The organism is Streptomyces sp. NPDC104381, from assembly GCF_055583745.1.
Window position 1 is genome coordinate 700693 of record NZ_JBVJNK010000004.1, and the last position, 56251, is coordinate 756943.

General features: G+C 70.9%; 57 protein-coding genes, 1 tRNA gene and 1 pseudogene (1 of these 59 cut by a window edge). 43 read left to right on the forward strand and 16 right to left on the reverse strand.

Going from position 1 to position 56251, the window contains the following annotated elements:
• Window positions 1-20: 20 nt before the first annotated feature.
• Window positions 21-93 (forward strand) — tRNA-Glu (locus tag ACZ607_RS16925).
• Between the two features lie 70 nt (window positions 94-163).
• On the opposite strand, the gene ACZ607_RS16930 is transcribed toward ACZ607_RS16925, so the two are convergent.
• Together ACZ607_RS16930 and ndgR are read right to left on the reverse strand one after the other, a co-directional pair.
• Complete coding sequence (locus ACZ607_RS16930; RefSeq protein WP_469735446.1) at window positions 164-805, reverse strand: MerR family transcriptional regulator; 642 nt, start codon at window positions 803-805, stop codon at window positions 164-166.
• Window positions 806-1123: 318 nt separating this feature from the next.
• Window positions 1124-1840 (reverse strand): IclR family transcriptional regulator NdgR, encoded by a 717-nt coding sequence (ndgR, locus tag ACZ607_RS16935; RefSeq protein ID WP_033303994.1) that lies wholly within the window; start codon window positions 1838-1840, stop codon window positions 1124-1126.
• Window positions 1841-2013: 173 nt separating this feature from the next.
• Here ndgR and leuC point away from each other — a divergent pair, with 173 nt between their 5' ends.
• The 4 genes from leuC (at window position 2014) to ACZ607_RS16955 (ending at window position 5165) form a co-directional block, all read left to right on the forward strand.
• Window positions 2014-3441: a 3-isopropylmalate dehydratase large subunit gene (leuC, locus tag ACZ607_RS16940; RefSeq protein WP_469735447.1), complete on the forward strand. Its 1428-nt coding sequence runs from the start codon at window positions 2014-2016 to the stop codon at window positions 3439-3441.
• A 2-nt stretch (window positions 3442-3443) separates the two neighbouring features.
• The gene (gene leuD / locus ACZ607_RS16945) at window positions 3444-4037 is read left to right on the forward strand and encodes a 3-isopropylmalate dehydratase small subunit (protein WP_469735448.1); all 594 of its coding nucleotides are present in this window, start codon (window positions 3444-3446) and stop codon (window positions 4035-4037) included.
• A gap of 104 nt (window positions 4038-4141) precedes the next feature.
• On the forward strand, window positions 4142-4369 hold the full coding sequence (locus tag ACZ607_RS16950; RefSeq protein ID WP_030638437.1) for an SCO5555 family protein: 228 nt from the start codon (window positions 4142-4144) through the stop codon (window positions 4367-4369).
• 142 nt (window positions 4370-4511) lie between these two features.
• Window positions 4512-5165, forward strand: coding sequence for an HU family DNA-binding protein (locus ACZ607_RS16955; RefSeq protein WP_469735449.1), 654 nt, complete (start codon window positions 4512-4514; stop codon window positions 5163-5165).
• A gap of 82 nt (window positions 5166-5247) precedes the next feature.
• Here the strand turns inward: ACZ607_RS16955 and ACZ607_RS16960 are convergent, their stop codons facing one another.
• Both ACZ607_RS16960 and cofC read right to left on the reverse strand, forming a co-directional pair.
• Window positions 5248-5451: a hypothetical protein gene (locus tag ACZ607_RS16960; protein WP_469735450.1), complete on the reverse strand. Its 204-nt coding sequence runs from the start codon at window positions 5449-5451 to the stop codon at window positions 5248-5250.
• A gap of 10 nt (window positions 5452-5461) precedes the next feature.
• Entirely contained in the window at window positions 5462-6145 is a 684-nt protein-coding gene (gene cofC / locus ACZ607_RS16965; protein WP_469735451.1) for a 2-phospho-L-lactate guanylyltransferase, read from the reverse strand.
• A gap of 149 nt (window positions 6146-6294) precedes the next feature.
• Between cofC and ACZ607_RS16970 the strand changes: the two genes are divergently transcribed.
• From ACZ607_RS16970 to ACZ607_RS16980, 3 genes are read left to right on the forward strand one after another with little or no spacing between them, the layout of a single operon-like run.
• Window positions 6295-7047 (forward strand): lysophospholipid acyltransferase family protein, encoded by a 753-nt coding sequence (locus ACZ607_RS16970; protein WP_099177621.1) that lies wholly within the window; start codon window positions 6295-6297, stop codon window positions 7045-7047.
• The gene (locus ACZ607_RS16975) at window positions 7044-8054 is read left to right on the forward strand and encodes an NAD(P)H-dependent glycerol-3-phosphate dehydrogenase (RefSeq protein ID WP_469735452.1); all 1011 of its coding nucleotides are present in this window, start codon (window positions 7044-7046) and stop codon (window positions 8052-8054) included. Before ACZ607_RS16970 ends, ACZ607_RS16975 begins: the two co-directional genes overlap by 4 nt.
• A gap of 34 nt (window positions 8055-8088) precedes the next feature.
• Window positions 8089-9273: a D-alanine--D-alanine ligase family protein gene (locus ACZ607_RS16980; protein WP_469735453.1), complete on the forward strand. Its 1185-nt coding sequence runs from the start codon at window positions 8089-8091 to the stop codon at window positions 9271-9273.
• Window positions 9274-9316: 43 nt separating this feature from the next.
• Here the strand turns inward: ACZ607_RS16980 and ACZ607_RS16985 are convergent, their stop codons facing one another.
• Together ACZ607_RS16985 and ACZ607_RS16990 are read right to left on the reverse strand one after the other, a co-directional pair.
• Window positions 9317-9805, reverse strand: coding sequence for a DUF3515 domain-containing protein (locus ACZ607_RS16985; RefSeq protein WP_469735454.1), 489 nt, complete (start codon window positions 9803-9805; stop codon window positions 9317-9319).
• A gap of 20 nt (window positions 9806-9825) precedes the next feature.
• Window positions 9826-10059 carry an Lrp/AsnC ligand binding domain-containing protein gene (locus tag ACZ607_RS16990; RefSeq protein WP_014153840.1) on the reverse strand — a complete coding sequence of 78 codons (234 nt, stop codon included), beginning with the start codon at window positions 10057-10059 and terminating at the stop codon, window positions 9826-9828.
• Window positions 10060-10379: 320 nt separating this feature from the next.
• Here ACZ607_RS16990 and ACZ607_RS16995 point away from each other — a divergent pair, with 320 nt between their 5' ends.
• Together ACZ607_RS16995 and thiD are read left to right on the forward strand one after the other, a co-directional pair.
• Window positions 10380-11348, forward strand: a complete 969-nt coding sequence (locus ACZ607_RS16995) for a thiamine-phosphate kinase (RefSeq protein WP_469735455.1) — start codon at window positions 10380-10382, stop codon at window positions 11346-11348.
• A 62-nt stretch (window positions 11349-11410) separates the two neighbouring features.
• Window positions 11411-12220, forward strand: coding sequence for a bifunctional hydroxymethylpyrimidine kinase/phosphomethylpyrimidine kinase (thiD, locus tag ACZ607_RS17000; protein WP_469735456.1), 810 nt, complete (start codon window positions 11411-11413; stop codon window positions 12218-12220).
• Window positions 12221-12307: 87 nt separating this feature from the next.
• Here thiD and rpmB read toward each other — a convergent pair whose 3' ends face one another.
• A complete protein-coding gene (gene rpmB / locus ACZ607_RS17005; protein WP_026171429.1) occupies window positions 12308-12493 on the reverse strand; it encodes a 50S ribosomal protein L28 in 186 nt (61 codons plus the stop codon).
• Window positions 12494-12748: 255 nt separating this feature from the next.
• Here rpmB and ACZ607_RS17010 point away from each other — a divergent pair, with 255 nt between their 5' ends.
• From ACZ607_RS17010 to mutM, 9 genes are all read left to right on the forward strand, one after another.
• Window positions 12749-14371: a DAK2 domain-containing protein gene (locus tag ACZ607_RS17010; protein WP_469735457.1), complete on the forward strand. Its 1623-nt coding sequence runs from the start codon at window positions 12749-12751 to the stop codon at window positions 14369-14371.
• Window positions 14372-14422: 51 nt separating this feature from the next.
• On the forward strand, window positions 14423-16723 hold the full coding sequence (recG, locus tag ACZ607_RS17015; protein WP_469735458.1) for an ATP-dependent DNA helicase RecG: 2301 nt from the start codon (window positions 14423-14425) through the stop codon (window positions 16721-16723).
• Between the two features lie 88 nt (window positions 16724-16811).
• On the forward strand, window positions 16812-17396 hold the full coding sequence (rsmD, locus tag ACZ607_RS17020) for a 16S rRNA (guanine(966)-N(2))-methyltransferase RsmD (RefSeq protein ID WP_469735459.1): 585 nt from the start codon (window positions 16812-16814) through the stop codon (window positions 17394-17396).
• A gap of 26 nt (window positions 17397-17422) precedes the next feature.
• Window positions 17423-17902 carry a pantetheine-phosphate adenylyltransferase gene (gene coaD / locus ACZ607_RS17025; RefSeq protein ID WP_187281890.1) on the forward strand — a complete coding sequence of 160 codons (480 nt, stop codon included), beginning with the start codon at window positions 17423-17425 and terminating at the stop codon, window positions 17900-17902.
• Between the two features lie 97 nt (window positions 17903-17999).
• A complete protein-coding gene (locus ACZ607_RS17030) occupies window positions 18000-19121 on the forward strand; it encodes an ATP synthase subunit B family protein (protein WP_469735460.1) in 1122 nt (373 codons plus the stop codon).
• Between the two features lie 137 nt (window positions 19122-19258).
• Window positions 19259-19924: a YceD family protein gene (locus ACZ607_RS17035; protein ID WP_469735595.1), complete on the forward strand. Its 666-nt coding sequence runs from the start codon at window positions 19259-19261 to the stop codon at window positions 19922-19924.
• Window positions 19925-19926: 2 nt separating this feature from the next.
• Complete coding sequence (rpmF, locus tag ACZ607_RS17040; protein WP_003965982.1) at window positions 19927-20100, forward strand: 50S ribosomal protein L32; 174 nt, start codon at window positions 19927-19929, stop codon at window positions 20098-20100.
• Between the two features lie 19 nt (window positions 20101-20119).
• Window positions 20120-20944 (forward strand): ribonuclease III, encoded by an 825-nt coding sequence (rnc, locus tag ACZ607_RS17045; protein ID WP_469735461.1) that lies wholly within the window; start codon window positions 20120-20122, stop codon window positions 20942-20944.
• Between the two features lie 86 nt (window positions 20945-21030).
• Window positions 21031-21888 (forward strand): bifunctional DNA-formamidopyrimidine glycosylase/DNA-(apurinic or apyrimidinic site) lyase, encoded by an 858-nt coding sequence (gene mutM, locus ACZ607_RS17050; protein WP_469735462.1) that lies wholly within the window; start codon window positions 21031-21033, stop codon window positions 21886-21888.
• 25 nt (window positions 21889-21913) lie between these two features.
• Here mutM and ACZ607_RS17055 read toward each other — a convergent pair whose 3' ends face one another.
• Both ACZ607_RS17055 and ACZ607_RS17060 read right to left on the reverse strand, forming a co-directional pair.
• The gene (locus ACZ607_RS17055) at window positions 21914-22297 is read right to left on the reverse strand and encodes a VOC family protein (protein ID WP_469735463.1); all 384 of its coding nucleotides are present in this window, start codon (window positions 22295-22297) and stop codon (window positions 21914-21916) included.
• 43 nt (window positions 22298-22340) lie between these two features.
• A complete protein-coding gene (locus ACZ607_RS17060; RefSeq protein WP_469735464.1) occupies window positions 22341-23285 on the reverse strand; it encodes a CAP domain-containing protein in 945 nt (314 codons plus the stop codon).
• A 152-nt stretch (window positions 23286-23437) separates the two neighbouring features.
• On the opposite strand from ACZ607_RS17060, the gene ACZ607_RS17065 reads away from it, so the two are divergent.
• The 4 genes from ACZ607_RS17065 to ACZ607_RS17080 all read left to right on the forward strand — a co-directional run bounded on the left by ACZ607_RS17065 (window position 23438) and on the right by ACZ607_RS17080 (window position 30082).
• Window positions 23438-23719 (forward strand): acylphosphatase, encoded by a 282-nt coding sequence (locus ACZ607_RS17065; RefSeq protein ID WP_124274892.1) that lies wholly within the window; start codon window positions 23438-23440, stop codon window positions 23717-23719.
• A 436-nt stretch (window positions 23720-24155) separates the two neighbouring features.
• Window positions 24156-24368 carry a hypothetical protein gene (locus tag ACZ607_RS17070; protein ID WP_033304037.1) on the forward strand — a complete coding sequence of 71 codons (213 nt, stop codon included), beginning with the start codon at window positions 24156-24158 and terminating at the stop codon, window positions 24366-24368.
• A gap of 319 nt (window positions 24369-24687) precedes the next feature.
• Complete coding sequence (locus ACZ607_RS17075; protein ID WP_469735465.1) at window positions 24688-28410, forward strand: AAA family ATPase; 3723 nt, start codon at window positions 24688-24690, stop codon at window positions 28408-28410.
• Between the two features lie 253 nt (window positions 28411-28663).
• A complete protein-coding gene (locus tag ACZ607_RS17080) occupies window positions 28664-30082 on the forward strand; it encodes a sugar porter family MFS transporter (RefSeq protein WP_469735466.1) in 1419 nt (472 codons plus the stop codon).
• 96 nt (window positions 30083-30178) lie between these two features.
• On the opposite strand, the gene ACZ607_RS17085 is transcribed toward ACZ607_RS17080, so the two are convergent.
• The gene (locus ACZ607_RS17085) at window positions 30179-31570 is read right to left on the reverse strand and encodes a purine-cytosine permease family protein (RefSeq protein ID WP_469735467.1); all 1392 of its coding nucleotides are present in this window, start codon (window positions 31568-31570) and stop codon (window positions 30179-30181) included.
• Window positions 31571-31680: 110 nt separating this feature from the next.
• On the opposite strand from ACZ607_RS17085, the gene ftsY reads away from it, so the two are divergent.
• Window positions 31681-32886 (forward strand): signal recognition particle-docking protein FtsY, encoded by a 1206-nt coding sequence (gene ftsY, locus ACZ607_RS17090; RefSeq protein WP_469735468.1) that lies wholly within the window; start codon window positions 31681-31683, stop codon window positions 32884-32886.
• Window positions 32887-32948: 62 nt separating this feature from the next.
• Here the strand turns inward: ftsY and ACZ607_RS17095 are convergent, their stop codons facing one another.
• Entirely contained in the window at window positions 32949-33596 is a 648-nt protein-coding gene (locus ACZ607_RS17095; protein ID WP_469735469.1) for a bifunctional DNA primase/polymerase, read from the reverse strand.
• Between the two features lie 421 nt (window positions 33597-34017).
• Here ACZ607_RS17095 and nsdA point away from each other — a divergent pair, with 421 nt between their 5' ends.
• From nsdA to ffh, 5 genes are all read left to right on the forward strand, one after another.
• Window positions 34018-35493, forward strand: a complete 1476-nt coding sequence (gene nsdA, locus ACZ607_RS17100) for a transcriptional repressor NsdA (RefSeq protein ID WP_469735470.1) — start codon at window positions 34018-34020, stop codon at window positions 35491-35493.
• A gap of 339 nt (window positions 35494-35832) precedes the next feature.
• On the forward strand, window positions 35833-37185 hold the full coding sequence (locus ACZ607_RS17105; protein ID WP_469735471.1) for an ammonium transporter: 1353 nt from the start codon (window positions 35833-35835) through the stop codon (window positions 37183-37185).
• Entirely contained in the window at window positions 37182-37520 is a 339-nt protein-coding gene (locus ACZ607_RS17110; protein ID WP_014048583.1) for a P-II family nitrogen regulator, read from the forward strand. Before ACZ607_RS17105 ends, ACZ607_RS17110 begins: the two co-directional genes overlap by 4 nt.
• 32 nt (window positions 37521-37552) lie before the next feature.
• Window positions 37553-40003, forward strand: coding sequence for a [protein-PII] uridylyltransferase (locus ACZ607_RS17115; protein WP_469735472.1), 2451 nt, complete (start codon window positions 37553-37555; stop codon window positions 40001-40003).
• A gap of 157 nt (window positions 40004-40160) precedes the next feature.
• On the forward strand, window positions 40161-41708 hold the full coding sequence (gene ffh / locus ACZ607_RS17120) for a signal recognition particle protein (protein ID WP_469735473.1): 1548 nt from the start codon (window positions 40161-40163) through the stop codon (window positions 41706-41708).
• Window positions 41709-41780: 72 nt separating this feature from the next.
• On the opposite strand, the gene ACZ607_RS17125 is transcribed toward ffh, so the two are convergent.
• The gene (locus tag ACZ607_RS17125) at window positions 41781-42644 is read right to left on the reverse strand and encodes an SAM-dependent methyltransferase (protein ID WP_469735474.1); all 864 of its coding nucleotides are present in this window, start codon (window positions 42642-42644) and stop codon (window positions 41781-41783) included.
• A 533-nt stretch (window positions 42645-43177) separates the two neighbouring features.
• On the opposite strand from ACZ607_RS17125, the gene ACZ607_RS17130 reads away from it, so the two are divergent.
• From ACZ607_RS17130 to ACZ607_RS17195, 14 genes and pseudogenes are all read left to right on the forward strand, one after another.
• A complete protein-coding gene (locus ACZ607_RS17130) occupies window positions 43178-43771 on the forward strand; it encodes a hypothetical protein (protein ID WP_003965961.1) in 594 nt (197 codons plus the stop codon).
• A 155-nt stretch (window positions 43772-43926) separates the two neighbouring features.
• A complete protein-coding gene (rpsP, locus tag ACZ607_RS17135; protein ID WP_099177594.1) occupies window positions 43927-44367 on the forward strand; it encodes a 30S ribosomal protein S16 in 441 nt (146 codons plus the stop codon).
• 2 nt (window positions 44368-44369) lie between these two features.
• A complete protein-coding gene (locus tag ACZ607_RS17140) occupies window positions 44370-44609 on the forward strand; it encodes an RNA-binding protein (protein WP_014153811.1) in 240 nt (79 codons plus the stop codon).
• Between the two features lie 91 nt (window positions 44610-44700).
• Complete coding sequence (gene rimM / locus ACZ607_RS17145) at window positions 44701-45345, forward strand: ribosome maturation factor RimM (protein WP_469735475.1); 645 nt, start codon at window positions 44701-44703, stop codon at window positions 45343-45345.
• On the forward strand, window positions 45345-46166 hold the full coding sequence (gene trmD / locus ACZ607_RS17150; protein ID WP_469735596.1) for a tRNA (guanosine(37)-N1)-methyltransferase TrmD: 822 nt from the start codon (window positions 45345-45347) through the stop codon (window positions 46164-46166). The genes rimM and trmD overlap by 1 nt, the downstream gene beginning before the upstream one ends.
• 124 nt (window positions 46167-46290) lie before the next feature.
• On the forward strand, window positions 46291-46641 hold the full coding sequence (gene rplS, locus ACZ607_RS17155; protein ID WP_033304056.1) for a 50S ribosomal protein L19: 351 nt from the start codon (window positions 46291-46293) through the stop codon (window positions 46639-46641).
• A gap of 45 nt (window positions 46642-46686) precedes the next feature.
• The gene (lepB, locus tag ACZ607_RS17160) at window positions 46687-47460 is read left to right on the forward strand and encodes a signal peptidase I (RefSeq protein WP_469735476.1); all 774 of its coding nucleotides are present in this window, start codon (window positions 46687-46689) and stop codon (window positions 47458-47460) included.
• On the forward strand, window positions 47453-48511 hold the full coding sequence (gene lepB, locus ACZ607_RS17165) for a signal peptidase I (protein WP_469735477.1): 1059 nt from the start codon (window positions 47453-47455) through the stop codon (window positions 48509-48511). Before lepB (ACZ607_RS17160) ends, lepB (ACZ607_RS17165) begins: the two co-directional genes overlap by 8 nt.
• The gene (lepB, locus tag ACZ607_RS17170) at window positions 48429-49310 is read left to right on the forward strand and encodes a signal peptidase I (RefSeq protein ID WP_469735597.1); all 882 of its coding nucleotides are present in this window, start codon (window positions 48429-48431) and stop codon (window positions 49308-49310) included. The genes lepB (ACZ607_RS17165) and lepB (ACZ607_RS17170) overlap by 83 nt, the downstream gene beginning before the upstream one ends.
• 50 nt (window positions 49311-49360) lie before the next feature.
• Window positions 49361-50134 (forward strand): signal peptidase I, encoded by a 774-nt coding sequence (gene lepB, locus ACZ607_RS17175; protein WP_469735478.1) that lies wholly within the window; start codon window positions 49361-49363, stop codon window positions 50132-50134.
• Window positions 50124-50612 carry an NUDIX hydrolase gene (locus tag ACZ607_RS17180; protein ID WP_469735479.1) on the forward strand — a complete coding sequence of 163 codons (489 nt, stop codon included), beginning with the start codon at window positions 50124-50126 and terminating at the stop codon, window positions 50610-50612. Before lepB (ACZ607_RS17175) ends, ACZ607_RS17180 begins: the two co-directional genes overlap by 11 nt.
• 63 nt (window positions 50613-50675) lie before the next feature.
• Window positions 50676-50984, forward strand: a complete 309-nt coding sequence (locus ACZ607_RS17185; protein WP_003965949.1) for a DUF2469 domain-containing protein — start codon at window positions 50676-50678, stop codon at window positions 50982-50984.
• A 175-nt stretch (window positions 50985-51159) separates the two neighbouring features.
• Window positions 51160-51519: a YraN family protein gene (locus ACZ607_RS17190; RefSeq protein ID WP_469735480.1), complete on the forward strand. Its 360-nt coding sequence runs from the start codon at window positions 51160-51162 to the stop codon at window positions 51517-51519.
• A pseudogene (locus ACZ607_RS17195) lies at window positions 51519-51680 on the forward strand (magnesium chelatase domain-containing protein); the annotation flags it as partial. The gene ACZ607_RS17190 and the pseudogene ACZ607_RS17195, both read left to right, overlap by 1 nt.
• A 114-nt stretch (window positions 51681-51794) precedes the next feature.
• On the opposite strand, the gene ACZ607_RS17200 reads toward ACZ607_RS17195, so the two are convergent.
• The 4 genes in view from ACZ607_RS17200 to ACZ607_RS17215 are tightly spaced (each overlapping or abutting the next) and all read right to left on the reverse strand, a layout consistent with a single transcriptional unit that may run on beyond the window.
• Window positions 51795-52214, reverse strand: coding sequence for a hypothetical protein (locus ACZ607_RS17200; protein WP_469735481.1), 420 nt, complete (start codon window positions 52212-52214; stop codon window positions 51795-51797).
• On the reverse strand, window positions 52211-54331 hold the full coding sequence (locus ACZ607_RS17205; protein ID WP_469735482.1) for an integrase: 2121 nt from the start codon (window positions 54329-54331) through the stop codon (window positions 52211-52213). The genes ACZ607_RS17200 and ACZ607_RS17205 overlap by 4 nt, the downstream gene beginning before the upstream one ends.
• Window positions 54328-56067: a hypothetical protein gene (locus tag ACZ607_RS17210; protein ID WP_469735483.1), complete on the reverse strand. Its 1740-nt coding sequence runs from the start codon at window positions 56065-56067 to the stop codon at window positions 54328-54330. Before ACZ607_RS17210 ends, ACZ607_RS17205 begins: the two co-directional genes overlap by 4 nt.
• On the reverse strand, window positions 56064-56251 hold the 3' portion of the coding sequence (locus ACZ607_RS17215) for a site-specific integrase (RefSeq protein ID WP_469735484.1). It continues 1363 nt past the right edge of the window; 188 of the gene's 1551 nt are visible here — the last part of the coding sequence; its start codon lies beyond the right edge, outside the window; it ends in the stop codon at window positions 56064-56066. The genes ACZ607_RS17210 and ACZ607_RS17215 overlap by 4 nt, the downstream gene beginning before the upstream one ends.

Below are 56251 nucleotides of genomic sequence, written 5' to 3' on the forward strand. Positions count from 1 at the left end.
GCGCAAGACCGAAGTAACAAGCCCCCGTTGTGTAGCGGCCTAGCACGCTGCCCTCTCACGGCAGTAGCGCCGGTTCGAATCCGGTCGGGGGTACAACACAGCAGTACGGAAAGGCCCTTCACCCCGGTGGAGGGCCTTTCCCGTGTTCCGCCCCGGCCGGTGCTCAGAGCCCGTACCGCCGCGCGGACTCCTCCGCCTGGGCCAGCCTGCGCAACGAGGCCAGCAGCGGCTCGTACAGCACGGCCGACGCCACGGCGGCCTCCACCTGCTCGCCCTCCGTGGGGAACCGCTCCAGCGCGTCCAGGTCCTGCACCGCCACCTCCCGCATGAGACGGGCCTGTTGGGCGAGGTACGTCACATCGCAGGGGTAGCCGAGGCGGATGAGGGTGGCCAGGGAGGCGACCAGCGAGCGGTGTACGGGGGAGAGTTCGCCGAGCTCCAGGGCCGTGGTCCAGCCGAGCTCCGAGAGCAGCCGGGCGACTTCGGCGCGCGCGGTGACGGTCTCCGGCGCTTCCTCGTCGGGCTCGGGTCCGTGGGGCAGTGCCCACAGGGCGGCCCCCAGCCGGATCGTCCGCCCCAGAGACTCGTCGTCGACGTGCGCCAGCACCTCGCGCGCCGTGGCCACCGGGAGACGGCCGACCTGGAGCAGGGCCCGTACCAGGCGGAGCCGGCGCAGATGGCCCTCGTCGTAGTCGGCCTGGGTCGCGCTGATCCGGGTGCCGGCGGGGAGCAGCCGTTCGCGCAGGTAGTACTTGACGGTGGCGACGGGGACACCGCTGCGCTCGCTCAGTTCCGACAGCCGCATCCTCCGCACCTTTCCCTCGCGCCGTTCCGTGGCGTGCTGTCACTGTCCCACCCTTGGAGGGCCGGGCTCTGCGACGGGGCGACGACTGCGACAGGTGTGCTGCCGGTGGAGAAGAGGGGGCGGAGGGCGGCGGAACGCTTCGCCTACGCGCGTCCGGGGAGTGACACCGGACGTTCCGGGAGTCGTCACCGGAGTCCTCCGGGCGCTGACACCGGAGGAAGAGGGGCCGCCACGGCGCTGGGGCGGCCTCGGGGAGGGAGGAGGGACAGGGCGGGCCGGCTCGCGCGGCCCAGGGCTCGGTGCCTAAGCGCACGGGGTTCAGCCCGTGCGGCGCAGGGCCTCGCTCAGCCGTGCCGCCGAGTCGATGATGGCCTGCGCGTGCATCCGGCCCGGGTGCCGGGTGAGCCGCTCGATCGGCCCGGAGACGGAGACCGCGGCGACGACCCGGTTCGACGGTCCGCGCACCGGGGCCGAGACCGAGGCCACGCCCGGCTCGCGCTCGCCGATCGACTGGGCCCAGCCCCGCCGCCGTACGCCCGAGAGCGCCGTCGCGGTGAAACGGGCGCCCTGGAGGCCCCGGTGCAGGCGCTCCGGCTCCTCCCAGGCCATCAGGATCTGCGCGGAGGAACCCGCCTTCATCGTGAGGGTGGAGCCGACCGGCACGGTGTCCCGCAGTCCGGACAGCCGTTCCGCCGCCGCCACGCAGATCCGCATGTCGCCCTGCCGGCGGTAGAGCTGCGCGCTCTCCCCGGTGATGTCGCGCAGATGCGTGAGTACGGGTCCGGCCGTCGCCAGGAGGCGGTCCTCGCCGGCCGCGGCCGCGAGCTCCGCGAGCCGGGGGCCGAGAATGAAACGGCCCTGCATGTCCCTTGCCACCATGCGGTGGTGTTCGAGTGCCACGGCCAGTCGGTGGGCCGTGGGCCGTGCGAGCCCTGTCGCTGCGACCAGCCCGGCGAGGGTGGCCGGACCGGACTCCAGGGCGCTCAATACCAGAGCTGCCTTGTCGAGAACGCCGACGCCGCTAGAGTTGTCCATACGACGATACTCGCGTCTCACTCTGTGAAACGCAAGTTCAATTTTCCCCGGAAGTTGCGAACCTGTACGTGCGGCCTTACAACGGCCCGCAGCCACCGCCCCGCTCGGGGGTCCGGACGGCGGCACCCGAATCTCTAGTTGGGCCGGCGAAGACGCCGGCCGGAGGGAAAGCGATGGGTAGGACACTCGCGGAGAAGGTCTGGGACGACCACGTCGTCCGGCGCGCCGATGGCGAGCCCGACCTCCTCTTCATCGATCTGCACCTGCTGCACGAGGTGACCAGCCCGCAGGCCTTCGACGGTCTGCGCCAGGCCGGCCGGCCGGTGCGGCGTCTCGACCTCACCATCGCCACCGAGGACCACAACACCCCGACCCTCGACATCGACAAGCCGATCGCCGACCCGGTCTCCCGCGCCCAGCTGGAGACCCTGCGCAAGAACTGCGCGGAGTTCGGCGTCCGGCTGCACCCGCTGGGGGACGTCGAGCAGGGTGTCGTGCACGTGGTCGGCCCGCAGCTCGGCCTGACCCAGCCCGGCACCACGGTCGTCTGCGGCGACTCGCACACCTCCACCCACGGCGCCTTCGGCGCGCTGGCCTTCGGCATCGGCACCAGCCAGGTCGAGCACGTGCTGGCCACCCAGACGCTGCCGCTGGCCCGCCCCAGGACCATGGCGATCACGGTCGAGGGCGAACTCCCCGACAGCGTCACCGCCAAGGATCTCATCCTGGCGATCATCGCCCGGATCGGCACCGGCGGCGGCCAGGGGTACATCCTCGAATACCGCGGCTCCGCCATCGAGAAGCTCTCGATGGAAGCCCGGATGACCATCTGCAACATGTCGATCGAGGCCGGCGCCCGCGCGGGCATGATCGCCCCCGACGAGACCACCTTCGCCTACCTGCGGGGACGCGACCACGCCCCCCAGGGCGAGGAGTGGGACGCGGCGGTGGAGTACTGGAAGACGCTGCGCACCGACGACGACGCGGTCTTCGACGCCGAGGTGTTCATCGACGGCAACGAGCTCGCGCCGTTCGTCACCTGGGGCACCAACCCCGGCCAGGGCGCGCCCCTGTCGGCAAACGTCCCCGACCCCGCTTCGTACGAGGACGCCTCGGAGCGCCACGCCGCCGAAAAGGCCCTGGAGTACATGGGGTTGACCGCCGGCCAGCCGCTGCGCGAGATCAACGTGGACACGGTCTTCGTAGGTTCCTGCACCAACGGGCGCATCGAGGACCTGCGCAACGCCGCCTCGGTCCTCGACGGCCGCAAAGTCGCCGACGGCGTACGGATGCTGGTCGTCCCGGGCTCCGTCCGGGTGGCCCTGCAGGCCGTCGAGGAGGGCCTGGACAAGGTCTTCACCGCCGCGGGCGCCGAATGGCGGCACGCCGGCTGTTCGATGTGCCTCGGCATGAACCCCGACCAGCTGGCCCCCGGCGAGCGCTCCGCCTCCACCTCGAACCGCAACTTCGAGGGCAGGCAGGGCAAGGGTGGCCGCACCCACCTGGTCTCCCCGCAGGTCGCCGCCGCCACCGCCGTGCTGGGCCATCTGGCCTCGCCCGCCGATCTGTCCGACGCCCGTACGCCCGCCGGAGTCCGATAACCATGGAAGCATTCACCACACACACCGGCCGGGCCGTCCCGCTGCGCCGCAGCAACGTCGACACCGACCAGATCATCCCCGCGCACTGGCTGAAGAAGGTCACCCGCGACGGCTTCGAGGACGGGCTCTTCGAGGCCTGGCGCAAGGACGAGAACTTCGTCCTCAACCGCCCCGAGCGCAAGGGCGCCTCGGTCCTGGTGGCCGGTCCCGACTTCGGCACGGGCTCCTCGCGTGAGCACGCGGTCTGGGCCCTGCAGAACTTCGGCTTCAAGGCCGTCATCTCCTCGCGCTTCGCCGACATCTTCCGTGGCAACTCCCTGAAGAACGGTCTGTTGACCGTCGTCCTCGACCAGAAGGTCGTCGACAGCCTCTGGGAGCTGACCGAGGCCGACCCCACGGCCGAGGTGACCGTCGACCTGGAGAGGCGACAGGTCCTCGCGGGCGGGATCACGGCCGACTTCGAGCTCGACGAGAACGCCCGCTGGCGGCTGCTGAACGGGCTGGACGACATCAGTCTCACTCTTCAGAACGAAGCGGACATTGTGACTTACGAGGCGGCCAGGCCGTCTCACAAACCGCGCACAATTGACGCCTGAGCAGCGCTTTTCCCGAACTGCGCCCCCTGCCGCAAGGCAGGGGGCGCAGTCGCTTGTTGAGACCCCCTCGGGCGACAACTCGCCCCAGATGGCACAATCGGTGCATGGAACGCGACAGCCAACTCGAGCTCTATGGCCACGTCGCCGACCGATTGAAAGAAGCGCACGCAAAGGTGCGCGCACTGCAAGTCCCGGAGGGCGTAAGGATGGCGCTGTCCCGGAAGCTGCTGGTCGTCACGGCCGCGGCTAAGCACGATCTCCCAGGCGCGGCAAGGCGTCTGGACCGGTTGATGAAGGACCTCGATGAGGGCCGATTCCCCGAAGGTGACTGACTCCGCGGACAGCGCGGCGGTCGACTTCGTTGCGGCACTAGGGTGATTAGCCCGTTTCGTGTTTGATTTGCGGTATATATCTGCCTAACGTGCGAAAAAGCCTGAACAGTTTCGTTCCGGCAATGTCTCCGAAGGGGAAGACGTGAACAAGGCGCAGCTCGTAGAAGCGATTGCCGACAAGGTCGGCGGCCGTCAGCAGGCCGCGGACGCCGTCGACGTGGTACTCGACGCGATCGTCCGCGCGGTCGTCGCCGGGGACCGTGTCTCGGTCACCGGCTTCGGCTCGTTCGAGAAGGTCGACCGCCCCGCCCGGTACGCCCGCAACCCGCAGACGGGCGAGCGCGTACGGGTCAAGAAGACCTCCGTGCCCCGCTTCCGCGCGGGACAGGGCTTCAAGGACCTGGTGAGCGGCTCCAAGAAGCTCCCCAAGGGCGGCGAGGTCTCCGTCAAGAAGGCCCCCAAGGGCAGCCTCTCGGGCGGTTCTTCCACCCGTACGACGGCGAAGGCGGCCGCGAAGAAGGCCACCGCCAAGAAGGCCACCGCCCGCAAGACCACGGCGGCCGCGAAGAAGACGGCCCCGGCCAAGAAGACCACCGCCAAGAAGACCACCGCGGCGGCGAAGAAGACCACGGCGGCGGCGAAGAAGGCGACCCCGGCCAAGAAGACGACGGCCACCAAGAAGACCACCGCGGCCAAGACGGCGCCCGCCAAGAAGACCACGGCGAAGAAGGCGCCCGCGAAGAAGACCACGGCACGCAAGACGACAGCCAAGAAGGTCACCGCACGCAAGAAGTGAGACCGGGCACCGCTCGTTCCTCATACGCGCCGGGCCGGGCTCCCCTCGGGGAGCCCGGCCCGCGGGCTGTTCAGGGGCCCTTTCAGAGCGTCTGCAGCGTCACGAGGGTGATCCGCAGCGAGGCGCCCTCGCCCTCGGTCTCGATCCGCACCCGCTGCCCCGGCCGCAGCAGCAGCAGCCCGCCCGCGTCGAACGCGGGGGCGTCGAAGTCCACCGGGGTGCCGTCGTCGAGGAGCACGCTGCCGGTGCGGGTCTCGGAGTCGTACGTGAACGAGGTCGCCTGCATGAGCGGCAGCCTATCGGTCCGCCGCGGGCGCCACCGGGGCCGCCAGCGCCGCGGTGAACCGCCCCACCCCCAGCGCCAGCGCGGCCCCCAGGTCCTCGCCCGTGTCCACGTCCCTGCGGACCGAATCGATGCCCGGCAGTGGCACCTCCACCGCGCCCGACGCCAGATGCCGCGCCCGTGACGCCCCGCCGAAGGCCGGCCGCAATTCCACCCCCGGCCCCGCGGAAAGAAATGTGGTCCCGATTCCCTGGGCATCGGCGACAAATGCGCGGGGAAATGCCGCCGAGAATTCGAGCACCCGCGCCAATTCCTCCGGACGCAGCGCGGGCAGATCCGCGTTGAGCACGGCCACCGCCGCGCCCCCGCTCCGCGCGCGCACCGACCGGGCTCCGTGCTCCATCGCCGCGTCGAGCCCGGCCGCCGGGGTGTCGGCCACCGCCCGCGCGCCGAGCGCGGCCAGCGCGGCCCCGGCCACCGGATCGTCCGTGACGACCACCACATCCCGCACCGCCGGGCAGGACAGCGCGGCCTCCACGGTGTCCTGGGCGAACGCCAGGGCCAGGCGCGGACGCAGATCCCCGCCCACCGCCCGGCCGAGCCTGCTCTTGGCCCGTGCCAGAGGTTTCAGCGGGACGACCAGGGACCAGGGACCGGTCGGGTCGGTGTTCGTGGCGATCTCCCCCTCCGTACGCATCAGCCCATATTCTCGCCTGCCGGTACGACAACCCGGAGGTCCGCCCCCACGGGTGAGGCGTACGGTGTTCTCCACACAGCAGAGGCCCCGGGGCGGGGCAGCACCGCCCGGAGCCCCGCACAGCTCAGGTCCTAGAGGAAGGCGTCCGAGTGTCCCGCCGCAGAATCGGCTTCTGGTACCGCCTGGCGGCGGTCATCGCGAAACCGCCCCTGGTGGTTCTGTTCAAGCGGGACTGGCGGGGAATGGAACACATTCCGGCCGACGGCGGATTCATCACCGCGGTCAATCACAACTCCTATCTGGACCCGCTGTCGTACGGGCACTTCCAGTACAACACCGGACGTGTGCCGCGACTCCTCGCGAAGGCCGGGCTCTTCAGGACGCCTTTCGTCGGAATGATCCTGCGCGGCACCGGACAGATCCCCGTCTACCGCGAGACGACCAACGCGCTCGACGCCTTCCGCGCCGCCGTCTCGGCCATCGAGCGGGGCGAGTGCGTCGCCTTCTACCCGGAGGGCACGCTCACCCGCGACCCCGACATGTGGCCGATGGCCGGCAAGACCGGCGCCGCCCGTGTCGCGCTGATGACCAAGGCCCCGGTCATCCCCGTCGCCCAGTGGGGCGCCAACCTCGCGATGCCGCCGTACGCCAAGGAGAACAAGCTCCAGCTGTTCCCCCGCAAGACCCTGCGGGTGCAGGCCGGACCGCCGGTCGACCTCTCCCGCTACTACGGCCTCGAACCGACGCCCGACGTGCTGCGCCAGGCGACCGAGACCATCATGGCCGCGATCACCGCCCAGCTCGAGGACGTACGCGGCGAGAAGGCCCCCGCCGAGCTCTACGATCACCGCAAGGCCCGTGCTGAACAGCGGCGCAAGGCAGAGGGAAAGGGAACCACGTGACGCACCCCGCGAAGGCGGCCGTCTTCGGAACCGGCTCATGGGGTACGGCCTTCGGCATGATCCTCGCCGACGCCGGCTGCGACGTCACCCTCTGGGGCCGCCGCGCCGAGGTCGCCGAGGCCGTCAACTCCACCCGCACCAACCCGGACTACCTGCCGGGCGTCGAACTGCCCGCCTCGGTGCGGGCCACGACCGACCCCGCCGAGGCGCTGCGCGGCGCCGACTTCGCCGTCCTCGTGGTGCCCTCGCAGACCCTGCGCGCCAACCTCGCGGACTGGGCGCGCCACCTGGAGCCCGGCACGGTGCTCGTCTCCATGATGAAGGGCGTCGAACTCGGCACCGCCAAGCGGATGAGCGAGGTCATCGAGGACGTCACCCAGGTCGGCCAGGACCGGATCGCCGTCATCACCGGCCCCAACCTCGCCAAGGAGATCGCCGAGCGCCGGCCCGCCGCGGCCGTCGTCGCCTGCTCGGACGAGGACGTCGCCCGGCGCCTCCAGACCGCCTGCCACACCCCGTACTTCCGGCCGTACACCAACACCGACGTGGTCGGCTGCGAGCTCGGCGGCGCCGTGAAGAACGTCATCGGCCTCGCCGTGGGCATCGCCGACGGCATGGGCCTCGGTGACAACGCCAAGGGCTCCCTCATCACCCGCGGCCTCGCCGAGACGACCCGGCTGGGACTCGCCATGGGCGCCGACCCGCTCACCTTCTCCGGACTGGCCGGACTCGGCGACCTGGTGGCGACGTGCTCCTCGCCGCTCTCGCGCAACCACACCTTCGGCACCAACCTCGGACGGGGGATGACCCTCCAGGAGACCGTCGCCGTCACGAGCCAGACCGCCGAGGGGGTCAAGTCCTGCGAGTCCGTGCTCGATCTGGCGCGCCGGCACGGCGTCGACATGCCGATCACCGAGACGGTCGTCGGCATCGTCCACGAGGGCAAGCCGCCGGTCGTCGCCCTGAAGGAGCTGATGTCGCGCAGCGCCAAGCCCGAGCGACGCTGACTCGAGCCCTACCAGCAGGTACGCTCGTCGCGATATGAGCAGCCAGAACCTCCCCCAGAGCCCTGAGAGCCCGCTGAGCTCCGAGCAGAGCTCCGATCCGGGCCGCAAGCCGCGCGTGGCCGTCGTGTTCGGTGGCCGCAGCTCCGAACACGGCATCTCGGTCGTCACGGCCGGCGCCATCATGAGCGCCATCGACCGGACGAAGTACGACGTCCTGCCGATCGGCATCACCAGGGACGGACGTTGGGCCCTCACGTCCGACGACCCGGCCCGCATGGCCATCACGGACCGGCGGGTCCCGGACGTGGACCAGCTGGCCGACTCCGCGCGGGGCGCCGTGACGCTCTCCGTCGACCCGGGCAACCGGGACGTCGTCGTCAGCGAACCCGGTTCGGTGCCCACGGTCCTGGGCGAGGTCGACGTCGTCTTCCCCATGCTGCACGGCCCGTACGGCGAGGACGGCACGCTCCAGGGGCTCCTGGAGCTCTCCGGCGTCCCCTACGTCGGCGCCGGTGTCCTGTCCTCGGCCGTCGGCCAGGACAAGGAGTACATGAAGCGGGTGTTCACCTCCTTCGGGCTGCCCGTCGGCCCGTACGAGGTCGTCCGCCCCCGGGAGTGGGAGTCGGACCGCCCCGCCGCCCGCAAGCGCATCATGGAGTTCGCCGCCGAACACGGCTGGCCGCTCTTCGTGAAGCCCGCCCGCGGCGGCTCCTCCATGGGCATCACCAAGGTCGACGACCCCTCCGGCCTCGACGAGGCGATCGAGGAGGCGCGCCGCCACGACCCGAAGTTCCTCGTGGAGTCCCTGCTGCGCGGCCGGGAGATCGAGTGCGGGGTGCTGGAGTTCGAGGACGGACCGCGCGCGAGCGTCCCGGCCGAGATCCCGCCGGTCACCGCGCACGACTTCTACGACTTCGAGGCCAAGTACATCGACTCGGCGGCCGGGCTGGTGCCCGCGCCGCTCACCGAGGAGCAGACCGCCGAGGTGCGCCGGCTCGCCGTCGACGCCTTCGAGGCGGCCTCCTGCGAGGGCCTCGTGCGCGCCGACTTCTTCCTCACCGAGGACGGCTCGTTCGTCATCAACGAGATCAACACCATGCCGGGCTTCACCCCGATCTCCATGTTCCCCCGCATGTGGCAGGCGAGCGGTGTGGAGTACCCGGAGCTCGTGGACCGGCTGATCACGGCCGCGCTGAAGCGCTCCACCGGCCTGCGCTGACCCCCGAAGAGCCCTGAGGTCCGTCCCCGCGCGGGGACGGACCTCAGAGGCTGTCGGGGACCGTCTTCCTCACCGGTGCGGCGAACGCGGACAGCGGGGTGATGTCATGGGCGTACTCCGTCCCGAGCGTCACCTCGACGTACGCCTTGCGGTAGGTGGTCGTGAACCGGGGGCCGCCGTCGCCGGACTGTTCCAGCAGCCAGTTGACGCCGTCCGCGTCGACACCCTTCGCCTGGGAATCATCCATCCTCGCGGGCCGGGGGACGCCGCAGCGCAGTACGATCGCCCCGTCCCCCCAGCCGGCGGTCAGGTCCGATTCCGGCGAGGGGTCACTCCGTTCCAGGTCGTCGACGGTCTCCGGCAGCTCCCTGTGCAGTTCCTCGCAGTACCCGGCGGCCTCGGACGGCGGCGTGGGAACCGCCACCGAGGGCCGGTCACCACCGGAGGAACAGCCCGCCACGACCAGGACACACAGGGCGGCGGACGGAGCGAGAACACGGGATCGGGGGGACCGGCGGCGGGTGTGAGTCACCGGACCAGCGTAGACAGGGGTCAGAGGTGGACGACCGGGCAGGTCAGGGTTCGCGTGATGCCGTCCACCTGCTGGACCTTGGCGACCACCATGCGGCCGAGCGCGTCGACCGTGTCGGCCTGCGCGCGCACGACCACGTCGTAAGGGCCTGTGACGTCCTCTGCCTGGATCACTCCCGGGAGCTTGGCGATGGTCTCGGCGACGATCGACGCCTTGCCCACCTCGGTCTGGATAAGGATGTACGCCTGTACCACGGAACCTCCAGGGCGGCCACGAGGATCATGTGGGGGAAAGGGACGCCACGTTATCGCGTCGCCCGGGGCCGCGGGGAGACCTACGGGCCGGTTGACGCCCACAGCGTGGCGTACGCACCACAGAAGTTGACGTATCTCTTGACGGTACCGACAGCAGTGGGGGCTCGCGACCGCAAGCCCACCGGTGCGTACGGGGGACAGCGACGCCCGTACGCACCGGGGCCACCGGCTCCCGTGGGCCGTCCGCCCACGGTCCGGACCTCCGGCCGCTGAAGCAGCCCGGACAGGTGTCCGGTGCGATAGATGAGAGGTGAGACTCGGTGAAGGGAACCGTGGGCGAGTTGGGGGAGTTCGGGCTCATCAGAGAGCTCACGTCCCGGCTCACCACCACTCCGGCGGTACGGCTGGGACCCGGCGACGACGCCGCGGTCGTGGCCGCTCCCGACCGCAGGGTCGTGGCCAGTACGGACATCCTGCTGGAGGGGCGGCACTTCCGCCGCGACTGGTCGACGGCGTACGACGTCGGCCGCAAGGCCGCCGCCCAGAACCTCGCCGACATCGCGGCCATGGGCGCCGTGCCCACGGCGCTGCTGCTCGGTCTCGTCGTACCGGCCGATCTGCCGGTCACCTGGGCCGGGGAGCTGATGGACGGGCTGCGTGACGAGTGCCAGGTCGCCGGTGCGGCCGTCGTCGGCGGCGACGTCGTCGGCGGAGACACCATCACCGTCTCGATCACCGCGCTCGGCGACCTGCGCAACCACGAGCCCGTCACCCGGGCCGGCGCCCGGCCGGGCGACGTCGTGGCCGTCACCGGGTGGCTCGGCTGGTCCGCGGCCGGATTCGCCGTGCTCTCCCGCGGGTTCCGCTCGCCGCGCGCCTTCGTCGAGGCGCACCGGCGCCCCGAGCCGCCGTACCACGCGGGCCCCGCGGCGGCCGGGCTCGGCGCCACGGCCATGACCGACGTCAGCGACGGACTCGTCGCCGACCTCGGGCACATCGCCGAGGCCAGCAAGGTCCGCATCGACCTGCGGTCCGGGCTCATCGACATCCCCTCCCAGATGTCCGACATCGGGCAGGCCGTCGGCGTCGACCCGCTCCAGTGGGTGCTCACCGGGGGAGAGGACCACGCCATCGTGGCGACGTTCCCGGCCGACGCGAAGCTCCCCGCGCGCTGGAAGGTCATCGGGGAGGTCCTCAACCCGTCGGCGCTGCCCCAGGTCACCGTCGACGGGGCGCCGTGGACCAGCAAGGGCGGCTGGGACCACTTCGGATCCATAGAGGACGCCTGAGGGCCTGCTCGGCAAGTCCCTCCCGCGCCACTCCCCGAACACGCCCTAGTAGATTCCGGGGCATGACCGCACCTGCCCCGATACCGCCCCGTGTCCTCACCGTCGCCGGATCCGACTCCGGCGGCGGTGCGGGCATCCAGGCCGACCTCAAGACGATGCTGGCCCTCGGCACCCACGGGATGAGCGTGCTGACCGCGGTGACCGCCCAGAACTCCCTGGGCGTACAGGGTGCCTGGGAGCTGCCGGCGGACGCCGTACGCGCCCAGTACCGCAGCGTCGTCGACGACATCGGCGTCCAGGCGGTGAAGACCGGCATGCTGTCCTCGGCCGTGCTCGTCGACACCGTCGCGGATCTCCTCGCGGCGACCGGCGCTCCCGTCGTCGTGGACCCCGTCGGGGTCTCCAAGCACGGGGACCCGCTGCTGGCCGCCGAAGCCCTCGACTCCGTACGCACGAAGCTGCTGCCCGTCGCCACGGTCGCCACCCCGAACCTCGACGAGGTGGCCCAGCTCACCGGCGTCACCGTCACCGACGAGGCGGGGATGCGCCGGGCCGCCGCCGAGATCCTCGCCCACGGACCGCGCTGGGTGGTCATCAAGGGCGGCCATCTGCCCGGCGAGGCCGTGGACCTGCTGACGGACGGCAGCGAGGAGCACTGGCTGCGCGCCCCCAGGCTCGACAACCGGCACACCCACGGCACGGGCTGCACCCTCGCCTCCGCCATCGCGTGCGGGCTCGCCCGGGGCCAGGACGTCCCGGCCGCCGTACGGGGCGCGAAGGAGTACGTCACCGGCGCGATCCGGGCAGGCTTCGCGCTGGGCGACGGGATCGGCCCCGTCGACCACGGCTGGCAGGCACGCACCGCCCGCTGAAGCCCGGCCCGGGGCACAGCAAAAAGCCGGTCCACCGAGGTGGACCGGCTTTTTGGGCAACCGGAAGGCTGCGCTACGACGGGGACGTCAGCGCGCGACCTTGCCGGCCTTGATGCACGAGGTGCAGACGTTGAGCCGCTTCGGCGTCCGACCGACCACGGCACGCACGCGCTGGATGTTGGGATTCCAGCGACGGGACGTACGGCGGTGCGAGTGCGAAATGTTGTTGCCGAAGCTCGGCCCCTTGCCGCAAACGTCGCAGTTGGCAGCCACGGGTCACTCCAAAGACTTCAGATGCACTTACAGTGAATTCCGGCGCGCCGGAATCATTTTACTGAAGTGGCGGTACCGGAGGAATGTCCCGACTTTCGTCGGGCAACCGAAGCAGCATACAACGGCTGCGTCGGAGATACGAAACTACCACGGCTCCCAGGGCACTCCGTCCCGCACCTGCGCCCGACGGGCCCGTGCGCGAGGGCTACCCTGCGGTGCAGCCAGCCCCCCACGGCAGTCCCGAGGAGACCAACGGTGCCGCAGTCACCCGACGAAATCGACGCCGTCGCGGTGCGCACCTGGTGCTCGCTGGCCCTGGAGGCACTCGGCCGGGAACGGACGGCCATCGACGCCATCAACGTCTATCCCGTGGCCGACGGGGACACCGGTACCAACCTGTACCTCACCGTCGAGTCCGCCGCCGCGGCCGTCGAAGCGGTCTTCGCCGCCCACGAGACCGGCTCCACGGCGCCGGCCCCCGCCGACGCCGTGCGGGCCATGGCCCACGGCGCGCTGATCGGCGCCCGGGGCAACTCCGGGACCATCCTGGCCCAACTGCTGCGCGGCATGGCCGCCGTGCTCTCCGGGTCGGGTGACGCCCGTCACCTGAGGACCGCGCTGACGGAGGCCGCCGCCGCGGCCCGGCTCGCCGTCGCCCACCCCGTCGAGGGCACCGTGCTCACCGTCGCCACCGCCGCCGCCGACGCGGCCGGGGCCACGGACGGGAGCGCCGGCCTCACGGAGGTGGCCCGGGCGGCGTACGAAGGAGCGCGCGCCGCTCTGGCCGCCACCCCCGGCCAGCTCGCCGTCCTCGGGCGCGCGGGCGTCGTCGACGCGGGCGGGCAGGGCCTGGTGGCCGTCCTCGGCGCGCTGCTGGAGGCCCTCGGAGGGCGCCCCGAGCAGCGCGCCGTACGGCCCGCCCCGGACGTCCTGCCCCTGACCGGCGAATGCGCGGACGCGGGCCAGGACAGCGGCCCCGCCTTCGAGGTCATCTATCTGCTGGAGGCACACGACGAGGCGGTCGACAGGCTGCGGAGCCGTCTGGACGCCCTGGGGGACTCCCTCGTGGTGGTCGGCGGCGACGGCCTGTGGAACGTCCACGTCCACGTCGACGACGCCGGAGCGGCCGTCGAGGCGGGCGTGGAGGCCGGCCGCCCCTACCGGATCCGGATCACCCACTTCGCGGCCGACCGGGGCGCGGCCCACCGGGAACCCGTCCAGCGCGCGGTCGTCGTGGTCGTCCCCGGCGACGGGCTCTCCGGACTGTGCGCCGAGGCCGGGGCCACCACCGTGCTGGCCCGCCCCGGCGAGCCGCCCGCCAGCGGCGAACTGGTCGACGCCATCCGGCGCGCGCACGCCCGTGAGGTGGTCCTGCTGCCGAACGACGCGCAACTGCGCCACACCGCCGCCGCGGCCGCCGAACAGGCCAGGGGCGAGGGCATCCGCGTCGCCCTGGTCCCCACCCGGGCCGCCGTCCAGGGGATCGCCGCGCTCGCGGTCCACGAGCCCGACCGCAGCTTCGACGAGGACGTCGTCGCGATGACCTCGGCGGCCGGCGCCACCCGCTACGCCGAACTGGCCGTCGCCGAACGGCAGTCGTGGACCATGGCGGGCATCTGCCAGGCCGGCGACATCCTGGGCCTGATCGACGGGGACGTCGCCGTCATCGGCGAGGACGTCCCCGGCACGGCCCGCACGGTCCTCGACCGGATGCTGTCGGCCGGCGGGGAACTGGTCACGCTGGTCCTGGGCGAGGACGTGCCCGACACCCTGGCCGACGAACTGAGCGCACACGTCCGGGAGGGCTACCTCGCCGTCGACACCGTCGTCTACCGGGGCGGCCACCAGGCGGCGCCGCTGCTCATCGGCGTCGAGTGACACGTCGGGCGGGGCGGCGCACGGAGACATCTGTCAGTGGCGTGGTGTGCAATGGACCGCGTGTCCGCTTTCGATGAACCCCTCAAGAAGCTGCTCGGCGGAGCCACCGCGAAGGTGATGGCCGAACACCTCGACCTGCACACGGTCGGTGACCTGCTGCACCACTACCCGCGGCGCTACGAGGAGCGGGGCCGCCTCACGGCGCTCACCGAGCTTCCGCTCGACGAGCACGTGACGGTCGTCGCCCAGGTCGCCGACGCGCGGATCATGATGTTCAACAACGGCCGGGGCAAGCGTCTGGAGGTCACCCTCACCGACGGGAGCGGCAGGCTCCAGCTGGTCTTCTTCGGACACGGCGTCCACAAGCCCCACAAGGAGCTGCTGCCCGGCCGGCGGGCGATGTTCGCGGGCAAGGTCTCCGTCTTCAACCGCAAGATGCAGCTGGCGCACCCCACGTACCAGCTCCTCGACGCGAAGGACAGCGACGAGGCGGCGGACGTGGCCGAGGCCGTCGACGCCTTCGCGGGGCAGCTGCTGCCGATCTACCCGGCCTGCAAGCAGCTCGACTCGTGGCGCATCGCCAAGGCCGTCGACACCGTCCTGCCCAGCGCGCAGGACGCGTTGGACCCGCTGCCCGGGACGCTGCGCGAGGGGCGCGGATTCGTCCCCCTGCCGGAGGCGCTGCTCCGGATCCACCGCCCCCACACCAAGGCGGACATCGCCGCCGCGCGGGACCGGCTGCGCTGGGACGAGGCCTTCGTGCTCCAGGTCGCGCTCGCCCGCCGCAGGTACGCCGACACCCAGCTCCCCGCCGTGGCCCGCAGGTCCGTCCCCGGCGGACTGCTCGACGCCTTCGACGCCAAGCTGCCCTTCACCCTCACCGAGGGCCAGCAGAAGGTCACCGGCGAGATCTTCGGCGACCTGGCGACCGAACACCCGATGCACCGGCTGCTGCAGGGCGAGGTGGGGTCGGGAAAGACCATGGTGGCCCTGCGCGCGATGCTCACCGTCGTCGACGCGGGCGGCCAGGCCGCGATGCTCGCCCCCACCGAGGTGCTCGCCCAGCAGCACCACCGCTCCATCACCGAGATGATGGGCGAGCTCGCCGAGAACTGGGGGCTCTGGCGCGAAGCGCCTCTTCAGAAGGGTGGTGGCGGGCGACGGGCGGGCATGCTGGGCGGCTCCGACCTCGGCACCAAGGTCGTCCTGCTCACCGGGTCCATGGGCACGGCGGCCCGCCGGCAGGCCCTGCTCGACCTCGTCACGGGGGAGGCCGGGATCGTCATCGGCACCCATGCGCTGATCGAGGACAAGGTCCAGTTCCACGACCTCGGCCTGGTCGTCGTCGACGAACAGCACCGCTTCGGCGTGGAGCAGCGCGACGCCCTTCGGTCCAAGGCGGACTCCCAGGGGGAAAAGAGGCCGCCCCACCTGCTGGTCATGACGGCCACCCCCATTCCCCGTACGGTCGCGATGACCGTCTTCGGTGACCTGGAGACCTCCGTCCTCGACCAGCTCCCCGCCGGCCGCTCACCGATCGCCAGCCATGTCGTCCCCGCCAAGGACAAGCCCCACTTCCTCAGCCGCGCCTGGGAGCGCGTCCGCGAGGAGGTGGAGAACGGCCACCAGGCGTACGTCGTCTGCCCCCGCATCGGCGACGACGCCGAGGAGGCCGGGAAGAAGAAGGGGACGAAGAAGGGGACGAAGAAGTCCGCCCCCGAGGACGACGCCGAGAAGCGTCCGCCGCTCGCCGTGCTGGACATCGCCGACCAGCTCGCCGAGGGCCCGCTCTCCGGTCTGCGCGTCGAGGTGCTCCACGGCAGGATGCAGCCCGACGACAAGGACGACGTCATGCGCCGGTTCGCCGCCGGCGAGGTGGACGTCCTGGTCGCCACCACCGTCATCGAGGTCGGGGTGAACGTCCCCAACGCCACCGCGATGGTGATCATGGACGCGGACCGCTTCGGGGTGTCCCAGCTGCACCAGCTCAGGGGCCGCGTCGGCCGCGGCAGCGCCCCCGGTCTCTGCCTGCTGGTCAGCGAGGCCCACGAGGCGAGCCCCGCCCGGGCCAGGCTCTCCGCGGTCGCCGCCACCCTCGACGGCTTCGAGCTCTCCCGGATCGACCTCGAACAGCGGCGCGAGGGGGACGTCCTCGGCCAGGCCCAGTCCGGGGTCCGCTCCTCCCTGCGGGTGCTCAGCGTGATCGACGACGAGGAGGTCATCGCCGCCGCCCGCGAGGAGGCCGTACGCGTCGTCGCCGAGGACCCCGAGCTGGAGCGCCTGCCGGAGCTGCGCACCGCGCTCGACGCCCTGCTCGACAAGGAGCGGGAGGAGTACCTCGACAAGGGGTGACCAGGCGGATCCCCGGCGACGCCATATCGTGGGGAGCACGGCACGCGTCCCGTCCTGTGTGCCGCCCGCGACCCGAGGACAGACACCCATGACCCGCGTGATCGCCGGCTCGGCCGGCGGACGCCGCCTGGCCGTCCCGCCCGGCACCGGTACCCGCCCCACCTCCGACCGCGCGCGCGAGGGGCTGTTCTCCACCTGGGCGGCGCTCCTGGGCACGCTCGACGGCGTCCGCGTCGCCGACCTCTACGCGGGCTCCGGCGCCGTCGGCCTGGAGGCGCTCTCGCGCGGAGCCGCCCACGCGCTGCTGGTGGAAGCCGACGCCAAGGCCGCGCGCACCGTCCGCGACAACATCCGCACCCTCGGACTGCCCGGCGCCGAATTCCGCGCGGGCAAAGCCGAACAGATCGTGACGGGACCGGCACCCTCGGACCCGTACGACGTGGTCTTCCTCGATCCGCCGTACGCCGTCACCGATGACGATCTTCGGGAGATCCTGCTCACACTCCGTGCTCAGGGGTGGCTCACGGGCGACGCTCTCGTCACGGTGGAACGGAGCACCAGAGGCGGGGAATTCAACTGGCCCGAAGGATTCGAGCCACAGCGGGCCCGTCGCTACGGCGAAGCCACGTTTTGGTACGGTCGCGCCGCCTCTACGTGCGAAGACGCACGATGACCGCACCGGAGAGCGAGGGAACCACGTTGCGCCGCGCCGTCTGTCCGGGGTCGTTCGACCCCATCACCAACGGACATCTCGACATCATCGGTCGAGCCTCGAAGCTGTACGACGTCGTGCACGTCGCCGTGATGATCAACCAGTCCAAGAAGGGACTGTTCACGGTGGACGAGCGGATCGACCTGATCCGCGAGGTCACCGCCGACTTCGGCAACGTCCAGGTCGAGTCCTTCCACGGCCTGCTGGTCGACTTCTGCAAGCAGCGCGACATCCCGGCGATCGTGAAGGGCCTGAGGGCCGTCAGCGACTTCGACTACGAGCTGCAGATGGCCCAGATGAACAACGGCCTCTCGGGGGTCGAGACGCTCTTCGTGCCGACCAACCCGACCTACAGCTTCCTGTCGTCCTCCCTGGTCAAGGAGGTCGCCACCTGGGGCGGCGACGTGGCGCACCTGCTGCCGCCGACCGTCCACGAGGCCCTGGTGGAACGTCTCGGCCAGAAGTGACCCGCTGACTGTCCGTCACCAGGTGTCGGACGGGAGGCGACTGGCCTTACAGTCGTCCCGTCCGTCTCCAACAGCAGCAGAGAGTGGCGAGCACACGGTGGACGTGCAGAAGAAGCTCGACGAGATCGTCGAAACGGTCGGGAACGCCCGCTCCATGCCCATGTCGGCGTCCTGCGTGGTCAACCGGGCCGAACTGCTCGCGTTGCTGGAGGAGGTCCGCGAGGCCCTGCCCGGCTCGCTGGCCCACGCCGAGGAGCTCATCGGCGGCCGGGAGCAGCTCGTCGAGCAGGCCCGGCAGGAGGCCGAGCGGATCATCGAGTCCGCCCGCGCGGAGCGCGGCTCGCTGATCTCCGGCACCGAGATCGCCCAGCGGTCCCAGGCCGAGGCGGACCGGATCCTGTCCGAGGCCCGCCGGGAGGCCGACGAGGTCCGCGGTGAGGCCGACGAGTACGTCGACAGCAAGCTCGCCAACTTCGAGGTCGTCCTCACCAAGACCATCGGCTCCGTCGACCGGGGCCGCGAGAAGCTCCTGGGCCGCAGCGAGGGCCTCGACGAGCAGGGTTACGAGGACCCCGACTTCGCCGAGGCGCCCGAGCGCAGCGCCGACCCCGAGACGCTCCGCCGGCGGGCCGACGACTACGTGGACACCAAGCTCGGCGCCTTCGAGGCGGTGCTCGCCAAGACCCTGGAGGCCGTCGGCCGGGGCCGCCAGAAGCTGCACGGCCGGGTCGCCACCGACGAGCTGGGCGCGCACATGGCCGCCCAGGACGCCGCAGGCGGCGGTCGGCACACCAGCGACGAGGACCACTGGGCCGGCCTGGCCGAGCTCGCCACCCCCGAGCCGCAGCGCGGCCCGCAGCAGCCCTCCTACGCGGAGCCCGCCCAGCCGGACTACGCGCCGGTCGCCGACTACCAGGACCCCGTGCAGACGGGCTTCCCCGTCCAGGGACAGCCCGAGCCGCAGTACGCGCAGACGTACGGCTACCAGGACCCGCAGCAGCAGCTCCAGGCCGACCCCTACGCCGCCTACCAGCAGCAGCCCGACGCCTACGGCGCGTACCAGCAGCAGGCGTACGACCCGAACCAGCAGCAGGAGTACTGGCCGCAGCAGGGCCAGATCCCCGCGCAGCAGGGCGAGAGCGCGCTCGACGAGACCAGCCTCTTCGACACCAGCATGATCGACCTGGAACAGCTGCGCCGCTACGAACAGGGCCGCTGACCGGAGCGGGGCCCACCGGATTGGGAGCTGGGCGGTACGTCCAGTATCCTGGCTCTTCGGTCGCGTGTATGTCCGCGATCCCGGCTGCCCTCTTTCCGTCAGGACAGGGGCGGCCCACCCGAAGCCGCACCACGCACATGATCTCGAAAGCAGGAAAAGCCCTGAACGGCCACCTCGACCACCGCAGCCCTCTCGTGTTCGATACGCGCGAGCTGGGCCGGCGTCCTGGTGCCATGAAGCGGCTGACCCGCACGGCGGAAGCACCGAAGGACCTCGGCATCGACGGGGTCATCGGCGTTCCGGAGAACGCGCCCCTGGCGCTGGACCTCCGCCTCGAATCGGTCATGGAAGGGGTGCTCGTCACAGGCACCGCCCGTGCGACGGCCGAGGGGGAGTGCGTAAGGTGTCTGGAGCCGCTGACCCTGGAGGTCGAAGCGGACTTCCAGGAGATGTTCTCGTACCCTGACGCCGATGACCGGAACCGCAGCAGGACCGCGGACCCGGTCGACGACGCCGAGGACGACGAGGACAGGTTCTTTCTCGAGGACGACTCGTTCGATCTCGAGCCTGTGCTGCGTGACGCGGTGGTGCTCGCACTGCCGCTGCAGCCGGTGTGCAAGGAGACCTGCGCCGGTCTGTGTTCCGAATGCGGAATCAGGCTGGACGAGAATCCTGACCACCACCACGATGCCGTCGACATCCGTTGGGCGGCACTGCAAGGACTCGCCGAGACCGTTCAGGACGGCGAGAAGGACAACATGGGCGGCGCCGAACCGGGCGTCGACGAGAAGCAGGAGAAGTAGCCGTGGCTGTTCCGAAGCGGAAGATGTCGCGCAGCAACACGCGCCACCGCCGGTCGCAGTGGAAGGCTGCGGTCCCCACCCTGGTTTCGTGCGAGCGTTGCCAGGAGCCGAAGCTCCAGCACATTGCGTGCCCGAGCTGCGGCACCTACAACAAGCGCCAGGTCCTCGAGGTCTGAGCGGCTGGTGAGAGGCCCGATGTCTGAGTTGTCCAGCTCCAAGAAGCAGACAGACAACATCAACACAGCCTCGTCCCACACGCTTCTGGAAGGGCGGCTCGGGTATCACCTCGAGTCCGCCCTTCTGGTGCGTGCGCTGACCCACCGTTCGTACGCGTACGAGAACGGCGGTCTGCCCACCAACGAGCGGCTGGAGTTCCTCGGGGACTCCGTGCTCGGCCTGGTGGTCACGGACACGCTGTACCGCACCCACCCCGACCTGCCCGAAGGCCAGCTGGCCAAGTTGCGGGCCGCGGTGGTCAACTCGCGTGCACTTGCGGAAGTGGGCCGCGGCCTCGAACTCGGCTCCTTCATCCGGCTCGGCCGGGGTGAAGAGGGCACGGGTGGCCGGGACAAGGCGTCCATCCTCGCCGACACACTGGAAGCAGTGATCGGCGCGGTCTATCTCGACCAGGGCCTCGGCGCGGCCTCGGAGCTGGTGCACCGGCTCTTCGACCCGCTGATCGACAGGTCCTCCAACCTCGGAGCCGGCCTGGACTGGAAGACCAGTCTCCAGGAGCTCACCGCGAGCGAGAGCCTCGGAGTCCCCGAGTACCTCGTCACGGAGACCGGCCCCGACCACGAGAAGACCTTTACTGCTGCTGCTCGCGTCGGTGGTGTCTCGTACGGCACCGGCACCGGCCGTAGCAAGAAGGAAGCGGAGCAGCAGGCGGCGGAGTCCGCCTGGCGCGAGATCAGCGCCGCCGCGGAAGCACGGGAGGCGGCGGCCAAGGCCGCCGTCGACGGAGGGGTCGCCGACACCCCTGCCGAACCGTCGCCGCACTCGGACGCAGCTCCGGCCTGACCCAGGGGGAGACCCCTCGGTGCCTTGTGCACCGGGGGGTTTTCGCTGTCCCGCCCCCTGCCCACGTCCCTGAAGGAGCGCCCGCCGTGCCCGAACTGCCCGAGGTGGAAGTCGTCCGCCGGGGACTGGAGCGCTGGACCGCCGGCCGCACCGTCGAGGACGTCGAGGTCCTGCATCCGCGTGCGGTCCGGCGGCACCTCTCGGGCGGCGGCGACTTCGCGGCCCGGCTCCGGGGGCTGCGCTTCGGCACGGCGATGCGCCGCGGCAAGTACCTCTGGGTGCCCCTCGACGAGGCGGAGTCCTCGCTCCTGGGCCACCTCGGCATGAGCGGTCAGCTCCTCGTGCAGCCCGAGGACGCCGCCGACGAGAAGCACCTGCGCATCCGGATCCGCTTCGACGACGCCCTCGGCACCGAGCTGCGCTTCGTCGACCAGCGGACCTTCGGGGGGCTCTCGCTCCACGGGAACACCCCCGACGGCCTGCCCGACGTCATCGCGCACATCGCCCGCGACCCCCTGGACCCGGCCTTCGACGACGCCGCCTTCCACCTGGCGCTGCGCCTGCGCCGTACGACGGTCAAGCGCGCCCTGCTCGACCAGTCCCTGATCAGCGGTGTGGGCAACATCTACGCGGACGAGGCGCTCTGGCGCAGCCGGCTGCACTACGAGCGGCCGACCGCGACCCTGACCCGCCCGAGGACGGCCGAGCTGCTCGGCCATGTCCGGGACGTGATGCGGGAGGCCCTCGACCAGGGCGGCACCAGCTTCGACAGCCTGTACGTCAATGTGAACGGGGAGTCCGGCTACTTCGACCGGTCGCTGGACGCCTACGGCCGCGAGGACGAACCCTGCCGCCGCTGCGGCACGCCGATGCGGCGGCGGCCGTGGATGAACCGCTCCAGCTATTTCTGCCCGCGCTGCCAGCGCCCGCCACGGGCTTCCTGACGCGTGCCGACCGCTCCCGGAGCGGTCAGAGGGGCTGGAGCCGGCGGCGCAGGAGGCAGAACTCGTTGCCCTCGGGGTCGGCCAGGACGTGCCAGCTCTCCTCGCCGGTCTGGCCGACGTCGGCGGGCTTGGCCCCCAGGGCGAGCAGCCGCTCCAGCTCGGCGTCCTGGTCGCGGTCGGTGGCGTTGACGTCGAGGTGCAGCGGGAGCTTCCCGGGGCGCGGGTCACTGCTCGGGCTGAGCACGAGGGTGGGCTGCGGGCCGCCGAACCCGGCGCCGGGCGGCCCGATCTCGATGCTCCCGTCGTCCTCCCGGCCGATCTCGACGTAGCCGAGGACCTCGCTCCAGAACACCGCGAGCCGCTCGGGGTCGGCGACGTCGAGGACCAGTTCACTGATGCGGCATGCCATGCCCGTCAGTGTACGGAGGGGTGCGCGGCCGGCCCGGGACTTCTCAGAAGCCGAAGTCCTGGGTCCACCAGGGGCCGCCGGAGCCGAGGTGCACGCCCACGCCGAGCGTCTTGTAGTCGCAGTTGAGAATGTTCGCGCGGTGGCCCTCGCTCTCCATCCAGGCGTCCATCACGGCCTGCGCGTCGGCCTGGCCCCGGGCGATGTTCTCGCCGCCGAGGCCCTGCACTCCGGCGGCGGCGGCGCGGTCCCAGGGGGTCGCTCCGTCCGGGTCGGTGTGGCCGAAGAAGTCGCGGGCCGCCATGTCCTCGCTGAAGTCCTGGGCGAGCGCGGTCAGCGGGGCGCTGGTCGTGACCGGGCTGCAGCCGACCTTCGCGCGCTCCTGGTTGACCAGGGAGAGCACGGTGGCCTGGGCGGTGGTGGCGGACGGGCTCGCCGAGGCGGTGGGCTTGCGGCTCGGGGTGGCGGACGAGGTTTTGGGAGCGGCCGGGGCCTTGGCCGAGGGGCTGGACGAGGTGCTCTTCCTCGGCTCCGCGGCGGGGGCCTTCGTCCGTTCCGGCGTCTTCGTGGCGGGCTTCGTCGCGGTGGCCGACGGCTTCTTGCTCGGCTTCGCGCTCGGGGTGGCCGAGGGAGACTTCGAGGGCGCGGCGGAACGGCCGGAGCCCCGGTCCGCCTCGGCGGACGCGGAGGCGGACGTACGACTGGTCGGCTCGGCCGATGACTCGCCCTGGGTCAGCAGGTCGGGAGCGCCGCCGGCGTGGACCTGGTCGGCTGCCCCGCCTCCGCCGACGCTGTAGCTGTCGCCGCCGGGCAGCAGACCCGAGGCCACGGCCACGGCTCCGACGGCCACGGCCGCGGAGACCCCGAGGAGCCCGGCGCGCACGGGCACACCGGTTCGCTTCCGGCGGCGCGCACCCCGGCGTGCGTCCTCCGCGTTCGCCGCGTGCTGCTCAGCGGCGGGGGCCGCGCCTGCGCGTCGATGCCGTCCCATGCGCTGTGCCTTCCTCGTGCTCCGGGCGCCGTTCCGACGTCACCGTAAAGATCAAACTCACCCGTTCGGGTGAGGCTATTGCGAGGGGACCTTACGCCATGGCGGATTGGGGCGGCGTGCTCCTTGTGCAATTGGCCGGTTAGCGTTCGGGCATGAACGAAGACGCACGACTCGTCGTATGGGTACGCGGTCGAGTACAGCAAGTAGGGTTCCGCTGGTTCACCAGGGCAAATGCTTTGGAGATCGGAAACCTCACCGGCTTCGCCCTCAATCTCGACGACGGCCGGGTGCAGGTGGTGGCCGAAGGGCCGCGTGACAATTGCCACCGTCTGCTCGACTGGCTCGGGTCCGACGACACACCCGGACGCGTGGACGGCGTCACTGAGATCTGGGACACCCCGCGCGGCGGATACGAGGGATTCGCGATCCGCTGACCCGGTCCGGGAAAAGGGGACCGGATCCGCTGCGCGCACGAGGGACCGCGAGCGGTGAACGGAGGGCGCGCGGGAGCGCCGCACCCGAAATGACCTGCGGAAGGAGCCGGTACCCGGACATGGTTGCCAAGAAGCGCACGCCGTGCCAGGCTGCGGCATTGACGAAGATCTCCACGCCCTTCGGGCCCCGCAGGAGAGCCGCGCCGCATGATCGTCAGGCCGCGCGCCCCCGGGACACCCGGCCCCCTGGCGTGTGATCGTGTTGACCGTCAAACTTTTTGGTGAGACGCTGAAATCCCCGCGCACCTCAGCTGTTCGGCAGAGCTGGTGACAGCAGAACAGCAGTGAATTCTCAGCACTGCCGAGCACCGCGGGTGCGATTCCCTCACGACCCACACCGCATCGGTCGGTCACTCAGTGTGGAGGACCTCTCATCATGGCAAAGGCGCTTCTCGGTTACGTCGGCGGTTCCGACCCGCGACTCCTCGCCGAGATGCGACGGCTTCAGAAGCGCGTCCAGGACCTGGAATCCGAGCTCGTACGGATCCAGGACGAGAACGACGCGCTCAACGCCGCCGCCCAGCACCAGGAGTCGCTGCTCGACAGCATCGACATCGACGTACCCCAGGCGGAGCCCGCGCTGACCTGACCCCCCGGCCCTGCCGGGGCCGGCCGGGCCACACGCCAGCCGCTCGGGATCAACCACGAAGTCTTCGTCACGGATCGTCGTCCCGGAACGTTCCGGAACACCGGGGAATACCAGTGATCCGGTCCGCACGCGATCCGTCACGCAGGACTGTGCTCGGATGACTGCACGGCAGCACCGCGCACGATTTACAAGGGACGCTCCGGCGTCCCTTCTTTCTTTCCCCCCGGGGCCGTCGCCGGCCAATCGCTCTTCGCTTAACGTCTGATGTGCCCTGCACCTTCATCAGCGAAACCGAGAGTGAAAGGTAGAGTCCGGCGGCGTGCACCTCAAGGCCCTGACCCTCCGTGGTTTCAAATCGTTCGCCTCCGCCACCACCCTGCGGTTCGAACCCGGGATCACCTGTGTCGTCGGCCCCAACGGGTCGGGTAAATCGAATGTGGTGGACGCGCTCTCCTGGGTCATGGGGGAGCAGGGCGCCAAATCCCTGCGCGGCGGCAAGATGGAAGACGTGATCTTCGCCGGCACCACGGGAAGGCCACCACTCGGCCGGGCGGAAGTGTCGCTGACCATCGACAATTCCGACGGCGCGCTCCCCATCGAGTACGCCGAAGTGACGATCACCCGGATCATGTTCCGCAACGGCGGCAGCGAATACCAGATCAATGGCGACACCTGCCGGCTGCTCGACATCCAGGAACTCCTCTCGGACTCCGGTATCGGCCGCGAGATGCACGTCATCGTCGGCCAGGGCCGGCTGGACTCCGTGCTGCACGCCGACCCGACGGGACGCCGCGCCTTCATCGAGGAGGCGGCCGGAGTCCTCAAGCACCGTAAGCGCAAGGAGAAGGCGCTGCGGAAGCTGGAGGCGATGGGCGCCAACCTGGCCCGTGTCCAGGACCTCACCGACGAACTGCGGCGCCAGCTCAAACCGCTCGGCCGGCAGGCCGCCGTGGCACGCCGGGCCGCCGTCATCCAGGCCGATCTGCGCGACGCCCGGCTGCGTCTGCTCGCCGACGACCTGGTGCGGCTGAGGGAGGCCCTGCGTGAGGAGATCGCCGACGAGGCGGCCCTCAAGCGGCGCCGGGAGGCGGCGGAGACCGACCTCAAGGCGGCACTCGCCCGCGAGGCCGACCTGGAGGACGAGGTGCGGCGGCTCGCGCCCCGGCTGCAGCGCGCCCAGCAGACCTGGTACGAACTCTCGCAGCTCGCCGAGCGCGTGCGGGGCACCATCTCCCTCGCCGACGCCCGGGTGAAGAGCGCCACCGCGGCGCCGGAGGAGGAGCGCCGCGGGCGGGACCCGGAGGACATGGAGCGGGAGGCCGCCCGGATCCGCGAGCAGGAGGCGGAGCTGTCGGCGGCACTCGAAGCGGCCGAGCACGCCCTGGAGGACACCACCGCGCACCGGGCCGAACTGGAGCGGGAGTTGGCCTCCGAGGAACGCAGGCTCAGGGACGCGGCCCGGGCCATCGCCGACCGGCGCGAAGGGCTCGCCCGGCTCAACGGACAGGTGAACGCCGCCCGCAGCCGTGCGGGTTCGGCGCAGGCCGAGATCGACCGGCTGGCCGCGTCGCGGGACGAGGCGCAGGAGCGGGCGGTCGCGGCCCAGGAGGAGTACGAGCAGCTCAAGGCCGAGGTCGAGGGGCTGGACGCGGGCGACGCCGAGCTGGCGGAGCAGCACGAGGCGGCCAAGCGGGAGCTCGCCGGGGCGGAGACGGCCCTGAGCGACGCGCGCGAGGCGGTCACCGCGGCGGAACGCAGCCGTGCCGCGGTCTCCGCACGGCACGAGGCGCTGTCGCTCGGCCTGCGCCGCAAGGACGGCACCGGGGTGCTGCTCGCCGCCGGGGACCGGCTCTCCGGGCTGCTCGGACCGGTCGCGGAGCTGCTGACGGTCACCCCCGGGTACGAGGTCGCGGTGGCCGCCGCCCTGGGCGCGGCCGCCGACGCGGTCGCGGTGACGGGCCCGGCCACTGCGGCGGACGCGATCCGCCTGCTGCGCAAGCAGGACGCGGGGCGCGCCGCGCTGGTGACGGGTGGGGCGGCGGGCGGGCAGGTGCCCGCGCAGGCGACGGAGCAGCCGCACGCGCCCGCCGACGGCCCGGCCGCCCAGGTACCCGGTCAGGCCTCGGGGCCGGAGCACGGTCCCTCGGCCGTGACGGCGTCCGGTGCCGGGCACGGCGCCACGGGCCCGGGGGCGGCGACGGGCGCGGCGCAGGCCGGCCCGGCCCTCGCCACGGAAGCCGCCGCGCCCGCCGTCGCCGGACTGGTGCGGGGCCCGGCCGAACTGGTGGCGGCCGTGGGGCTGCTGGTGCGCGACATGGTGGTCGTCGGCACCCTGGAGGACGCGGAGGAGCTGGTCGCCGCCCACCCCGGGCTGACCGCCGTCACCGCCGAGGGCGACGTCCTGGGCGCCCACTTCGCGCACGGCGGATCCGCCGGGGCGCCCAGCCTGCTGGAGGTCCAGGCCTCCGTCGACGAGGCCGCCGCCGAGCTGGCCGAGCTGGCCGTGCGCTGCGAGGAGCTCGCCTCGGACCAGCGCGCCGCGGCAGCACGGCGGGCCGAGGGCGCGGCCCGGGCCGAGGAGCTGGGGGAGCGGCGCCGCGCCGGTGAGCGGGAGAAGTCCGGGGTCGCCCAGCAGCTCGGCCGGCTGGCCGGCCAGGCCCGTGGCGCCGCCGGGGAGGCCGAGCGGATGACCGCCTCCGCAGCCCGGGCCCAGGAGGCGCTGGAGCGGGCCACCGAAGAGGCGGAGGAGCTGGCGGAACGGCTGCTGGTCGCCGAGGAGACCCCCGTCGAGGAGGAGCCCGACACCTCCGTACGCGACCGGCTCGCCGCCGATGGCGCCAACGCCCGCCAGACCGAGATGGAGGCCCGCCTCCAGGCCCGTACCCACGAGGAACGCGTCAAGGCGCTCGCCGGGCGGGCCGACGCGCTGGACCGCGGGGCCCGGGCCGAGCGTGAGGCGCGTGCCCGCGCCGAGCAGCGCCGTGCCCGGCTGCGCCACGAGGCCGCCGTGGCCACCGCCGTGGCGTCGGGCGCCCGCCAGCTGCTCGCCCATGTCGAGGTCTCGGTCGTACGGGCCGAGGAGGAGCGGAGCAGGGCCGAGGCGGCGAAGGCCGAACGCGAGCGGGAGCTGGCGGCCGAGCGCGGACGCGGCCGTGACCTCAAGGGCGAGCTCGACCGGCTCACCGACTCGGTGCACCGGGGCGAGGTGCTCGGGGCCGAGAAGCGGCTGCGCATGGAGCAGCTGGAGGCGAAGGCCCTGGAGGAGTTCGGCGTCGAGCCGGCCGGCCTGGCCGAGGAGTACGGCCCCGAGCAGCCGGTGCCGCCGTCCCCCGCGGCGGAGGGCGAGGAGCTCCCGGCGGATCCGGACGATCCGCGCAACCGGCCGAGGCCGTTCGTCAGGGCGGAGCAGGAGAAGCGGCTGAAGGCGGCCGAACGGGCGTACCAGCAACTCGGGAAGGTGAATCCTCTCGCCCTGGAGGAGTTCTCGGCGCTCGAGGAACGGCACAAGTTCCTCTCCGAGCAGCTCGAAGACCTGAAGAAGACCCGGGCCGACCTGATGCAGGTGATCAAGGAGGTCGACGAGCGGGTGGAGCAGGTGTTCACGGAGGCCTTCCGGGACACCGCACGCGAGTTCGAGGGCGTCTTCTCCCGGCTCTTCCCCGGCGGCGAGGGCCGGCTCATCCTCACCGACCCGGACAACATGCTGACGACCGGTCTCGACGTCGAGGCCAGGCCGCCGGGCAAGAAGGTCAAGCGGCTCTCCCTGCTGTCCGGCGGTGAGCGATCCCTTACGGCCGTTGCCCTGCTGGTCTCCATCTTCAAGGCCAGGCCGAGCCCCTTCTACGTCATGGACGAGGTGGAGGCGGCGCTCGACGACACCAATCTGCAGCGGCTGATCCGGATCATGGAAGAGCTCCAGGAGACCTCCCAGCTCATCGTCATCACGCACCAGAAGCGGACGATGGAGGTCGCCGACGCGCTGTACGGCGTCTCGATGCAGGGCGACGGGGTCTCCAAGGTGATCAGCCAGCGGCTCCGCTGAGCCCTTCGTACAGCGGCTGACGCCTGCTCACATCTTCTTTACCGAATCTTCAACACTTCAACGCACCTTTTGGGCGTTCCTGGGTACTTGTGAGGGACCTCTTCGCCGGAAGTGACATATTGACTTCGAAACTTGAACGCATAACCTCAGCAATGTTGTTTTTACCTTCAAGTGGTGGTCGGCCGGAAGCTGTGCGCCACTAGGAGGGCTCACCCCCCACACCTGACGTCGCGGCCAGGTACCAGGAGTTCATGTGACCAGCACAGCGCGCGGACCGGAGTCCGGAGCCCGGGATGCCCACCCGGACCATCTCGGCCATGTCATCTTCATCACCGCAGCCGCAGCGATGGGCGGCTTCCTCTTCGGCTACGACAGCTCCGTGATCAACGGGGCCGTCGAGGCCATCCGCCACCGTTACGACATCGGGTCGGGGACGCTCGCCCAGGTGATCGCCATCGCGCTGATCGGCTGTGCGATCGGCGCGGCGACGGCGGGACGCATCGCCGACCGGATCGGCCGTATCCGCTGTATGCAGATCGCCTCGGTGCTGTTCACCATCAGCGCCGTCGGCTCCGCGCTGCCGTTCGCCCTCTGGGACCTCGCCATGTGGCGGATCATCGGCGGGTTCGCGATCGGCATGGCCTCGGTCATCGGCCCGGCCTACATCGCCGAGGTCTCGCCGCCCGCCTACCGCGGCCGTCTCGGCTCCTTCCAGCAGGCCGCGATCGTCATCGGCATCGCCATCTCGCAGCTGGTCAACTACGGCATCCTGCAGCTCGCCGACGGTGACCAGCGTGGCAAGATCGGCGGCCTGGAGGCCTGGCAGTGGATGCTCGGCGTGATGGTCGTCCCGGCCGTCCTGTACGGGCTGCTCTCCTTCGCGATCCCCGAGTCGCCCCGCTTCCTCCTCTCCATCGGCAAGAGGGACCGCGCCCGGAAGATCCTCGAAGAGGTCGAGGGCAAGAACGTCGACCTCGACGCACGCGTCAACGAGATCGAGACGGCGATGCGCCGTGAACACAAGTCCAAGTTCAGCGACCTGCTCGGCAGCCGCTTCGGCTTCCTGCCGATCGTCTGGGTCGGCATCGGCCTGTCGGTCTTCCAGCAGCTCGTCGGCATCAACGTCGCGTTCTACTACTCGGCGACGCTGTGGCAGTCCGTCGGCATCGACCCGACCGACTCGTTCTTCTACTCGTTCACCACGTCGATCATCAACATCATCGGCACCGTGATCGCCATGATCCTGGTCGACCGCGTCGGCCGGCGGCCGCTCGCGCTCGTCGGTTCCACCGGTATGGCCATCGCCCTGGCGTTCGAGGCGTGGGCCTTCTCCGCGGACCTGGTCGACGGCAAGCTGCCCAACACCCAGGGCGTCGTGGCGCTGGTCGCGGCCCATGTCTTCGTGCTCTTCTTCGCCCTGTCCTGGGGTGTCGTGGTCTGGGTCTTCCTCGGCGAGATGTTCCCGAACCGGATCCGCGCCGCGGCGCTCGGCGTCGCCGCCTCCGCGCAGTGGATCGCCAACTGGGCCATCACCGCGAGCTTCCCGAGCCTGGCCGACTGGAACCTGTCGGGCACCTACATCATCTACACCTGCTTCGCCGTGCTCTCGATCCCCTTCGTACTCAAGTTCGTCAAGGAGACCAAGGGCAAGGCGCTGGAGGAGATGGGCTGATCCCCGCTGCCCCTCTCCTCGACCGCTGCCCCGGTCCGGCCCCATGCCGGCCCCGGGGCAGTGGCATGTCGGGGGCCCGGCCCGCCGGACGCGCCGTCAGAACGGCACGGGCCGCCCGCCCGTCCCGTCCGCGGGGCGCGGCAGCACGGCGTACACCCCGGCCGCGACCAGGATGGTGGCTGCCCAGCCCAGCCCGTGACGGCCGACCCAGGAGGCGGTGAGCGGGCCGGAGAACCACTCGACCCGGGTGAACAGCAGCCCCGTCACCAGGGCGGCGGCCCAGGCGGCCATGGCCTGCCGGCTGAAGCCCCCGGCGTACCAGTAGCCGCTGCCCGGACCGGTGTCCATGAGGGCCTCGGGGTCGTACGTACGTCCTCTCAGCAGGTCCACGCCGAACACCCCGAGCCAGGCGGAGAACGTCACGCCCAGCAGGGTCAGGAACGACAGGAAGGTGTCGATGAAGCTCGTCGCCACCAGCATCAGCGTTCCGCCGAGCAGCAGACTGATCGCCGCGTTGACGCCCACGGCCCAGGCGCGGGGGACCGCGAACCCGAGGGTCTGCGCGGTGAAGCCCGCGGAGTACATCGACATCGCGTTGATCAGCGCCATGCCGATCACCGCCGTCAGGAGATAGGGCACGGAGATCCACTTCGGCAGCAGCTCGCCGATGAACGCCACGGGGTCCTTGGTCACCGCCAGGTGCGGCGAGCTCACCGCCATCACCGCGCCCATCATCACCATCGGCAGCACGGTGACCAGCGCCCCGCCCACGGCCGCGCCGACCATCGCGCGGCCGGACGCGGAGCGCGGCAGATAGCGGGCGAAGTCCGGGGCGGAGGGGACCCAGCTGATCCCGCCGGCCGCCAGGGTCCCGATCCCCGCGACCATCAGCGCCGACGGGCCGGGAGGCCGGTCCAGGACGGTCCGCCACGGGGTGGAGCCGATCAGATGGACCAGGACGAGGAGGCTCGCGGCCCCGAAGAGCTGGACGGACGTCCGGGAGCACAGGCGCAGTGCCCTGATCCCCAGCCCGGACACGAGGAAGCTCGCCGCGACGAAGCCCGTCAGCGTCACCAGGGCCAGCGTGTGCGTACGCCGGATGCCGAACGCCAGATCGAGGACCGCCAGCAGGGCGTACGAGCCGGTGACCGCGTTCACCGTCTCCCAGCCCCAGCGGACCACCCACAGCAGGGCCCCGGGGAAGAGATTGCCGCGCTGACCGAAAACCGCCCTCGACAGCGCCATGCCCGGCGCCCCGCCCTGCCTGCCCGCGATCGACACGAGGCCCACCAGACCGAACGAGACCACGGGCGCCGTGACCGCCACGACCAGCACCTGCCAGAAGTTCAGCCCGTCGAAGACGGTGAGCCCGGCTCCCACGGTCAGCAGCAGCACCGTCATGTTGGCCGTCACCCAGGTGGGGAAGAGGGTGCGGGCCCGGCCGGTCCGCTCGTCGTCGGGGACGGGTTCCAGGCCGCGGTTCTCCACGGGCAGCAGCGTACCTTTACCCCCAAACGTGGCATACCGACCATGCGGTGCGCGTCCGCAGCTCTCCGCGGCCGCGCCGGACCACGGCTGTGGCCGATACTGGACGCGTTATGGAAATCGTCATCCTTGCTGTAGTCATCGCCCTGGTCGCGGTCGGCCTGATCAGCGGGCTCGTGGTCAGCAGCCGCAAGAAGAAGCAGCTGCCGCCCTCGGCGCCGTCGAGCACGCCGACCCTCACTCCTCCCGCCGAGCCCGGCGTCGGCGAGGAGGCCGAGACGCCGCGCGACGAAGCGCGGCGCACCATCGAGGAGGTCGGTCTCCCCGGCGCCGGGACTCCCGTCGAGGACACCCCCGTCGTCATCGAGCCGGAGACCCCCGAGCTCGAAGTCCCCGAGCCCACCGCGGGCCGCCTGGTGCGGCTGCGCGCCCGGCTCGCCCGTTCGCAGAACTCCCTGGGCAAGGGGCTGCTCACGCTCCTGTCCCGCGACAACCTCGACGAGGACACCTGGGAGGAGATCGAGGACACCCTCCTCACCGCCGACGTCGGCGTCGCCCCCACCCAGGAGCTCGTGGAGCGGCTCCGTGAGCGCGTCCGTGTCCTCGGCACCCGTACGCCCGACGAGCTGCGCACCCTGCTGCGCGAGGAGCTCATCACCCTGCTCGGCCCCGACTTCGACCGCGCCGTGAAGACGGAGGGCGGCGAGGCGACCCCCGGCGTCGTGATGGTCGTCGGGGTCAACGGCACCGGCAAGACGACCACGACGGGCAAGCTCGCCCGGGTGCTCGTCGCCGACGGCCGCAGCGTCGTGCTCGGCGCCGCCGACACCTTCCGTGCCGCCGCCGCCGACCAGCTCCAGACCTGGGGCGAGCGCGTGGGCGCCCGTACGGTGCGCGGTCCCGAGGGCGGCGACCCCGCGTCGATCGCGTTCGACGCGGTCAAGGAGGGCATCGCCGAGGGCGCCGACGTGGTGCTCATCGACACCGCCGGCCGGCTGCACACCAAGACCGGTCTGATGGACGAGCTCGGCAAGGTCAAGCGGGTCGTCGAGAAGCACGGCCCGCTCGACGAGGTCCTGCTCGTCCTCGACGCCACGACCGGGCAGAACGGCCTCGTCCAGGCGCGGGTCTTCGCCGAGGTGGTTGACATCACCGGCATCGTCCTCACCAAGCTGGACGGCACCGCCAAGGGCGGCATCGTGATCGCCGTCCAGCGCGAGCTGGGTGTCCCCGTGAAGCTCATCGGCCTCGGTGAGGGGCCGGACGACCTGGCGCCGTTCGAGCCCGGTGCCTTCGTCGACGCGCTGATCGGCGACTGACCGCACGTACCCCGAGTGCGCGAAGGGCGGTGGACCCCGGAGGGTTCACCGCCCTTCGGCGTTCACCACCGGTGACATATGTAGGCGAGGGTGCCCAGCAGCAGCCTGGCCTGCGGGGGAGCGGCGGCCGTGTCCGGCACCGGCGGGCGCAGCCAGCGGACCGGGCCGAGGCCCCCCAAGTCCGACGGGGGAGCCGTGACGTACGCGCCGCGGCCCAGCGCCCGCAGGTCCAGGTCCGCGTCGTCCCAGCCCATCCGGTAGAGCAGCCCGGGCAGCCCCGCCGCGGCCCCGGGGGCGACGAAGAACTGCGTACGCCCGGCCGGCGTCACCGACACCGGCCCCAGCGGCAGCCCCATCCGCTCCATGCGCACCAGTGCGCGCCTCCCCGCCGCCTCGGGGACGTCGAGCACGTCGAAGGAGCGGCCCACCGGGAGCAGCATCGAGGCGCCGGGCACCTCCGCCCAGGCGTCCGCGGCCATGCCGAGGGTCGCGCCCGGCGGCACCTCGCGGGCGAAGTCCAGCGGGTGCGCGCCGGGGGCGGAGCACGCCGTGTCACCGCACGAGCAGGCACCGGCGGAGGCGCGCGCGCCCGGTGCCACCGCCCAGCCCCAGAGTCCTGTGTATTCGGCCACCGCCGTCGCCCCGGCCGCACGGCCGCGCCGCCGCGTGCCGGACCGCATCTCCCGGATGCCGCCGATCGTGAAGCCCATGCCCCCTCCAACGGGTGCGACTCACCGGTGGTTACGACCGGAGTACGGGACGTCCTCCGCCGCCGCGGATCCGCCGGCGCGCGGGGTGGTGTCGCAGGAGTGTGCGAAGTGGACCGCGCGCCCCTGAGTGCTTCACTCCGCTTGCTGCTGATCGCGACCTGTCAAGTGAATCGCGGACTGCGCCGAACGGGTTAACTCGAAGGGGTGGCGAATGGTGGCGTTTCTGCAACGACCCTCGCAGCGACGGTGATCGTAGGATTACCGTGGGTACTCGAAGCTGCAATTGCATGTGCAGTTGAGTATGCCTCGGACACATCGCCGATCTGTTCGACAGTGCGCAACGCCCGTACGGGCCGCGCCGGGGCACGGCATTCTGATAGAGGTTCGCGCGGACAGGTTTCGGCGGGATGGGGGCGTTCCAGTGAGTGGCAGCGGCGCAGGCGAGACGAATGCCGGGAAGCGCCCCAACGCGCAGTTGGGATCGTGGTTCGTCCGGAGCGGCTGGTCGAAGGGCGAGCTCGCCCGCCAGGTGAACCGGCGGGCCCGTCAGCTGGGTGCCCACCACATCAGCACCGACACCTCCCGCGTACGCCGCTGGCTCGACGGCGAACAGCCCCGCGAGCCGATCCCGCGCATCCTGTCCGAGCTCCTCTCCGAGCGCTTCGGCACCGTCGTCTCCGTCGAGGACCTCGGACTGCGCGTCGCGCACCAGGCGCCCTCGGTGGCGGGGGTCGACCTGCCGTGGGCGGGACCGCAGACCGTCGCCCTGCTCAGCGAGTTCTCCCGCAGCGACCTCATGCTCGCCCGGCGCGGCTTCCTCGGCAGCTCCCTCGCCCTGGCCGCCGGCCCCACCCTCGTCGAACCCATGCAGCGCTGGCTGGTGCCCGTCACCCGCGCGGGGCAGCCGGAGCCGGAGCTGCCGACCGCGGAGAGCCGCCCCTCGCGGCTCTCCGGACCCGAGCTCGACCTGCTGGAGTCGACCACCGCGATGTTCCGCCAGTGGGACGCCCAGTGCGGCGGCGGACTGCGCCGCAAGGCCGTCGTCGGCCAGCTCCACGAGGTCACCGACCTGCTCCAGGAGCCACAGCCGCAGGCCACCGCGAGGCGCCTGTTCCGCTGCGCGGCCGAGCTGGCCGAGCTCGCGGGCTGGATGAGCTACGACGTGGGGCTCCAGCCCACCGCCCAGAAGTACTTCGTGCTCGCCCTGCACGCCTCCAAGGAGGCCGGCGACAAGCCCCTCGGCTCGTACATCCTCTCCAGCATGAGCCGCCAGATGATCCACCTCGGCCGGCCCGACGACGCACTCGAACTCATCCATCTCGCGCAGTACGGAAGCCGGGACTGCGCCACCGCGCGGACCCAGTCCATGCTGTATGCGATGGAGGCCCGCGCCTACGCCAACATGGGCCAGCCGAGCAAGTGCAAGAGGGCGGTCCGGATGGCCGAGGACACCTTCGCCGACGCCGCCCTCGACGACGAGCCCGAGCCCGACTGGATCCGCTTCTTCTCCGAGGCGGAGCTGCACGGCGAGAACTCGCACTCCTACCGTGACCTGGCCTATGTCGCCGGCCGCAGCCCCACGTACGCCTCGCTCGCCGAGCCCGTCATGGCCCGCGCCGTCCGGCTCTTCGGCGAGGACAAGGAGCACCAGAGGTCCTACGCGCTCAATCTGATCGGCATGGCCACCGTGCATCTGCTCAAGCGCGAGCCGGAGCAGTTGACCGTGCCGGCCACCGAGGCCCTGAAGATCGCCAAGAGTGTCAGGTCGGAGCGCGTGAACACCCGGCTCCGCAAGACCGTCGACACCGCTGCCAGGGACTTCGGGGACATTCCCGAGGTCGCCAGGCTCACCGACCTGCTCACCGAGCAGCTCCCGGAGACCGCCGAAGCGGTCTGACACCGGCACCCCTGCCACCGGCCACGACGGCCCCCCGTACCACCCGACTCGGCTCCCCCATTGCCAGGTCAGCGGGTCGCCGTCGTGGCCGGTTCACGTTCCGGGGCGCTCCGGGCGCGCCGTATGCGGCGCAGGCAGCATGGTAGGCAGCACATGGGGCCCGCCACCCCTCGTTCATCGGTACGTAACAACCGGCGCTTCTTCGTCACTGCGGTGAAACACCGTGCGGCATTCGTGGAAACCGCGCTGCGCGAATCTCATGGCGCATAACCGGCCCGCACCTTTTCACCGTGGTCCCGCACCCCCGCACGTGGCCGCACCGACGACGAGGAGACGCCGATGCCCCCAGGCATCACGACGCTTGCCGCAGACGCCCCCGAGCTGTCTGCCGCCAACACAGGGTTCATGCTCATCTGCTCCGCGCTGGTGATGCTCATGACCCCGGGCCTGGCCTTCTTCTACGGAGGCATGGTCCGCGTCAAGAGCACCCTGAACATGCTGATGATGAGCTTCATCAGCCTCGGGATCGTCACGATCCTGTGGGTGCTCTACGGATTCAGCCTCGCCTTCGGGTCCGACATCGGCTCCGTCATCGGCTGGAGCTCGGACTTCGTCGGCCTCAGCGGGATCGGCGTCACCGAACTCTGGGACGGCTACACGATCCCGACCTACGTCTTCGCGGTCTTCCAGCTGATGTTCGCCGTGCTCACCCCGGCCCTCATCAGCGGTGCCCTCGCCGACCGCGTCAAGTTCACCTCCTGGGCCCTGTTCATCACGCTCTGGGTCACCGTCGTCTACTTCCCGGTCGCGCACTGGGTCTGGGGCGCCGGCGGCTGGCTCTACGAGCTGGGTGTCATCGACTTCGCCGGTGGTACGGCCGTCCACATCAACGCGGGTGCCGCGGCGCTCGGCGTGATCCTCGTCATCGGCAAGCGGGTCGGCTTCAAGAAGGACCCGATGCGGCCGCACAGCCTGCCGCTCGTCATGCTCGGCGCGGCCCTCCTGTGGTTCGGCTGGTTCGGCTTCAACGCCGGCTCGTGGCTCGGCAACGACGACGGTGTCGGTGCCGTCATGTTCGTCAACACGCAGGTCGCCACCGGTGCGGCGGTCCTCGGCTGGCTCGCCTACGAGAAGATCCGCCACGGCTCCTTCACCACCCTGGGTGCCGCGTCCGGCGCCGTCGCGGGCCTCGTCGCCATCACCCCCGCGGGCGGTGCGGTCAGCCCGCTCGGCGCCATCGCCGTCGGTGTGATCGCCGGTGTGCTGTGCGCCATGGCCGTCGGCCTCAAGTACAAGTTCGGCTACGACGACTCCCTGGACGTCGTCGGCGTCCACCTCGTCGGCGGTGTCATCGGCTCGCTCCTGGTCGGCTTCTTCGCCACCGGCGGTGTGCAGTCCGACGCCAAGGGCCTCTTCTACGGGGGCGGGCTCGACCAGCTCGGCAAGCAGGCCGTCGGTGTCTTCGCGGTCCTCGCGTACTCCCTGGTGGTCTCCGCGGTCCTCGCCCTCATCCTGGACAGGACGATCGGGATGCGGGTGTCGGAGGACGACGAGATCTCCGGCATCGACCAGGTCGAACACGCCGAGACGGCGTACGACTTCAGCGGCGCCGGCGGCGGCTCCGCGCCCCGCACCTCGGCCCCGGCCGCAGGCACCGCTGCGGCTCCGACGAACAAGAAGGTGGACGCATGAAGCTCATCACCGCGGTCGTGAAGCCGCACCGGCTGGACGAGATCAAGGAGGCCCTCCAGGCCTTCGGCGTCCAGGGCCTCACGGTCACGGAGGCCAGCGGTTACGGGCGTCAGCGCGGGCACACCGAGGTCTACCGTGGTGCCGAGTACACCGTCGACCTCGTCCCGAAGATCCGCATCGAGGTCCTCGTCGAGGACGAGGACGCCGAACAGCTCATCGACGTGGTCGTCAAGGCCGCCCGTACGGGCAAGATCGGTGACGGCAAGGTCTGGAGCGTCCCGGTCGAGACCGCGATCCGCGTACGGACCGGTGAACGCGGTCCGGACGCACTCTGACCTACGGGCCCTGTGAACGGAAAGGCAGCTGGGTGACGAGCACCGAAGTGACCACCGAAGCAGAGGACTCGGGACCCAGCGGTTACGCGGCGGCCCGGCTGCGTCTCCTCCAGGAGGAGACGTGGTCCGGGCCGCCGCGCCGTGCCGCCCTGGCCCGGCTCACCGACGACTGGCTCAACGGGCTGTTCACCGCGGCCGCCGAACAGGCGGGGGTCCGGGGCGCCGCCCTCGTCGCCGTCGGCGGATACGGCCGCGGCGAGCTCTCCCCGCGCAGCGACCTCGACCTCCTGCTGCTGCACGACGGCAGCGCCGACGCCGGGGCGGTCGCCACCCTCGCCGACCGGATCTGGTACCCCGTCTGGGACCTCGGCCTCGCCCTCGACCACTCCGTACGCACACCCGGCGAGGCACGCAGAACCGCGGGGGAGGACCTCAAGGTCCAGCTCGGACTGCTCGACGCGCGCCCCGTCGCCGGGGACCTCGGACTCGTCGCCGGCCTGCGGACCGCGATCCTCGCCGACTGGCGCAACCAGGCGCCCAAGCGGCTCCCCGCACTCGACGAGCTCTGCCGCGAGCGGGCCGAGCGCATGGGCGAGCTCCAGTTCCTCCTGGAACCCGATCTGAAGGAGGCCCGCGGCGGCATCCGCGACGCCACCGCCCTGCGCGCCGTCGCCGCGTCCTGGGTCGCGGACGCACCCCGCGAAGGCCTCGCGGAGGCCCGCCGTACGCTCCTCGACGCACGCGACGCGCTCCACCTGACCACCGGCCGGGCCACCGACCGGCTCGCCCTCCAGGAGCAGGACCAGGTCGCCGGGGCCCTCGGCCTCCTCGACGCCGACGCCCTGCTGCGCCAGGTGTACGAGGCCGCACGCACCGTCTCGTACGCCACCGACGTCACCTGGCGCGAGGTCAACCGCGTCCTGCGCGCCCGCTCCGTACGGCCCCGGCTGCGGACGATCCTCGGCGGCGCCAAGGCCGCCCCGGAACGCACCCCGCTCGCCGAGGGCGTCGTCGAGGCCGACGGCGAGGTGGTCCTCGCGCGCACCGCCCGCCCGGAGCGCGACCCCGTGCTCACCCTCAGGGCCGCCGCCGCGGCGGCCGAGGCGGGCCTGCCGCTCTCCCGGCACCTCGTACGCCACCTGGGCACCGCGGCCCAGCCACTGCCCGTACCGTGGCCCGCCCAGGCCCGCGAGGAGCTCGTCACCCTGCTCGGCGCCGGCGAGTCCACCGTCGGTGTGTGGGAGGCGCTGGAATCGGAAGGCATCGTCACCCGCCTGCTCCCGGACTGGGAGCGGGTCCACTGCCGCCCGCAGCGCAACCCCGTCCACACCTGGACCGTCGACCGGCACCTCGTCGAGACGGCCGTGCGCGCCTCCCACCTCACCCGCCGGGTCGGCCGCCCGGACCTCCTCCTGATCGCCGCCCTGCTCCACGACATCGGCAAGGGCTGGCCCGGCGACCACTCCGTCGCGGGCGAGGTCATCGCCCGCGACATGGCCGCCCGCATCGGCTTCGACAAGCAGGACGTGGGCGTGGTCGCCACGCTCGTACGCCACCATCTGCTGCTCGTCGAGACCGCCACCCGGCGCGACCTCGACGACCCCGCCACCGTCCGCTCCGTCGCCACGGCCGTGGGCAGCGCCTCCACCCTGGAACTCCTGCACGCCCTCACCGAGGCCGACGCGCTGGCCACCGGGCCCGCCGCCTGGAGCTCCTGGCGGGCCTCCCTCGTCGCCGACCTGGTCAAGCGGGTCGCCGGACTGCTGGCCGGTGAGGAACCCCCGGCGCCGGAGCCACTCGCGCCCAGCGCCGAGCAGGAACGCCTCGCCGTCGAGGCACTGCGCACCGGCGAACCCGTACTGTCCCTGCACACCCGGCCCGAACCGGCCGCCGAGGAGGGGGCGCCCCAACCCGTCGGCGTCGAACTCCTCATCGCGCTGCCCGACCGCCCGGGCGTCCTGCCGGCCGCGGCCGGGGTGCTCGCCCTGCACCGCCTCACCGTGCGCGCCGCCGACCTGCGCGCCGTCGAGCTCCCCACCGAACTGGGCGGGTCCGCCGATCTGCTGGTGCTCAGCTGGCGGGTCGCCGCCGAGTACGGCTCGCTCCCGCAGGCCGCCCGGCTGCGCGCCGATCTCGTACGCGCCCTGGACGGCTCCCTGGACATCCGGGCCAGGCTCGCCGAACGTGAGGCGGCCTATCCACGGCGGCGCGGGGTGAAGGCCCCGCCCCCCAGGGTGAGCGTCGCGGCGGCGGGCTCCCGCCTGGCCACCGTGATCGAGGTCCGCGCGCAGGACGCCCCCGGGCTGCTGCACCGGATCGGCCGGGCGCTGGAGCGGAGCGGGGTGCGGGTCCGCAGCGCCCATGTCTCCACCCTCGGGGCGAACGCGGTGGACGCCTTCTACGTGACGGACCCCGACGGTGCGCCGCTGGCTCCCGAGCGGGCCGCGGAGGTGGCCCTGCAGGTCGAGAAGGAGCTGGGCTGACCCTCCGGGTCCGGGCCGCGCGTGCGGGCCCGTGCCGGGCCGCCCGCCGGGCCTTTCGTCACGAGAAACGGGCGAGGGCTTTGCGTTCTCCGGGGTCCGGATACCCTGGAGAACGACTGACCTGCCACGCCCCCGACCCTGAGGACCGACGAGCGCCGTGTTCGATACTCTCTCCGACCGCCTTAGCGCGACTTTCAAGAACCTCAGGGGCAAGGGCCGCTTGTCCGAGGCGGACATCGACGCCACGGCTCGCGAGATCCGTATCGCCCTCCTCGAAGCCGACGTGGCCCTGCCCGTGGTCCGCGCGTTCATCGCCAACATCAAGGAGCGGGCGCGCGGCGCCGAGGTCTCCCAGGCGCTGAACCCGGCCCAGCAGGTCGTCAAGATCGTGAACGAGGAGCTCGTCGGCATCCTCGGCGGCGAGACCCGCCGGCTCCGGTTCGCCAAGAACCCGCCCACCGTGATCATGCTGGCGGGTCTGCAGGGTGCCGGTAAGACCACCCTCGCCGGAAAGCTCGGCCTCTGGCTCAAGAGCCAGGGCCACTCCCCGCTGCTCGTCGCCTGTGACCTCCAGCGCCCCAACGCCGTCAACCAGCTGAGCGTCGTCGCCGACCGCGCGGGTGTCGCGGTCTACGCGCCGGAGCCGGGCAACGGCGTCGGCGACCCGGTCAAGGTCGCCCAGGACTCCATCGAGTTCGCCAAGGCCAAGGTCCACGACATCGTGATCGTCGACACCGCCGGCCGCCTCGGCATCGACGAGGAGCTGATGCGGCAGGCCGCGGACATCCGCGACGCCGTCAGCCCCGACGAGATCCTCTTCGTCGTCGACGCCATGATCGGCCAGGACGCGGTCAACACCGCCGAGGCCTTCCGCGACGGCGTCGGCTTCGACGGGGTGGTGCTCTCCAAGCTCGACGGTGACGCCCGCGGTGGTGCCGCCCTGTCGATCGCCCACGTCACGGGCAAGCAGATCATGTTCGCGTCGAACGGTGAGAAGCTCGAGGACTTCGACGCCTTCCACCCCGACCGCATGGCCTCCCGCATCCTCGACATGGGTGACCTGCTCACCCTGATCGAGCAGGCGGAGAAGACCTTCAGCCAGGAAGAGGCCGCCAAAATGGCCTCCAAGCTGGCGTCGAGCAAGGGCAAGGACTTCACGCTCGACGACTTCCTGGCGCAGATGGAGCAGGTCAGGAAGATGGGCTCCATCTCCAAGCTGCTCGGGATGCTGCCCGGCATGGGGCAGATCAAGGAACAGATCAACAACATCGACGAGCGCGACGTCGACCGCATGGCCGCGATCATCAAGTCGATGACCCCGAAGGAGCGCGCCGAGCCGACCATCATCAACGGCTCGCGGCGGGCCCGTATCGCCAAGGGATCCGGTTCCGAGGTCTCCGCGGTCAAGGGCCTCGTCGAGCGGTTCTTCGAGGCCCGCAAGATGATGTCGAAGATGGCCCAGGGCGGCGGCATGCCCGGGATGCCGGGCATGCCCGGCATGGGTGGCGGTCCCGGCCGTCAGAAGAAGCAGGTCAAGCAGGCCAAGGGCAAGCGCAAGAGCGGCAACCCGATGAAGCGCAAGGCCGAGGAGCAGGCAGCGGCGGCCCGCCGCGAGCAGGCGGCCCAGGGCGGCGCGTTCAACCTGCCGGCCCATGAGGACAAGAACTTCGAACTGCCGGACGAGTTCAAGAAGTTCATGGGCTGACCGGTCCCGGGGACCGGTGACGAAGGGGCGCCCCGCCCGGCGGGGCGCCCCTTCGCCGTCGTACGAGGGACGTCAGGACACGCACACCAGGTAGCGGAAGACGTTCGGCATCCACACCGTGCCGTCGGGCCGCAGATGCGGATGCAGAGCCTCCGCGACCTCCTTCTCCACCTGCGTACGGTCCGTCGCCCGTATCGCCGCGTCGAACAGCCCGGTCGACAGCAGACCGCGCACCGCGCTGTCCACGTCCGCGTACCCGAACGGGCAGGACACCCGGCCCGAGCCGTCGGGCTTCAGCCCGGCCCGCGCGGCCACCTCCTCCAGGTCGTCCCGCAGCGCCGGCCGCCAGCCGCTCCCGGAGCGCGGGGCACGCGCCGACTCCGTGAGCCGGGCCGCCACCCGCAGCACCGGGGCCGTCGCACACCGCTCGGGCGGACCCCAGCCGGCCAGCACCACCGTGGCCCCCCGCACCGCCAGCGGCACGGCGGAAGCCAGCGCGGGCGCGAGCCCCTCCGAGTCGCCGGCCGCACAGCCGATCGGCTGGAAGGCGGTCAGCAGGTTGTACGGGGCCTCACCGTCCGGGACGGCCGCCGGAACGCGGTCGAGGAGCCTCGCCCGCGGATCCGTACGGCCGGGGCCGTCCTGGCCCTGACCGGACGCGAGGCGCTCACGGGCCAGGGCGAGCCGTTCGTGGTCGGTGTCGACGCCGGTGACGCGCGCCCCGCGCGAGGCCGCGATCAGCAGCGCGAGCCCGGAACCGCAGCCGAGGGAGAGCATCCGCGTACCGCCTCCGACTTCGAGGCGCTCGTACACCGCCTCGTAGAGCGGTGCCAGCATGCGCTCCTGGATCTCGGCCCAGTCACGGGCGCGGGTACCGGCGTCCACCGGGGCGGACGAATCCGCGTACCTGTGGTGCCGGACGAGCGTAGGTGTCATGGAATGCGCCCCAATCCGCCGTGAGGTCGGTCGTGCCCGAGTGAGGTCCCCCATGTCTATGTGCTGTGTGTGTGCGCCCACAGCCCCCGTATGTCAGAGAACTCCGCATCGGCGGTCCCGTCCAGAGGTCGGACGGGGTGGGATGGCATTGCTTGCGTGCTCCGGTCGTGCGCCCCCGGCGCCGCGTGTCCGGTGCGGGCGCCGGGAACAGCGCGCCTGCCGCTCGCTTCCTCACAGTCTTACCCGACACGCGGGACGCAGCACGTCGAGCGCTCCGCGCGCGGTCCGCGACCCGCCGTGCGACCGGTGTGCGGCCGCCCTTCCGCGCCGGGTACTGTCACCCGCGGGGCGCCCGTCCACGCGGGTGCGTACGCGTTGCTACGTACCGGCTTGGTGCGAGCTGTGAGACTTCCTCCGCTGATCTGCGCACCCGCCCTCGTCCGGACGCATCAAGGGCAACTGACTGGTACGTGCAAATTATTTGGGATGGCCCGGAATAGGAACACCGGAGCACTCAGGCTCGTTGTCACGACGTGAGCACGACACCACCTGTACTTGCCGCAGAGCTGGCACAGGCGTGGGCCGACATTCAGCGGTACCACCCCGAGCTGCCCGATCTTGCCGCGCCAGAGTCCCTGATCGGAGAGTCCTCGTCCGCCTGTGGCGCCGAGCTCTCCTTCGAACGGCTGCTCCATGAGGCAGTCCACGGCATCGCCGCCGCGAGAGGTGTCCGGGACACCTCCCGGGCCGGCCGCTACCACAACCGACGCTTCCTCGCGATCGCCGAGGAGCTGGGCCTCGACCATGCCGAGGAGCCCCACCCCAGCAGCGGATTCTCGCTGGTGACACTGAATCCCGAGGCCAAGCGCAGATACCGCCCGACCACGGAGCGGCTGCAGCGGGCGCTCAAGGCGCACACCGTGGCCACCGCGGCGGACACCAAGCGCTCGTTCCGCGGTCCGGCCGCCCGGCACGGCTCGTCCGGAGGAGGGGTGCGGGTCAAGGCCGTCTGCGACTGCGGGCGCAACGTCCGCGTCGTTCCCTCGGTCCTTGCGCAGGCGCCGATCGTCTGCGGTGGCTGCGGCAAGCCCTTCCGCATCCCGGAAGCGGCGGTCGCGGTGGGGTGACCCGATGTGGTGTGGCACAATGGTCAGCTGTACTCGACAGTCGCACAGGACCCCTCTCTCCTCCGGCTGACGCGTCCATCGGGCACCCGAGTACCGCAACCCCACGTGGCATCTTTTGTGCCCAACCACGTCAGAGACCAGGAGACACCACTTCCGTGGCAGTCAAGATCAAGCTGAAGCGTCTGGGCAAGATCCGTTCGCCTCACTACCGCATCGTCGTCGCCGACTCCCGTACCCGCCGTGACGGCCGGGCCATCGAGGAGATCGGCCTGTACCACCCGGTGCAGAACCCCTCCCGCATCGAGGTCAACTCGGAGCGCGCGCAGTACTGGCTGTCCGTCGGCGCCCAGCCGACCGAGCCGGTCCTCGCGATCCTGAAGCTCACCGGTGACTGGCAGGCCCACAAGGGCCTCCCGGCCCCCGCGCCGCTGCTGCAGCCGGAGCCCAAGGCTGACAAGCGCGCCCTGTTCGAGGCCCTGGCCACGGACGGCGACGAGGCCAAGGGTGAGGCCATCACCCAGAAGGCCAAGAAGTCGGACAAGAAGGCGGACGAGGCGGCTGACGCTGCCGCGTCCACCGAGTCGACCGAGGCCTGAGCATGCTCGAGGAGGCTCTTGAGCACCTCGTGAAGGGCATCGTCGACAACCCCGACGATGTGCAGGTCGCCTCGCGTGACCTGCGCCGTGGACGCGTGCTGGAGGTCCGGGTTCACCCCGACGACCTCGGCAAGGTGATCGGTCGTAACGGCCGCACCGCACGCGCCCTGCGTACCGTCGTGGGTGCCATCGGCGGACGTGGGATCCGTGTCGACCTCGTCGATGTGGACCAGGTTCGCTGAAAGAGTTGAACACCGGCCGGGGCCGGGGAGGGCTTTCGAGCCGTCCCCGGCCTTTGTCGTCCGTACGTACACCATCACCGGGAGAGACAGCGTGCAGTTGGTAGTGGCGCGGATCGGCCGCGCCCACGGCATCAAGGGCGAGGTCACCGTCGAGGTGCGCACCGACGAGCCCGAACTCCGGCTCGGTCCCGGGGCCGTCCTGGCCACGGACCCGGCCGCCAGGGGGCCCCTCACCATCGAGTCGGGCCGGGTGCACAGCGGCAGGCTCCTGCTGCGCTTCGAGGGTGTCCAGGACCGTACGGCGGCCGAGGCGCTGCGCAACATCCTGCTGATCGCCGAGGTGGATCCGGCCGAACTCCCCGAGGAAGAGGACGAGTTCTACGACCACCAGCTGATCGACCTCGATGTGGTGCTGGCCGACGGTACCGAGATCGGGCGGATCACCGAGATCAGCCACCTGCCGTCGCAGGACCTGTTCATCGTGGAACGGCCGGACGGCAGCGAGGTGATGATCCCCTTCGTCGAGGAGATCGTCAGCGAGATCGACCTGGAGGAGCAGCGGGCCGTCATCACCCCGCCGCCGGGTCTCATCGACGAGAGCGAGGCCGTGATCGCCTCCACGCGCGACGAGGAGGAGGACGGCTCCGCCTCCGGCGAGGACGGCGGCGAGGGCGGCCCCGGCGCGGACGGCTCCGAGGGTGACGCCGCGGGTGACGCGAAGAAGGGCGACGCGTGATGCGGCTCGACGTCGTCACGATCTTCCCCGAGTACCTGGAACCGCTGAACGTCTCGCTCGTCGGGAAGGCGCGCGCCCGGGGCCGGCTGGACGTGCACGTCCACGACCTGCGGGACTGGACGTACGACCGGCACAACACGGTCGACGACACCCCGTACGGCGGCGGCCCCGGCATGGTCATGAAGACCGAACCCTGGGGCGAGGCCCTGGACGACGCGCTGGCCGACGGTTACGAGGCCGGGGCGCACTCCCCGGTGCTCGTGGTGCCCACGCCCAGCGGCAGGCCCTTCACCCAGGAGCTGGCCGTCGAGCTCTCGGAACGGCCGTGGCTGATCTTCACGCCCGCCCGCTACGAGGGCATCGACCGCAGGGTGACGGACGAGTACGCGACCCGGCTGCCGGTCGTCGAGGTGTCCATCGGGGACTACGTCCTCGCCGGCGGGGAGGCCGCCGTCCTGGTGATCACCGAGGCCGTGGCCCGGCTGCTGCCCGGGGTGCTCGGCAACGCCGAGTCGCACCGCGACGACTCCTTCGCACCCGGCGCCATGGCGGACCTGCTGGAGGGCCCGGTCTACACGAAGCCGCCCGAGTGGCGGGGGCGGGGCATTCCCGAGGTGCTGCTCAGCGGCCACCACGGCAGGATCGCGCGCTGGCGACGGGACGAGGCCTTCCGCCGTACCGCTCTGCACCGGCCGGACCTCATCGAGCGCTGCGAGGCGTCGGGCTTCGACAAGAAGGACCGCGAGATGCTCTCGATCCTCGGCTGGTCCCCGGCTCCCGACGGACGATTTTGGCGCAGGCCCGAGGCCGTGGAAGAATAGCCTGGCTGTACGTCCGGCGTGCGCCCCTGCCACAGGGGGAAAGACGCCCGCCCGATGTCATCAGCATCCGAACCTCACACTCTCCCGTCGATGACCTGTGGCATCGGCGAAGAAAGCAGATCACATGACTTCCCTGCTCGATGGCGTCAACGCCGCCTCGCTCCGTACCGACCTCCCGGCGTTCCGCCCCGGTGACACGGTCAACGTCCACGTGCGCGTGATCGAGGGCAACCGCTCCCGTATCCAGCAGTTCAAGGGCATCGTCATCCGTCGCCAGGGCTCGGGCATCAGCGAGACCTTCACGGTCCGCAAGGTCTCCTTCAGCGTCGGCGTCGAGCGCACCTTCCCGGTGCACAGCCCGATCTTCGAGAAGATCGAGCTCGTCACCCGCGGTGACGTCCGTCGCGCCAAGCTGTACTTCCTCCGTGAGCTCCGCGGCAAGGCCGCGAAGATCAAGGAGAAGCGCGACCGCTGATTCACCTCCGGCGTTCACAGCGCGGCCGGATAGAATCCGGCTCCGATGGACACGGAAGCACAGCACATGGAGCGCGATCGCTCCTCCGGCCCGGCAGACGGGACGGAGGAGGGGTCGCGCTTCACGCATGTCCGGAAACCGACGGGTGCGTCGCTCTCCTGGCGGCGGACCGTCTTCCTGGGCATGCTCTGCACGGCCGCCCTGCTGCTCTTCAGCACGTTCGTGCTGCAGCCCTTCCTCATCCCCAGTGGCTCGATGCAGCCCACGCTGCGTGTCGGGGACCGGGTCCTGGTCAACAAACTGGCGTACCGTTTCGGCTCGGAGCCCCGGCGCGGCGACGTGGTGGTCTTCGACGGCACCGGATCCTTCGTGCAGGAGACGGCGTCCGACGGGAACGCGGTCGGCGCGCTGCTGCGCGGGGCGGCCGCGGCCCTGGGGCTGGCCGAACCCGCCGGGTCCGACTTCGTGAAGCGGGTGGTGGGCGTGGGGGGCGACCGGGTGGTCTGCTGCGACGAGCGGGGGAGGCTCGAGGTGAACGGTGCGCCGGTCGCCGAGGAGTATCTGCACCCCGGTGACCGTCCGTCCGACGTCGCCTTCGACATCGTGGTGCCCGACGGCAGGCTGTGGATGATGGGGGACCACCGCAGCAACTCACGGGACTCCCGGGACCACCTGGGGCAGCCCGGAGGCGGCATGGTGCCCGTCGAGCGGGTGATCGGGCGGGTCGACTGGCTCGGCTGGCCGCTCGGCAGGCTCGGCTCCCTGGAGGGCACCGACGCCTTCACCGGGATACGGCCGGTGGACGCCGACCATGGGTAACCGGGGGCGAAGGCGCGGAGCACCGGACACGGATCCGTCGCTGCCCACCGGGTCGAGGCCGACCACGAGCCGCTCGCTGCCCACACGGGCGGAGCGCCGCAAGCTGGCCCGTAAGGTCAAACGCCGCCGGCGCCGGTCCGCGATCAAGGAGATACCCCTCCTCGTCCTGGTGGCGCTGCTGATCGCACTCGTACTCAAGACCTTCCTCGTCCAGGCCTTCGTGATCCCCTCCGGATCGATGGAGCAGACCATCCGGATCGGTGACCGGGTGCTGGTCGACAAGCTGACCCCCTGGTTCGGGTCCGAACCCCGGCGCGGTGACGTCGTCGTCTTCAAGGACCCGGGGGGCTGGCTGCAGCAGGAGACCACCCCTCCCGAGGACCCGCCCGCCGGCGTCAAACAGATCAAGGAACTGCTGACCTTCATCGGACTGCTGCCCTCCGAGGACGAGCAGGATCTGATCAAGCGTGTGGTGGCCGTCGGGGGCGACACCGTGAAGTGCTGCGGTACCGACGGCAGGATCACGGTCAACGGGGTGGCGCTCGACGAGCCGTATCTGAACCCCGGTGATGTGCCGTCCACGCTCAAATTCGAGGTAAAGGTTCCCGAGGGCCGGATCTTCGTGATGGGTGACCACCGTTCGAATTCCGCGGACTCGCGGTTCCACCTCGACAAGCCGGGACAGGGCACGGTGTCGGAGGACGAGGTCGTGGGCCGGGCCGTGGTGATCGCCTGGCCGTTCGGGCACTGGCGCCGGCTGGAGGAGCCGGGAACGTACGCCTCCGTCCCCGAGGGGAGCGCCGGAGCGACGGCCGGGAGGGTCCCGTCGAATAGTGTGTCCTCCCAGGATCGCAACGGAATGGTCCTGCTCCCGACCCCTGCGGAACTCCCGCTCGTTATGGGAGTGGTGGGCCTGCGCCGAATCGGGCGCGGGCGGTGGCACGGAGTGAGGAGTGGATGTGGGGGATTTGGCGGTCGGCGCACGATCCGGACACGACGAACCCGAGGACCGGCCTTCGAGCGACGGGATCCCGGTGGATGCGGAGAGTGACGGCGAGTCCCCGGGCGGTGGCAGTACGGCGGCGAAGAAGCCGCGCTCGTTCTGGAAGGAGCTGCCGCTCCTCATCGGCATCGCGCTCATTCTCGCGCTGCTGATCAAGACGTTCCTGGTGCAGGCGTTCTCCATCCCCTCGGACTCCATGCAGAACACCCTGCAGCGGGGCGACCGGGTGCTGGTCGACAAGCTGACGCCGTGGTTCGGCTCGGAGCCGGAGCGCGGAGAGGTCGTGGTCTTCCACGACCCGGGCGGCTGGCTGGAGGACACCGCGACGCCCGAGCCCAACGCGGTGCAGAAGTTCCTGAGCTTCATCGGACTGATGCCGTCCGCCGAGGAGAAGGACCTGATCAAGAGGGTGATCGCCGTCGGTGGCGACACCGTGGAGTGCAAGAAGAACGGGCCGGTGACGGTCAACGGCAAGGCGCTGGACGACAAGTCGTTCATCTTCGAGGGCAACAGCGCCTGCGACGACGAGCCGTTCGGGCCGATTCATGTGCCCGAGGGCCGGATCTGGGTGATGGGCGACCACCGGCAGAATTCGCTGGACTCCCGTTACCACCAGGAGCTGCCCGGTCAGGGCACGGTCTCCACGGACGAGGTGGTCGGACGGGCCGTGGTCGTGGCCTGGCCGATCAACCGCTGGGCGACCCTGCCGGTGCCCAAGACGTTCGACCAGCCCGGGCTGAACGCGGCCGCCGCCGCGGCCGTGCCCGGTGCACTGGGTGTAGCCGGAGCGCTGCCCCTCGTGTTCTGGCGTCGCCGCAGGCTGACCCGCGGGCATACCGCCGGGTAGGGTGCCGACTCGGATCAGCGATTGTCGATCTCCGATGGGGGAGCGCTGGGATGAGTGGATCAGGACGTCACGACGGCCGCGGCCGGTTCGGCACCATGCTGTCGAACCTGGCCGTGGCCGTCGGCTGTGTGCTCTTCCTCGGCGGTTTCGCCTGGGGAGCGGTGGTGTACAAGCCGTACACCGTGCCGACCGACTCGATGACGCCGACGGTGAACGCCGGCGACCGGGTCCTGGCGGAGCGGGTGGACGGCGATGACGTACGGCGCGGTGACGTCGTCGTCTTCACCGACTCGACGTGGGGCGACGTGCCCATGGTGAAGCGGGTCGTCGGCGTCGGCGGCGACAAGGTCGCCTGCTGCGACAAGGAGGGCCGCCTCACCGTCAACGGCAAGCCCATCGAGGAACCGTATCTGCGGGCCGAGGGCGCCTCGGCGCTCGCCTCGGCGGGCGGTGGGGGCTCGGCATCCGCCCAGAAGTTCACGGCCGATGTGCCCGAGGGACAGCTGTTCCTCCTCGGGGACGAACGCAGCACCTCGATGGACTCCCGGGTCCATCTGGAGGACCCGGGGCAGGGCTCGGTCCCGCGCAGCGCCGTCGAGGCACGGGTGGACGCCATCGCCTGGCCGATGAACGGCATGATCGGCCGGCCCGACGCCTTCGCGTCCCTGCCCGGCGGTGTGTCGTCCGAGGGGCCGCTGCCCCTGCAGATCGGTGCGGTGGTGGTGGGGGCGGTGCTCATCCTGGGCGGAGCCGCGTACGGCCCGCTGGCGGCGCGCTCCGCACGGGGGAACACGAGGCCGAAGGCGTCCGCCGGTGCCCACTGAGACGCGCCGGGTCGCGCGCGTGGTGCTGCTGGACCCGGACGACCGCATCCTGCTGCTGCACGGTTTCGAGCCGGCGGATCCGGCTTCGAGCTGGTGGTTCACCCCGGGCGGCGGCCTGGAGGGCGGGGAGACCCGCGGGGAGGCGGCCCTGCGGGAGCTCGCCGAGGAGACCGGGATCACGGATGTCTCCCTCGGCCCCCTGCTGTGGACGAGGACCTGCTCCTTCCCGTTCGACGGGCGGCGCTGGGACCAGGACGAGTGGTACTTCCTGGCCCGTACGACGCAGACCGCGACCGACCAGAGGGGCCTCACCGAGCTGGAGCTGCGCAGTGTCGCCGGTCTGAGGTGGTGGACTTCCGCCGAACTTCTGGCCACGCGTGAGACGGTGTACCCGACCAGGCTCGCCGGGCTGCTGCACACGCTGCTCGACGAGGGTCCCCCGAGTGCTCCGCTGGTTCTCACCCCCGAAATCGTGTAATCGGCCAGGGGTGCGTGGGGCTGACGCACAATAGGGGGACGCACGGCTGAAGGGGAACATGCCATGAGTGCCGAGGACCTCGAGAAGTACGAGACCGAGATGGAGCTGAAGCTCTACCGGGAGTACCGCGATGTCGTCGGTCTGTTCAAATATGTGATCGAGACCGAACGGCGCTTCTACCTCACCAACGACTACGAGATGCAGGTGCACTCGGTCCAGGGTGAGGTCTTTTTCGAGGTTTCCATGGCGGATGCGTGGGTCTGGGACATGTACAGGCCCGCCCGGTTCGTCAAGCAGGTCCGCGTCCTGACATTCAAGGACGTGAATATCGAGGAGCTCAACAAGAGCGACCTCGAACTCCCGGGCGGCTGATCCAGCGCGTGATCCCGGGTGTCCCGCCGGCTTGATCCCCGGTCCCCGAACGCGATCCCCGATGACCCGGTTCACTCGTCCGAGTGGCCGGGATATTCACAACGGTCCGGTTGTCCACCAAGATCCAAAAGATCGGCCGGGCCGCGTCACAGTCGGTGCCGGAGGTGGTGCCGATATGAACGCACGGGGGGCACTCGGGCGGTACGGCGAGGATCTGGCGGCACGGCTGCTGGCGGATGCCGGTATGACGGTGCTGGAACGCAACTGGCGATGCCGCGCCGGAGAGATCGACATCGTCGCCAGGGACGGCGACGCGGTGGTCGTCTGTGAGGTGAAGACCCGCAGGGCGGGCTCCTTCGAACATCCCATGGAGGCCGTCACACCGGCCAAGGCCGACCGGCTGCGCAGGCTCGCCGAGATCTGGGTCCACCGGCACGGCGGTCCGCCGCCGGGCGGGGTTCGTATCGATCTGGTCGGCGTCGTCATGCCCAGGCGCGGCGCCCCGGTCGCCGAGCATGTGCGGGGCGTGGCCTGATGGGGTTCGCGCGGGCGTGCTCGGTGGCGCTGGTCGGTGTCGAGGGCGTGGTGGTGGAGGTCCAGGCCGATCTGGAGCCGGGGGTGGCGGCGTTCACGCTCGTCGGCCTGCCGGACAAGAGCCTGGTGGAGAGCCGGGACCGGGTGAGGGCCGCCGTGGTCATCCCTGTCAAGTCAGCGTGTCGAGATTCTTGAGAGCCCGGAGGGCCCGGCTGATCGTGGTTGGGGCGGGGGCGCCGGAGGTGCCCCCGCCCCGGAGATCTGTGAGCCGCGCTGTCACTCATCCGAGCGGAATTGCCTGCGCTGGATCGGGACCACGTTCGCGTGGGAGTTCGTGAGGGCCTCGCGGAGTTCTTGGTTCTCCAGGGTGAGCTGGTTGACGACCCTGACGAGTGCTGGGACGTCGGCCCGTAGCTGACCGAGTTCCTTGTTCTTGTTGGAGATGGTCTCCTTCAGTTTCACGATCTTCTGGCGAAGACGGGCTTCGTCGTCCGGGGTGGCTCCGCGTTCTTTGACGCGCTGGTAGAACTCGTTCTTCAGATCGAGGTGCCGCTGGGTGAGGGCATTCCTCGGGACGCCGGCTTCCTGGGCGAGGGCGACGATGGTGAGGGCGCCGTTGGATGCCTGTGGGGCGCCGGACAGGATGCGATCCATGGCGTCACGGATGCGGTCGCGTTCGTCGAGGGCGGGAGTCATGAGGCTTCCTGAAGAGTGATGCGGGTGCGGTCGTGGTCGTCGGCGATGGCCCGGAGCTTGCCGGCATTGCCTCGCAGTCGATCGCCGACCGGCTTTGGGCAGATTGCGGCGCGCCTGTCGAGGATCTCCGCTCGCTCACGGATCCGAGCGGCGTGCTGATCGGTGCGGACGATGTTGCCGCAGCCAGGGACGCAGTGGTCAAGGCTGGGGGTGTCCTTTGCGCCGTCGCGATGGCAGAGAGCCTGCTCTCGCCGGTAGTGACAGAGCAGGAGGGCCTGCGGATTGTCGTGGATCATCTCGTCGTCGTTCGCCAGTAGACGGCGGGCGGTGGTCGCATTGATCACCGTTCCGGCAAACCGCGGGGCCTGGACAGCAGTCCTGATGGCCCGCCGGGCCGCAGGACCGGAGACACCCTCACCGGCCTCGAGAGCGTCGTGGAGCCCGGAGACGGTGTCGACGACAGCAAGCACGGTCTCCATATCGACGAGCTCATGGATGCCGCCGCGGCTGCGGGAGGCGTACCCCTCCGAGACCAAGGTTGTCCGCAGGTGCCCGTATTGGATGGCGAGAGCGACCAGGCCGTTGGGGCGACGGGCGATGTGCCAGGCCAACGACCTGCGGAAACGCTGCGTGCCGACGTTGCCGTGCGGGTCGGGCGGGATGACCTCGTGAACAACGCCGTGGGCGGTAGCCTCCTGGTTCGCCCAGGCGATGAAGGCCTCGATCCTGGTGCGGACGGCGCTGGCCTTCAACGAGCCGGTGCCAGCGCGAGGCGTCAACAGGTCATGGGCCTGGTGGTCGAACAGCAGATGCCCCTCGGGGACGATGAGTTCCAGGACACGGATGGCGTTGACGACCGGGGCGATGGCGACCCAGGGCACTTCGCGTTCGACGCCGGAGGGGTTGTGATTGCCATCCTCGTCGGTGGCGGTCTTGTATTCGTGGCCGCGGATCAGATGCCTTCCAACAGATCCGTTGGTGTCCGGCTCGGGATCGGGGCAGCAGCCCGTCCGCAGCCCGAGAACCTCCTCGGGGCGCATTCCAGTCAAATACGACAAGGTGATGAAAGCTGCTGTTCCGAGGTGCCGCATCAGGCTCGCGCTCTCGCTGAAGTCGATGCTCTCCCGCCAGGGGCTGCCGTTGATGCGGCCAGTCACGGGCGTGTCCAGCGGGCAGCGGCCCGGCCGGCGCCGGACCGCTGCCACCAGGTCGTGCTTCTGCACGAACTGCTCGATGACGCGCTTGGAGGCGCCGGTGAGACCGCCGATGTATTGCCGGGCGAGACTGGGCTCGCCTTGGTTCAGCAGGCTGGGCAAGGGGGCGTCGGCGGCAAGAAGCGGCGCCAGGAGAGCGGTGAGGGCGGCTCGCCCGGCTGCAGTCGTGCGACTCGTGCGAGCGATCTCCCGCAGCCTCTGGGCTTCCTTCCAGGCGGCGAGGATGTCTGCGGAGAAGTCGTCGACCACGCGGATTGCCCAGACCAGGAGAGGCCCCATGGTCTGCTCGGACAGCGGCTCGACGGCGTTCTCCCCGCCCGTGGACGTCGCGGCCGGGAGGTAATCGTCCACCCCCAGCTCGTCCCAAGGCGGCCGGGCGATGCCGATGGGACGGGCGGAGAGCTCGTCGAAGGCCCAGAGCCGGGTCAGGGCGCCCAAGATGCGTTCGACGTGGTCCCGAGTGCAGTCTTTGTTGTTCAGATGCTGGGCGTACTCCTGCAGCACCGTCGTGTCGCAGTCGGCGAGGGTGGTGATGTCCCTCCCAGTCAGCCAGGTCGCGAAGTGAGACCACTGACGCACCGTTTCGACGGTGCGGGCGACGCCGAGCCGGGATCGGAGCCGGTTGCCCCGTTCCTTGAGGTAGGTGGGCCGAAGCTGCCCGTTGATCATGGTCCAGGCGATCAGCCGTATCTCGTCCTGGAAGACGACCGGGCAATTGCTCCAGAAGATCGCGTCCTTGGTCGCGCTGGGCTTGTCGGTGAGCGGGGCCATCAACCAGACCGGATCCGCGTACCGACTGTTGAGATGAGCGTGGCAGGCGACGACGCGGTGGCTAGGAACCACGAAGGTGGTGGGTGCGGGCAGAGGCAAGCGGTAGGGATCGAGCTCGGTGGCGGTGGTCACGTGTCGAGATTTCCGGTCAGCAGCAGGTCGATGAGGTCGCGGTCGGTGTCGGTGACGCGGGCAAGAGCCTGGCTCCACGTCCCGTCGCCGAGCTTGAGTTTCAGGTCTTCCAACTGGTCGTGAGGCTCCCCCCAGTCCCTCTGCCAGACGGGTGGTGGCAGCACCGACCGGAGGTTGCCGAGCGCGTGGTGCAGGTGGGCCAGGCGAGCGTGGTGTCCGGGATGGACACGGGCGTTCTCGCAGCCCAGACACATGAGGAACGAAGCACCGCAGCCCCCGTCCGGCGCCGGGTAGGGACCGTGATCGAAGTCCGAGCAGTCCGCCGTGGCGGTCTGCGTGTGGTCCGGTTCCGGCGCGTCGCTCAGCGTGGCGACCAGCACCGTCGCGCGAGCTCGGGCCGCAGCGTCCTCGGCGCCGCCGGCGATGTCCTCGACCGCGTCGGCCTGGACTCGCTTGTCGACGAGCGCGTAGGAGCGGTCGTGGGTGTCCTGACTGTGCTGGGTCGGCTCGCGCCGGTCAACCGCGACCACTGTCCGCCGTCCCCGCTGGAACGGTGAGCCGGCAAAGCCCTGATCCCGAGCCCAGTCCTTGGCATCGTTGTGGGACACCCCGAAGGAGAACACGGCGACCGACGGGCGGCGGTCCTGGTCCCTGCGGCCGCGACCGGGATGGTTCGAGCGCCAGACGACCAGGAGGTCCGTGCCGGGGGCGAGCTCCTCAACCCTGGCGCGGGCGAACCGGGTGGCCTGAAGGGCCTGAGTGATCAGGCGCCCCCGGGAGTCGGCTCCGTCATCGGTGACGTTCCTGGTCTCGAAGTAGCGGCCAGCACCACGCTTGCGCTTCTCCACCGGGATTCGGTAGGTGGGACGGCCGTCCTCACCCGGGTCCGGCAGAGCCTTGGGCACTTTCGCGCGGTCGATGGTGGACAGGTTCCATCCGTACTCGGCCAGCAAGAGGACGCCCAGCGCGGTCGCTTCCATCCGGGAAAGGAACAACCGGCGCCACGTCTGCTCTGATCCGCGGCCGCCCAGGGCCCTCAAGTAATAGGCGACAATGTCCCGCTTTCCGGTGTAGCGGGGGACGTCCCCGGTGCGGGCGATGTGCTCCAGAGCCTCCCCGAGCACCCAGTCCTGGCCACCTTCGGGAAAGTCCCCCCGCCGCCACCGCTCGAGGTGGCGGGCGTTGTCCTCGATCCGCAGCAGCGCTGCCCGGAACATCCGCCGGGCAGCCGTCTTGATCCGGTCGAACTCAGTCTCGGAGTACGACTGCCTCTGGCTCTTGGGCCTTGAGACCCGCCGGGCCAAGGCGTCGGCCACCGGCCCGGACTGCAACCGGGCATCACCACGCAGCAGCCGGGCGGTGTAGTCGAAGGTGTTGCAGCCGCCAGCGGCCTTCGACAAGCTCTGCCACCACCGGTTCACCAGGGCCCCGGTCAGCTCGCCGAGATCGCCAGGGGGATCTTCCTGCCCGGACAAGAACAGGGTGAACTGCTGCAGCTGACGCCAATACATGTTGGACGACGAGTGAGAGCGCCATTTGTGGGGCGTGCAGTGCGTGGCGAACAACCCAGCGAGCGAGCGCTGCATCGGCTCGGCGACCGGCAGGGTGCTGAAGTCGTACTCCTTGACGCGTTGTTCCTTGTTGGTATGGCGAACGGTCAGGCCGTTGTCAGCGAGTGGCTCGGGCCGGACGTGGTTGGCCGGAGGCAGGGATGCCCGGCGTCCGCGCGGGCTCACGCGCTATCACCTGCGGCGGGCTGCATGCGGTCGTCGATGTCCTGGATGCCTTCCGACTCCCGGGCAACACGAGCGAAGACCGCGTCCAACTCCGGCATCGGCGCCTCGATGCGGTCCTCAGCCGTGGCGAGCATGGCCCGCAGCTGCAGGTCAGCGACGGGCGCGAGGTAGTGCTTGACTGTCG

Bases quoted from the DNA above. Each gene is read 5' to 3' on its own strand.
- lepB (WP_469735476.1), top strand. From the start codon at position 46,687: ATGGACACGGAAGCACAGCACATGGAGCGCGATCGCTCCTCCGGCCCG.
- ACZ607_RS16930 (WP_469735446.1), bottom strand. From the start codon at position 805: ATGCGGCTGTCGGAACTGAGCGAGCGCAGCGGTGTCCCCGTCGCCACC.
- ACZ607_RS17060 (WP_469735464.1), bottom strand. From the start codon at position 23,285: ATGGGACGGCATCGACGCGCAGGCGCGGCCCCCGCCGCTGAGCAGCAC.
- ACZ607_RS17110 (WP_014048583.1), top strand. From the start codon at position 37,182: ATGAAGCTCATCACCGCGGTCGTGAAGCCGCACCGGCTGGACGAGATC.
- ACZ607_RS17140 (WP_014153811.1), top strand. From the start codon at position 44,370: ATGCTCGAGGAGGCTCTTGAGCACCTCGTGAAGGGCATCGTCGACAAC.
- ACZ607_RS17190 (WP_469735480.1), top strand. From the start codon at position 51,160: ATGAACGCACGGGGGGCACTCGGGCGGTACGGCGAGGATCTGGCGGCA.
- ACZ607_RS16980 (WP_469735453.1), top strand. From the start codon at position 8,089: ATGAGCAGCCAGAACCTCCCCCAGAGCCCTGAGAGCCCGCTGAGCTCC.
- ACZ607_RS17200 (WP_469735481.1), bottom strand. From the start codon at position 52,214: ATGACTCCCGCCCTCGACGAACGCGACCGCATCCGTGACGCCATGGAT.
- ftsY (WP_469735468.1), top strand. From the start codon at position 31,681: ATGGAAATCGTCATCCTTGCTGTAGTCATCGCCCTGGTCGCGGTCGGC.
- ACZ607_RS17055 (WP_469735463.1), bottom strand. From the start codon at position 22,297: ATGGCATGCCGCATCAGTGAACTGGTCCTCGACGTCGCCGACCCCGAG.
- lepB (WP_469735477.1), top strand. From the start codon at position 47,453: ATGGGTAACCGGGGGCGAAGGCGCGGAGCACCGGACACGGATCCGTCG.
- rsmD (WP_469735459.1), top strand. From the start codon at position 16,812: ATGACCCGCGTGATCGCCGGCTCGGCCGGCGGACGCCGCCTGGCCGTC.
- ndgR (WP_033303994.1), bottom strand. From the start codon at position 1,840: ATGGACAACTCTAGCGGCGTCGGCGTTCTCGACAAGGCAGCTCTGGTA.
- ACZ607_RS17065 (WP_124274892.1), top strand. From the start codon at position 23,438: ATGAACGAAGACGCACGACTCGTCGTATGGGTACGCGGTCGAGTACAG.
- ACZ607_RS17125 (WP_469735474.1), bottom strand. From the start codon at position 42,644: ATGACACCTACGCTCGTCCGGCACCACAGGTACGCGGATTCGTCCGCC.
- rnc (WP_469735461.1), top strand. From the start codon at position 20,120: ATGTCTGAGTTGTCCAGCTCCAAGAAGCAGACAGACAACATCAACACA.
- leuC (WP_469735447.1), top strand. From the start codon at position 2,014: ATGGGTAGGACACTCGCGGAGAAGGTCTGGGACGACCACGTCGTCCGG.
- trmD (WP_469735596.1), top strand. From the start codon at position 45,345: ATGCGGCTCGACGTCGTCACGATCTTCCCCGAGTACCTGGAACCGCTG.
- ACZ607_RS17070 (WP_033304037.1), top strand. From the start codon at position 24,156: ATGGCAAAGGCGCTTCTCGGTTACGTCGGCGGTTCCGACCCGCGACTC.
- cofC (WP_469735451.1), bottom strand. From the start codon at position 6,145: ATGCGTACGGAGGGGGAGATCGCCACGAACACCGACCCGACCGGTCCC.
- ACZ607_RS17095 (WP_469735469.1), bottom strand. From the start codon at position 33,596: ATGGGCTTCACGATCGGCGGCATCCGGGAGATGCGGTCCGGCACGCGG.
- ACZ607_RS17105 (WP_469735471.1), top strand. From the start codon at position 35,833: ATGCCCCCAGGCATCACGACGCTTGCCGCAGACGCCCCCGAGCTGTCT.
- ACZ607_RS16950 (WP_030638437.1), top strand. From the start codon at position 4,142: ATGGAACGCGACAGCCAACTCGAGCTCTATGGCCACGTCGCCGACCGA.
- leuD (WP_469735448.1), top strand. From the start codon at position 3,444: ATGGAAGCATTCACCACACACACCGGCCGGGCCGTCCCGCTGCGCCGC.
- rplS (WP_033304056.1), top strand. From the start codon at position 46,291: ATGACTTCCCTGCTCGATGGCGTCAACGCCGCCTCGCTCCGTACCGAC.
- ACZ607_RS17035 (WP_469735595.1), top strand. From the start codon at position 19,259: ATGATCTCGAAAGCAGGAAAAGCCCTGAACGGCCACCTCGACCACCGC.
- ACZ607_RS17185 (WP_003965949.1), top strand. From the start codon at position 50,676: ATGAGTGCCGAGGACCTCGAGAAGTACGAGACCGAGATGGAGCTGAAG.
- recG (WP_469735458.1), top strand. From the start codon at position 14,423: ATGGACCGCGTGTCCGCTTTCGATGAACCCCTCAAGAAGCTGCTCGGC.
- lepB (WP_469735478.1), top strand. From the start codon at position 49,361: ATGAGTGGATCAGGACGTCACGACGGCCGCGGCCGGTTCGGCACCATG.
- ACZ607_RS16960 (WP_469735450.1), bottom strand. From the start codon at position 5,451: ATGCAGGCGACCTCGTTCACGTACGACTCCGAGACCCGCACCGGCAGC.
- thiD (WP_469735456.1), top strand. From the start codon at position 11,411: ATGACCGCACCTGCCCCGATACCGCCCCGTGTCCTCACCGTCGCCGGA.